The 57,671-nt window shown below is 63.6% G+C and carries 52 protein-coding genes and 1 pseudogene (1 of these 53 running past the window's edge); 31 read left to right on the top strand and 22 right to left on the bottom strand.

The genetic code is table 11. The features are described 5' to 3' along the window. The 3 genes from GOACH_RS13315 to GOACH_RS13325 all read left to right on the top strand — a co-directional run. On the top strand, positions 1-504 hold a 504-nt coding region (locus GOACH_RS13315), incomplete at its 5' end, for an aromatic-ring-hydroxylating dioxygenase subunit beta (protein ID WP_040518673.1). Then, positions 501-1,304: an SDR family NAD(P)-dependent oxidoreductase gene (locus tag GOACH_RS13320; RefSeq protein WP_005175428.1), complete on the top strand. Its 804-nt coding sequence runs from the start codon at positions 501-503 to the stop codon at positions 1,302-1,304. The genes GOACH_RS13315 and GOACH_RS13320, both read left to right, overlap by 4 nt. A 43-nt stretch (positions 1,305-1,347) precedes the next feature. Further along, positions 1,348-2,034, top strand: coding sequence for a dienelactone hydrolase family protein (locus tag GOACH_RS13325; RefSeq protein ID WP_245551895.1), 687 nt, complete (start codon positions 1,348-1,350; stop codon positions 2,032-2,034). A gap of 110 nt (positions 2,035-2,144) precedes the next feature. Here the strand turns inward: GOACH_RS13325 and GOACH_RS13330 are convergent, their stop codons facing one another. Next, the gene (locus tag GOACH_RS13330) at positions 2,145-3,473 is read right to left on the bottom strand and encodes an aromatic ring-hydroxylating oxygenase subunit alpha (RefSeq protein ID WP_005175430.1); all 1,329 of its coding nucleotides are present in this window, start codon (positions 3,471-3,473) and stop codon (positions 2,145-2,147) included. 235 nt (positions 3,474-3,708) lie between these two features. Between GOACH_RS13330 and GOACH_RS13335 the strand changes: the two genes are divergently transcribed. The 3 genes from GOACH_RS13335 to GOACH_RS13345 are packed head-to-tail and all read left to right on the top strand — an operon-like array spanning position 3,709 to position 6,401. Beyond that, a complete protein-coding gene (locus GOACH_RS13335) occupies positions 3,709-4,035 on the top strand; it encodes a non-heme iron oxygenase ferredoxin subunit (RefSeq protein ID WP_005175431.1) in 327 nt (108 codons plus the stop codon). Between the two features lie 48 nt (positions 4,036-4,083). Further along, positions 4,084-5,292 (top strand): NAD(P)/FAD-dependent oxidoreductase, encoded by a 1,209-nt coding sequence (locus GOACH_RS13340; protein ID WP_005175432.1) that lies wholly within the window; start codon positions 4,084-4,086, stop codon positions 5,290-5,292. A gap of 44 nt (positions 5,293-5,336) precedes the next feature. Beyond that, complete coding sequence (locus GOACH_RS13345; protein WP_005175433.1) at positions 5,337-6,401, top strand: DODA-type extradiol aromatic ring-opening family dioxygenase; 1,065 nt, start codon at positions 5,337-5,339, stop codon at positions 6,399-6,401. 14 nt (positions 6,402-6,415) lie between these two features. Here the strand turns inward: GOACH_RS13345 and GOACH_RS13350 are convergent, their stop codons facing one another. Beyond that, the gene (locus tag GOACH_RS13350) at positions 6,416-7,222 is read right to left on the bottom strand and encodes an IclR family transcriptional regulator (RefSeq protein WP_005175436.1); all 807 of its coding nucleotides are present in this window, start codon (positions 7,220-7,222) and stop codon (positions 6,416-6,418) included. A 178-nt stretch (positions 7,223-7,400) separates the two neighbouring features. On the opposite strand from GOACH_RS13350, the gene GOACH_RS13355 reads away from it, so the two are divergent. The 4 genes from GOACH_RS13355 to GOACH_RS13370 all read left to right on the top strand — a co-directional run bounded on the left by GOACH_RS13355 (position 7,401) and on the right by GOACH_RS13370 (position 12,337). After that, positions 7,401-8,477, top strand: a complete 1,077-nt coding sequence (locus tag GOACH_RS13355; RefSeq protein WP_083859063.1) for an amidohydrolase family protein — start codon at positions 7,401-7,403, stop codon at positions 8,475-8,477. Beyond that, positions 8,474-9,643, top strand: coding sequence for an FAD-dependent oxidoreductase (locus tag GOACH_RS13360; RefSeq protein WP_005175441.1), 1,170 nt, complete (start codon positions 8,474-8,476; stop codon positions 9,641-9,643). Before GOACH_RS13355 ends, GOACH_RS13360 begins: the two co-directional genes overlap by 4 nt. 128 nt (positions 9,644-9,771) lie before the next feature. Next, positions 9,772-10,611 carry an alpha/beta fold hydrolase gene (locus GOACH_RS13365; RefSeq protein WP_005175442.1) on the top strand — a complete coding sequence of 280 codons (840 nt, stop codon included), beginning with the start codon at positions 9,772-9,774 and terminating at the stop codon, positions 10,609-10,611. Between the two features lie 4 nt (positions 10,612-10,615). Then, positions 10,616-12,337: an AMP-binding protein gene (locus GOACH_RS13370; protein WP_005175444.1), complete on the top strand. Its 1,722-nt coding sequence runs from the start codon at positions 10,616-10,618 to the stop codon at positions 12,335-12,337. 89 nt (positions 12,338-12,426) lie between these two features. Here GOACH_RS13370 and GOACH_RS13375 read toward each other — a convergent pair whose 3' ends face one another. Continuing rightward, complete coding sequence (locus GOACH_RS13375) at positions 12,427-13,956, bottom strand: acyl-CoA synthetase (protein WP_005175446.1); 1,530 nt, start codon at positions 13,954-13,956, stop codon at positions 12,427-12,429. A gap of 362 nt (positions 13,957-14,318) precedes the next feature. Between GOACH_RS13375 and GOACH_RS13380 the strand changes: the two genes are divergently transcribed. From GOACH_RS13380 to GOACH_RS13390, 3 genes are read left to right on the top strand one after another with little or no spacing between them, the layout of a single operon-like run. After that, positions 14,319-15,293 carry a pirin family protein gene (locus GOACH_RS13380; protein WP_005175451.1) on the top strand — a complete coding sequence of 325 codons (975 nt, stop codon included), beginning with the start codon at positions 14,319-14,321 and terminating at the stop codon, positions 15,291-15,293. Beyond that, a complete protein-coding gene (locus GOACH_RS13385) occupies positions 15,290-15,793 on the top strand; it encodes a MarR family winged helix-turn-helix transcriptional regulator (RefSeq protein WP_005175453.1) in 504 nt (167 codons plus the stop codon). Before GOACH_RS13380 ends, GOACH_RS13385 begins: the two co-directional genes overlap by 4 nt. A gap of 7 nt (positions 15,794-15,800) precedes the next feature. Continuing rightward, positions 15,801-16,601, top strand: a complete 801-nt coding sequence (locus tag GOACH_RS13390; protein ID WP_005175455.1) for a pirin family protein — start codon at positions 15,801-15,803, stop codon at positions 16,599-16,601. A 16-nt stretch (positions 16,602-16,617) separates the two neighbouring features. On the opposite strand, the gene GOACH_RS13395 is transcribed toward GOACH_RS13390, so the two are convergent. Then, the gene (locus tag GOACH_RS13395; RefSeq protein ID WP_005175457.1) at positions 16,618-17,544 is read right to left on the bottom strand and encodes an LLM class F420-dependent oxidoreductase; all 927 of its coding nucleotides are present in this window, start codon (positions 17,542-17,544) and stop codon (positions 16,618-16,620) included. Positions 17,545-17,637: 93 nt separating this feature from the next. Here GOACH_RS13395 and GOACH_RS13400 point away from each other — a divergent pair, with 93 nt between their 5' ends. Next, positions 17,638-18,087, top strand: coding sequence for a nuclear transport factor 2 family protein (locus GOACH_RS13400; protein ID WP_005175460.1), 450 nt, complete (start codon positions 17,638-17,640; stop codon positions 18,085-18,087). Positions 18,088-18,107: 20 nt separating this feature from the next. On the opposite strand, the gene GOACH_RS13405 is transcribed toward GOACH_RS13400, so the two are convergent. From GOACH_RS13405 to GOACH_RS13415, 3 genes are all read right to left on the bottom strand, one after another. Continuing rightward, complete coding sequence (locus tag GOACH_RS13405) at positions 18,108-19,100, bottom strand: cation diffusion facilitator family transporter (RefSeq protein ID WP_005175463.1); 993 nt, start codon at positions 19,098-19,100, stop codon at positions 18,108-18,110. Between the two features lie 118 nt (positions 19,101-19,218). After that, on the bottom strand, positions 19,219-19,905 hold the full coding sequence (locus GOACH_RS13410) for an MspA family porin (protein WP_005175465.1): 687 nt from the start codon (positions 19,903-19,905) through the stop codon (positions 19,219-19,221). A gap of 34 nt (positions 19,906-19,939) precedes the next feature. Continuing rightward, complete coding sequence (locus tag GOACH_RS13415) at positions 19,940-20,620, bottom strand: MspA family porin (protein WP_005175468.1); 681 nt, start codon at positions 20,618-20,620, stop codon at positions 19,940-19,942. 383 nt (positions 20,621-21,003) lie between these two features. Between GOACH_RS13415 and GOACH_RS13420 the strand changes: the two genes are divergently transcribed. From GOACH_RS13420 to GOACH_RS13445, 6 genes are all read left to right on the top strand, one after another. Further along, positions 21,004-22,875 (top strand): APC family permease, encoded by a 1,872-nt coding sequence (locus GOACH_RS13420; protein WP_052004003.1) that lies wholly within the window; start codon positions 21,004-21,006, stop codon positions 22,873-22,875. Between the two features lie 83 nt (positions 22,876-22,958). Beyond that, positions 22,959-23,903 (top strand): ABC transporter ATP-binding protein, encoded by a 945-nt coding sequence (locus tag GOACH_RS13425; protein ID WP_005175475.1) that lies wholly within the window; start codon positions 22,959-22,961, stop codon positions 23,901-23,903. Between the two features lie 45 nt (positions 23,904-23,948). After that, positions 23,949-24,755 carry an ABC transporter permease gene (locus GOACH_RS13430; RefSeq protein WP_005175477.1) on the top strand — a complete coding sequence of 269 codons (807 nt, stop codon included), beginning with the start codon at positions 23,949-23,951 and terminating at the stop codon, positions 24,753-24,755. A gap of 59 nt (positions 24,756-24,814) precedes the next feature. After that, entirely contained in the window at positions 24,815-25,921 is a 1,107-nt protein-coding gene (locus GOACH_RS13435) for a sensor histidine kinase (RefSeq protein WP_005175479.1), read from the top strand. Further along, positions 25,918-26,532, top strand: coding sequence for a response regulator transcription factor (locus tag GOACH_RS13440; RefSeq protein WP_005175482.1), 615 nt, complete (start codon positions 25,918-25,920; stop codon positions 26,530-26,532). The genes GOACH_RS13435 and GOACH_RS13440 overlap by 4 nt, the downstream gene beginning before the upstream one ends. Before the next feature lie 94 nt (positions 26,533-26,626). Then, complete coding sequence (locus tag GOACH_RS13445; RefSeq protein ID WP_005175486.1) at positions 26,627-27,046, top strand: hypothetical protein; 420 nt, start codon at positions 26,627-26,629, stop codon at positions 27,044-27,046. Positions 27,047-27,104: 58 nt separating this feature from the next. Here the strand turns inward: GOACH_RS13445 and GOACH_RS13450 are convergent, their stop codons facing one another. Beyond that, entirely contained in the window at positions 27,105-27,605 is a 501-nt protein-coding gene (locus GOACH_RS13450; protein ID WP_040518677.1) for a mycothiol transferase, read from the bottom strand. 78 nt (positions 27,606-27,683) lie between these two features. On the opposite strand from GOACH_RS13450, the gene GOACH_RS13455 reads away from it, so the two are divergent. Together GOACH_RS13455 and GOACH_RS13460 are read left to right on the top strand one after the other, a co-directional pair. Further along, positions 27,684-29,198 carry an LLM class flavin-dependent oxidoreductase gene (locus GOACH_RS13455; protein WP_005175493.1) on the top strand — a complete coding sequence of 505 codons (1,515 nt, stop codon included), beginning with the start codon at positions 27,684-27,686 and terminating at the stop codon, positions 29,196-29,198. 20 nt (positions 29,199-29,218) lie between these two features. Next, positions 29,219-30,661, top strand: coding sequence for a YibE/F family protein (locus GOACH_RS13460; RefSeq protein WP_005175496.1), 1,443 nt, complete (start codon positions 29,219-29,221; stop codon positions 30,659-30,661). A 34-nt stretch (positions 30,662-30,695) separates the two neighbouring features. On the opposite strand, the gene GOACH_RS13465 is transcribed toward GOACH_RS13460, so the two are convergent. Further along, complete coding sequence (locus GOACH_RS13465; RefSeq protein WP_005175499.1) at positions 30,696-31,598, bottom strand: hypothetical protein; 903 nt, start codon at positions 31,596-31,598, stop codon at positions 30,696-30,698. A 103-nt stretch (positions 31,599-31,701) separates the two neighbouring features. Next, positions 31,702-33,552, bottom strand: coding sequence for a fatty acyl-AMP ligase (locus GOACH_RS13470; protein WP_005175504.1), 1,851 nt, complete (start codon positions 33,550-33,552; stop codon positions 31,702-31,704). Between the two features lie 388 nt (positions 33,553-33,940). On the opposite strand from GOACH_RS13470, the gene gjpA reads away from it, so the two are divergent. Then, positions 33,941-35,668, top strand: a complete 1,728-nt coding sequence (gene gjpA, locus GOACH_RS13475) for an outer membrane porin GjpA (protein ID WP_005175507.1) — start codon at positions 33,941-33,943, stop codon at positions 35,666-35,668. A gap of 126 nt (positions 35,669-35,794) precedes the next feature. Here the strand turns inward: gjpA and GOACH_RS13480 are convergent, their stop codons facing one another. From GOACH_RS13480 to GOACH_RS13510, 7 genes and pseudogenes are all read right to left on the bottom strand, one after another. Further along, complete coding sequence (locus tag GOACH_RS13480; RefSeq protein WP_040518681.1) at positions 35,795-36,694, bottom strand: hypothetical protein; 900 nt, start codon at positions 36,692-36,694, stop codon at positions 35,795-35,797. Beyond that, positions 36,684-37,409 (bottom strand): flagellar basal body-associated FliL family protein, encoded by a 726-nt coding sequence (locus GOACH_RS13485; RefSeq protein ID WP_005175514.1) that lies wholly within the window; start codon positions 37,407-37,409, stop codon positions 36,684-36,686. Before GOACH_RS13485 ends, GOACH_RS13480 begins: the two co-directional genes overlap by 11 nt. Positions 37,410-37,491: 82 nt before the next feature. Beyond that, entirely contained in the window at positions 37,492-38,709 is a 1,218-nt protein-coding gene (locus tag GOACH_RS13490) for an SfnB family sulfur acquisition oxidoreductase (protein WP_005175517.1), read from the bottom strand. Positions 38,710-38,784: 75 nt separating this feature from the next. Further along, positions 38,785-39,894 carry a dimethylsulfone monooxygenase SfnG gene (sfnG, locus tag GOACH_RS13495; protein WP_005175519.1) on the bottom strand — a complete coding sequence of 370 codons (1,110 nt, stop codon included), beginning with the start codon at positions 39,892-39,894 and terminating at the stop codon, positions 38,785-38,787. A 159-nt stretch (positions 39,895-40,053) separates the two neighbouring features. Beyond that, complete coding sequence (locus tag GOACH_RS13500) at positions 40,054-40,770, bottom strand: TetR family transcriptional regulator (RefSeq protein WP_373279092.1); 717 nt, start codon at positions 40,768-40,770, stop codon at positions 40,054-40,056. A 62-nt stretch (positions 40,771-40,832) separates the two neighbouring features. Then, positions 40,833-41,816 carry an NADPH:quinone oxidoreductase family protein gene (locus GOACH_RS13505; protein WP_005175524.1) on the bottom strand — a complete coding sequence of 328 codons (984 nt, stop codon included), beginning with the start codon at positions 41,814-41,816 and terminating at the stop codon, positions 40,833-40,835. A gap of 49 nt (positions 41,817-41,865) precedes the next feature. Further along, positions 41,866-42,542, bottom strand: a pseudogene (locus GOACH_RS13510) (SDR family oxidoreductase). Positions 42,543-42,730: 188 nt separating this feature from the next. Here GOACH_RS13510 and GOACH_RS13515 point away from each other — a divergent pair. Both GOACH_RS13515 and GOACH_RS13520 read left to right on the top strand, forming a co-directional pair. Further along, positions 42,731-43,207: a MaoC family dehydratase gene (locus GOACH_RS13515; protein ID WP_005175531.1), complete on the top strand. Its 477-nt coding sequence runs from the start codon at positions 42,731-42,733 to the stop codon at positions 43,205-43,207. A 68-nt stretch (positions 43,208-43,275) separates the two neighbouring features. Continuing rightward, complete coding sequence (locus tag GOACH_RS13520; RefSeq protein ID WP_005175533.1) at positions 43,276-44,787, top strand: class I adenylate-forming enzyme family protein; 1,512 nt, start codon at positions 43,276-43,278, stop codon at positions 44,785-44,787. Positions 44,788-44,860: 73 nt separating this feature from the next. Here GOACH_RS13520 and GOACH_RS13525 read toward each other — a convergent pair whose 3' ends face one another. Beyond that, entirely contained in the window at positions 44,861-46,675 is a 1,815-nt protein-coding gene (locus tag GOACH_RS13525; RefSeq protein ID WP_005175536.1) for an ABC transporter ATP-binding protein, read from the bottom strand. Between the two features lie 96 nt (positions 46,676-46,771). On the opposite strand from GOACH_RS13525, the gene GOACH_RS13530 reads away from it, so the two are divergent. Further along, entirely contained in the window at positions 46,772-47,281 is a 510-nt protein-coding gene (locus GOACH_RS13530; RefSeq protein WP_005175539.1) for a MarR family winged helix-turn-helix transcriptional regulator, read from the top strand. Here the strand turns inward: GOACH_RS13530 and GOACH_RS13535 are convergent, their stop codons facing one another. The 4 genes from GOACH_RS13535 to GOACH_RS13545 are packed head-to-tail and all read right to left on the bottom strand — an operon-like array spanning position 47,282 to position 54,002. Beyond that, on the bottom strand, positions 47,282-50,566 hold the full coding sequence (locus GOACH_RS13535) for an acetyl-CoA carboxylase family protein (protein ID WP_005175540.1): 3,285 nt from the start codon (positions 50,564-50,566) through the stop codon (positions 47,282-47,284). Next, entirely contained in the window at positions 50,563-52,305 is a 1,743-nt protein-coding gene (locus GOACH_RS13540; protein ID WP_005175542.1) for an AMP-binding protein, read from the bottom strand. The genes GOACH_RS13535 and GOACH_RS13540 overlap by 4 nt, the downstream gene beginning before the upstream one ends. 16 nt (positions 52,306-52,321) lie before the next feature. Further along, positions 52,322-52,696, bottom strand: coding sequence for an HAD family hydrolase (locus GOACH_RS24615; RefSeq protein ID WP_373279093.1), 375 nt, complete (start codon positions 52,694-52,696; stop codon positions 52,322-52,324). Next, the gene (locus GOACH_RS13545) at positions 52,629-54,002 is read right to left on the bottom strand and encodes an MFS transporter (RefSeq protein WP_005175544.1); all 1,374 of its coding nucleotides are present in this window, start codon (positions 54,000-54,002) and stop codon (positions 52,629-52,631) included. Before GOACH_RS13545 ends, GOACH_RS24615 begins: the two co-directional genes overlap by 68 nt. A gap of 270 nt (positions 54,003-54,272) precedes the next feature. Between GOACH_RS13545 and GOACH_RS13550 the strand changes: the two genes are divergently transcribed. The 5 genes from GOACH_RS13550 to GOACH_RS13570 all read left to right on the top strand — a co-directional run. Next, positions 54,273-55,343 carry a ferredoxin reductase gene (locus tag GOACH_RS13550; protein WP_005175545.1) on the top strand — a complete coding sequence of 357 codons (1,071 nt, stop codon included), beginning with the start codon at positions 54,273-54,275 and terminating at the stop codon, positions 55,341-55,343. Between the two features lie 2 nt (positions 55,344-55,345). Then, the gene (locus tag GOACH_RS13555; protein ID WP_005175546.1) at positions 55,346-56,533 is read left to right on the top strand and encodes a fatty acid desaturase family protein; all 1,188 of its coding nucleotides are present in this window, start codon (positions 55,346-55,348) and stop codon (positions 56,531-56,533) included. Positions 56,534-56,538: 5 nt separating this feature from the next. Further along, a complete protein-coding gene (locus GOACH_RS13560; RefSeq protein WP_040518699.1) occupies positions 56,539-56,829 on the top strand; it encodes a hypothetical protein in 291 nt (96 codons plus the stop codon). A gap of 198 nt (positions 56,830-57,027) precedes the next feature. Next, positions 57,028-57,540 carry a DUF4395 domain-containing protein gene (locus tag GOACH_RS13565; protein WP_005175548.1) on the top strand — a complete coding sequence of 171 codons (513 nt, stop codon included), beginning with the start codon at positions 57,028-57,030 and terminating at the stop codon, positions 57,538-57,540. A 47-nt stretch (positions 57,541-57,587) separates the two neighbouring features. Next, positions 57,588-57,671, top strand: partial view of a class I SAM-dependent methyltransferase gene (locus tag GOACH_RS13570; protein WP_005175549.1) — the start only. The gene runs 531 nt beyond the window's last position; 84 of the gene's 615 nt are visible here — the first part of the coding sequence; its start codon is at positions 57,588-57,590; the stop codon falls past the right edge of the window.

Below are 57,671 nucleotides of genomic sequence, written 5' to 3' on the forward strand. Positions count from 1 at the left end.
GCCGAGTCGATTGCCCTGTCTCATGCAGTGGAACAGTTTCTTTACAACGAGGCTCACCTTCTCGACTCGTGGCGCCTATCTGAGTGGTTGGAACTGTTTGCCCCAACTGGGGTGTACCTCGTCCCTTCTACAGACAAGCCCGAAGGAGACCCTGCACACGATCTGTTCCTTGTACAAGATGATCGATTCTTGCTTGAGCAACGCATCAATTCGTTGATGCGCCGTTCAGCTCACGCTGAATATCCGCATTCTCGTACCCGCAGGCTTGTGTCGAATGTCCGAGTCGAAGATGAGCGACACCACGAAGACGGGGGAGACACCTTGCGGGTGTCAGCGAATTTCGCTGTTTTTCGAATGCGTGGTGGAACGGTGGACACGTACGTCGGCCATTACGATCATGTGCTCGTGCGAGATGAAACCCAAGGTTTTCGTTACCTCACGCGTCGCTCGATACTGGATCTCGACGCGTTGCGCCCACACGGCAAGATCAGCATCATCCTATGAGGCGGTTAGCGGACAAGGTCGCGGTGGTCACCGGCGCCAGTCCGAATATCGGCGGCACACTGGCCCGCGGCCTCGCCGCGGAGGGCGCTCACCTGATCTGCACCGACAAATCGGAAGAAGTCGCGCTCGAGTGTGCCGCGAGCATCCGGGCCGCGGGTGGCGAGGCGGTCGCCGTCATCGGCGACGTGACGGATCCTGCTCATGCCGACCAGGCGATCTCCACTGCGATTTCACGATGGGGCCGCGTCGACATTCTGGTGAACAACGCTGTGTTCTTCCGGCAACAGGGTTTGCTCTCGATGCCGTTCGACGTCTTTCGTGCACAACTCGACGTCATCTTGGGCGGAGCCTTCCTGTTCACCCGTGCGGCCGCGGCTGCGATGATCAACGGTGGCCAGGGCGGCAGCGTCATCAATGTGCTTTCTACTGCGGCGTTTCAAGGGCAGCCCGGAAACATCGGGTACTCCACCGCGAAAAGCGGATTGCTCAATTTCACCCGTTCGGTCGCGATGGAGCTGGCTGAGCACGATATTCGGGTCAACGGTTTCGTTCCGACCGCAACTGCGCCCACGAACTCTTCAGCCGTGGCGCAAATGGAGAAGCTTGTCACGCAACCACAAGAATTTCAGATGGATTTCGCTGCGCAGATGCCGATGTCGCGTCTCCCCACGCCTCAGGACTACGTCGGCGCCGTCGTGTTTCTCGCCTCCGATGAGGCCTCGATGATCACAGGCACAACGATCACTGTTGACGGTGGTGCCGGGGCCAAGTACTGGCCGTGGACTCCGCACGAGAAGTGAGTCCCGGGATTCAGATTCAACAGGAGAGTCAATGACTACTGTGATGATAGAACCAACTTCGTCGGTTCTGATAGTGAACGGTGGCGACCTACCGGTGCGGGAGATTGCCCTAGGTGCCGCACCGAATGGGCTAGTGATCGTGGTACTCGAGCCGGGAATGATCGACCGCTATGCGACCGAGATCATGAATAGACTCGCCGAGAACGGCTACGAGTCCCTCGCAACAGAGCGCATGTCGGGGTGTCACGGTGCCATCCTGGATCACGCAGAGTCGCGCGGTTGGTCACCAGAGCAGCTGGGCATGATCGGAATCGGACTCGGTGGCCAACAGGTCCTCGAAGCAGCAACAACGCTGAAGGTCGGCGCCGCAGTCTCCCTCTCGGCAACATCTCCGACGGGGAGCTCCGAAGGGATCCTCGACAGTTGTGCACACGACTCGCTCTCGACACCGTGGCTGGGAATGTTCGGGAAAGATGACCCCGGCGCCGGCCGCAGCGTGCTCGCCGATCTGGCTCAGCGCCTTGACGCCGGCTCGATGATCCACGCGGAGATCGTGAGTTACGACGGTGTAGGGAGAGACTTCTATCAAGCCGCAGACCATGGCGCTCTCGGTTACGGAGCCTGGTATGACTCGTGGCAGCGAACCATTGAATGGCTCGGCGCACGCGTCGCACCTCGTCTCACGGCACATGCCCTGGAATGGAGAAGGAGCCACGGGCAGCGCTGCTGAACGGAGGAAGACCGCGATGGAGAAACTCCACACAGGTGCGCTATCGACACGATGAAAAGGCCGGTCACTGTTCCCCCGGTGGCCGGCCTTCTCATGCAAACCGGTCGCCGTCATGTCCCAGCGGAGATCCCCGCCGGCTCTGCCGACATGGGTCGCCGTTGTGCAGTGAAGACGTCGCCGAGAGTCTCCTGTTCCTCGGGCGGCAGCACTTCGCCTGTGATCAGTTCGTTCCACCGACGCCACCACGTCCGCATCTGGAGCTCGTCGGTACTGGATGCCGCTGATTTGTTCATTCCCCGCGAGATATCAGACCAACCGAGTTCACGGCGCCCACCGTAACCCAGCTGGCAGCTCTCCAGAGCCTCAACATCGTCTGGGGACGCCAAGCCACCCGGGCCCCAGAACGTCAGGAAGTTGTCGAGACGCTGCTTGCGCAACTCACTACCCTCTTCCGGCGGTGCAAGCTCCCACGCCGTGACCTCCATGTAGTCAGGTGCGACCGGATCGATCTTACGGACCAACACCCCCATGACCAGATCGATGACCACCAGATTGGGGAAGATGACCAGGTTACGGTTACCTTGCATTCGGTCAACCCATCCCTCACCATACAACTCGCGGAAACGATCGAATCGCGCTTCGCGCTCGTCAGCACCATCATTCGACAGCGGTCGACCGAACAATCCTTCAGTGGCCGGCGCCCCGGCGATCACCGCGTGTCCGTTGCCGAGGTCTATTGCTCTCGACTCCGCGAGCGCACTCGGATCGAGCTCACCACGCGCAGCCAACACCATCTCGAAGTACCGTTGGTGTGTAGATACCGCATGGTATCCATCGAAGCTATTCTCTACCAACAACTTCCAGTTGGCTTTCACGGAGTACTCGTGGGTTCCCTCGAGGACCTCCATTCCCTTCTCCGACTGGTCGCAGACCAGATCGAGATACTCCGCTGCACCAGCGAGATAGGCTCTCAGGTCGACGATCTCGGGATCGAAACTGACGAAAACGAACCCGCGATAGCTGTCAACCCTCGGAGGCGCAGCCAAGTCGGGGCGAGCGAAATCAGGGCCATAGGACGCATCGTCGGGCATGGAGACCATGTTCCCTGACGTGCTGAAGCTCCACCCGTGGTAGAAGCAGGTCATGAACCGGGCGTTGCCCTGGCGTTCCCGACACAGCATTGCACCACGGTGCGGGCATGAATTCACCCACACACGGATACAGTTCTCGGCATCGCGAGCAAAGATCAGAGGACGCCCTGCCACAACGCGGGTCTTGAAATCATTCTTTTTCCTCAACTCGGTTTCATGCCCTACGTACAGCCAGCTGTGCTCGAAGATCTTCTCGCGCTCCTTGGCAAAAACGTCGTCACTCACCATGGCCTCACGATTCACCTGAAATCGCGGCATCTCTCGGTCATCGATCACAAACTCAGACACAGGGAACTCCTTTGAACAGTGGCTGCGAATAATGGCCTGTAGCTCAGACTCTCGACCATCGCGCCAACGAATGGACGTGGCGGTTCCACCCTTCGGAACCCGGACTATGGACCGGTCACTCTGAGGCCAACACTGGTCGTACACACGCTGTTGCCCCAGAACGATCTCGACACCACAGAGCGATCTCGACACCGCTGCGGCGCAACATGACTGACGACGCTGTGAAGGAGCCAGGATGGAAAACACCCAGACGGTCGAGCGGCGCTTCGCCTGCATGGTGGACGATCTGGATCGTGGCGAATCCATGACAGTTCCCGGCGATATCAATGTCGCATTGTTCCGCACCGAGAGCGGCGAATTCTTCGCCACCGCTGATACCTGCACACATGAAGAATGGTCGCTCGGTTCCGACAGCGACCTCGAGGGGGAAGAGGTCGTCTGCCCCCTCCACATGGCGCGCTTCAGCGTCCGCGACGGACGTGCTCTGTGCTTCCCTGCGACTACCGCTCTGACGACCTTCGGCGTCGAGATCGAGGACGACAGGGTTTACATCGTTCGGTGAGACAGATCCGTTCTGCGCGTACACCGCTGACGACAGTTGAGGAGAACCATGCATATTGTGATCGTCGGTGCCTCTGTCGCCGGCATTCGGACCGCTCAAGCCTTGCGGGTTGGGGGATTCGACGGGACGATCACTGTCGTCGGCGACGAACCCCATAGTCCCTATGACAAGCCGCCCCTGTCGAAAGAAATTCTCGACCCTGCCAGCGACCGTGACTCGGTTTCGTTGATCGACGCAGACGCGTTGGCGTCACTGTCAGTTGACCTACGGCTCGGCGTGCGGGCAACAGCGGTTGACATCGACGGGAAACTCCTTTCGACTGACTCCCTCGGCCAGATTGCTTATGACACCCTCGTCATCGCGACCGGGATGCGCCCCCGTACTCTCTTTGCGGCAGAGCACTTCTCGAACGTGTACACCATCCGATCACTCGATGACTCGCGAGCCATTCGGGCGGAGCTGTCCAGGGGACGCCGTGCCGCCGTCATCGGCGCAGGCTTCATTGGTGCCGAGTTCGCCTCGGCGGCGAGAGCACACGGTGTCGAAGTGACGCTCATCGAAGCACAGGACGCCCCGATGGCCGCCCAGCTGAGCGCAGAAGTCGGGACCGCTCTTGCCGAACTCCACTCCCATCACGGCGTGGAGATGATCACCGGTCTCCAGCCACACGGGTTCGGGGGAAGCACGCGCGCTACTTCGGTAACCCTCAGCGACGGGCGTCGCGTCCCCGCAGATTTCGTAGTTGTCGGGATCGGTGCCACTCCAGCTGTCGAGTGGCTCGACACAGCAGGCCTCGTCATCGACGATGGTGTTCGCTGCGATGAGACACTCAAAGCATTGGGATGCCACGACATCTACGCGGCAGGTGACGTCGCGCATTGGGATCACCCCATGTACGGCGAGCCACTGCGTATCGAGCACTGGACCAACGCCAACGATCACGCGGAGATCGTCGCAGCCGACATCCTGGGCACGACCGCGCCCCGCCCGACACTACCCTACGTATGGTCCGACCAATACGGTCATCGCATTCAGATCATCGGTCGACCGGCGCTCGGTTCACCTACGATCCGCACAGGCGCTGCGACACACGGCGATCTCGTAGTCGGATACACGGACGCCGACGATGTCCTTGTCGGTGCACTCGTCGTCGATAACCCTCGACTGCTGATGAAGCTGAGGAGGGCAGTCCTGGCCGGTGAACACAGGCACGAGGCCGAGGCCACCATTCTCGAAGCAACTCCGGCCGCCATGTGAACGCTGCCGGACCTCACCCCCACCCATTCTCCGAAGGAGTTGTCATGGCAGAAGTCATCGGGGTCGGAATGACCCACTATCCCCTCCTAGCCGGCAAGGACTCACACATGGCGAGCCTGCTGAAGACCACCCTGAAAGATCCTGACATTCCCGCGGAATGTAAAGATCCCTCGTCATGGCCGCCTTTGGCGCAGGCCGAGTGGGGCGATGACGGAGGCGTTGCAGCGGCAGCGGAGCACCGAAAGCGACTGATTGCCGACATCGATGTCTGCCGGTCCGCCATTGATGATTTCGAGCCCGACGTGCTCATCGTATGGGGAGACGACCAGTACGAGAACTTCCGCGAGGAAGTCATTCCGTCGTTCTGCATTCTGGCGTACGAGGACACTGTTGTTCATCCGTTCGGGGTCCTTGACATGATCAAAGTGCCGAACTATTGGGACCTGCCGGGTGACACTTCTTTCGTCATGCGTGGCGACCCGGATTTCGCGAAGCAGGCGGCGAGCGAAGTCCTGGGCGCCGGGGTCGACGTTGCATATTCTTACCAACCGCGTGAAGGCATTCACTTTCCTCACGCGTTCGGCAACACGCAACTGTTTCTCGATTTCGACAACGTCGGCACTCAGTTCCCGTACCCGATGGTGCCGATGGCGGTGAACTGTTATGGCGAACACGTCATTGCACGACGAGGCGGCATCGCCCGCTTCGCAGATATCGAAGCAGGCGAGAGTCTTGATCCCCCTGGTCCAAGTCCACGACGCTGTTTCGAATTCGGTGCGGCAGTCGGCCGATTCGCCCAGAGGTGCGACAAACGTGTCGCCCTCGTCGCATCGTCGAGCTGGTCGCACGCGTTTCTCTATGACAAGGGATGGCACCTCCGACCCGACACCGAAGCAGATCAGGCACTCTACGACGCTCTACTTGACGCTGACTACGATACATGGAATGCGCGTACCAGCCGTGACGTCGTCGAATCGGGACAACACGAAATCCTTAATTGGTATTGCTTACTTGGCGCTATGTCAGCGCTGGACATGTCGCTGACGTGGTCGGATTTCGTGACCACTGAGATCTTCAATTCGAACAAGGCCTTCGCTGTCTATCAATAATAGAGATCTCTGATCTACAGCTCGCGCGGAAACCAGTGTTCTCGGCCGCGAGCGAGGCCTTCTTCCAACTCGGCGACGATGCGTCCAGCAGCCGCACGCACCGCCCCGGAAACGTTGACAGCGGGAGGTTGCTGCGCACAGAACCCCACCGAGATTGCGCCGACGGCGAAGCCATTCATCACGATAGGAGCCGCCACACACGCCAAACCCGGTTGCGCTTCCTCTATCTCGCGTGCCACCCCTTCGGCCCGGACTTGGCGGAGCTGTCCCACCAAGATCTCGACGGAGGCTACCGATCGGGGCGTCATTCGAGGAAGCGGCGAAGGGAGGAAGTCGACCAGATCGTCGAGGTCTTCGTGCGCGAGTAGCGCCTTTCCCAGCGCGGTGCAATTGGCGGGCAGGCGCGAGCCGATGGTCACGATCGACGCCGGGGAATCTCGTTGTGCCAGCTTTTCTAGATACACGACATCGAAGTCACGAAGTGCTCCCATGAGCACGGTCTGTCCGGTCCATTGGTGCAGCCTGGTCAAATGGGGCATGGCGAGGTCACGCATGTAACCGGCGGGGGTCGACGCGCCGAGTTCGAGCAGCCCCATCCCTATCTTGTAGCCCGATCTATGATGCTCGACCGCACCCAGGTCGACCAGACGCGAGAGTAACCTGTGCACGGTCGATTTCGGCAACCCCGAAGCTCGAGCCAACTCACTGAGCGTCATCACCCGTTCCTGCGCGTTGAAGGCGCGCAACAGATCGAACGCCTTGGTCAGGATCGACGGCGTCTCGCCCGCGCTGTCTCGGGGCTCCGAGCCGGTGGTCGGCATTGCTCACCTCATACACATCGTCTCTGTTCAGAACTACCCCATATCGTGATCGGCGTCACTGGATTGACGCTTCCTGAGGTTCCGGTCGATGGAACCCTCAGTTTTCACTGGCTCCCGCGACCCCTACCTTCGAGAGGCAGCGCTCGAATCGATAGTTGCGAAGCGGAGCGGAGCACAGATGGATCGCATTGCCACTCCCATCAACGCGGGCAGCGTCGATGTACATGCCCACTACTTTGGCGCAGACCTCGCCGACAGGCTGACCGTGCCCGCCGACCCCCGGTGGCCGACTCTCGTCGTGGACGGGCCGGCAGGCAGGATAATGCTGGGCGACAGGCTCTTCCGCAACGTACGTTCGTCGCTCTGGGATCTCGAGGACCGAGTCGCTGAGCTGGACAGAGCGAATGTCGGCGTGCAGGTCATCTCGCCTGTACCGGTGACCTTGGCGTACTGGGCTTCGGAGCCCGCGGCTGTTGCGTATGCGCGCGCGCTGAACGACTCGACCGCGGCCGCCGTGCATCGCGCCCACGGTCGGCTTCTCGGTCTCGGAGCGCTCCCACTTCCGCACCTAAACGCGTCGATCACCGAGTTGTATCGGCTCGTCGAAGAGCTGGGATTACTCGGCATCGAGATCGGGACGCAGGTCGCGGGAATGGACCTGGACTCACCACATCTCGATCCGCTGTTCTCCGCTGCCGAAACTCTCGGGGCCGCAATATTCGTACACCCCACCGACGGCGGCGGGGGCGTGATCCGCAGAAGCGGACAACCTTACGACTTCGGTCTCGGCATGATCAGCGACACTGCAATCGCCGCTTCTGCACTGGTTTTCGGTGGCGTGATCGAGCGGTACCCTCGGCTACGAGTCGCGTTGGCCCATGGCTGCGGCACATTTGCATGGGCATACCCACGGCTGCGCCTGGGCGGCAGTATCTTCAACGGGATCGAGCCGACCGACGTCGATCGGCTGGTGTCATCACTCTGGGTCGACTCGCTCGTCTTCGATCCTCAACTGTTTCGCTTGCTCACAGAACGGTTCGGTGCCGACCACATCATGCTTGGCACCGACTATCCATTTGTGCCAGGCCAGTTGGAGAACCATCACGACTTCCTTTCAGACGCAGTGACTCTCGGTGCGCTGACCGCGCCGGAAGTCGAGCAGATCCGTCACAGGAACGCTGCACAGTTCTTTGCTTCCTCAGCCGAAACATCAATGGTGGCAGCATCTTCGGGACATCGCGGCGGTCTACCGTGAATGCGCACGTCGCGGTCATCGGTGCACAACCTGTGGGTCTGTGCACCGCTCTCGGCCTCGCCCTGCGAGGCATCCAGGTCACTCTTGTAGCCGTCGAGTCAGACGACGCGAGCTGTCTCCAGTTCGTACACAATTGGTCTGTCCTACCCGGGCTCGACGCACTCGGAGTTCTCACGGACGCGCGCGAGGCCGGGTCATCGGAAACACACGTGGGTATCCGGATAGCGCAAACAGGTGAGACGATCGATCTGGATCTCGGCGTTCTCTCCTCCGACGTGCCCTTCCCATTCAACCTTCACCTCGAAGACGCGCGCTTGTCCGAGATCCTCCTCGCTCACCTTCTTCGACTTCCCGAGGCCGAGATCGTGTACGCCGAGAGTGTCAGGGGTGTCAGACAGGACGAATCCGAAGTGGTGGTCGACTGTGCAAGTCACGACGGTCCGCGATCCATCCGTGTCGACTGGCTTGTCGCGGCCGACGGCACGAACAGCACTGTACGACGACTTCTCGGCGTCGGCTTCCCCGGGTTCACCTGGCGCGAACGATCCGTCAGCATGCTCGTAACCCCCCATGACGTGACCCCCGATCTGCGGCCGACGACCTTTCTCGTGGGCGTCGAGAGGAGTGCGCTCCTGCAAAAGGCTGACAGCGGACGCTGGTTGTGTGCCTTCACCGAGTCGATGGAGCTGCCCGAAGCATCGCTGGCAGACAGGTTGGCGCCAGTTACAGGGAGCCTTCTCGGGGCCGAACGGTCCACAGTGCACAGTTGGGCAGCGGCTCGGATGCACCATCGCAGCGCCGCCAACTACCGAGTTGGACGTGTGCTGCTGACCGGCGCAGCAGCGCACGTCACCAACAGACTTGTCGGCCACAGTTCCATCACCGGATTCTTCGATTCCTTCCGTGTGGTCGAGGCACTCGAAGCGATGGTCAACCACGGCGCCCCCGACTGTGTGCTCGACAACTGGGCACACAGTCGACGACGGGTCTTCCTGGACGATGTGGCGCCGCTGAGCTCCAGTCGCAAGCAACTCTTGAGCCTCGATAGAGAGGAACTCGAGATCGAACTCGACTACTACCGCGGTACCGCATCCTCGCCGGAGGCACTCCGGGAAATGCTGCTGGTCAATCTTGCGCTCGCAGGGGACTCACCCTTGCCTGGTTGAGATTCCAGCCGATGGAACCGACTCTGGGATTCCCCCTGTCACCCTTCTTAGGGTGACGATGGCGCAAGCCCGACAACAGTTTCCATTCGTGATGCCCGCCTCACCGACCCCGACCTGAGGAGCCACAGATGACCTTGACCGTAGATATTGCAGAAGGACTGTATATCGATGTGCAGGGAACACGCACGCACTATCACGATGTCGGAGAGGGTACACCGGTCTTGCTGCTGCACGGCTCGGGACCGGGAGTATCCGCGTGGGCGAACTGGCAACACGCTATTCCATCGCTCGCCGAGAACGCCCGGGTTCTTGCCCTCGACATCGTCGGTTTCGGGCACACCGAGCGACCGAAAGATGTTCGTTACTCACTGCAGACGTGGACCGATCATGTATGGAACTTCTTGAATGCGTTGGGTATCGAGAAGGTGTCCATAGTCGGCAACTCCTTGGGTGGCCGCATCGCATGCCAGATGGCAGAGGACGATGGTCGCCGTATCGACCGCATCGTCCTGATGGGTGCGCCAGGGGTTGGAATGACCCTCACCGAAGGACTGAAAGCGCTTCGCGCATACGAGCCCTCACCTGAAAACATGCGTGATCTACTCGTCAACTATTTCGCTGTCGACACGTCGATCATCACCGATGACCTCGTGACTATCCGCTACGAGGCAAGCGCCGCACCAGGCGCACACGAGGCATACCACCTCATGTTCTTCAGCCCAGATCACGCGGGCGGTGAACTCGCCATCACTGAGCAGCAAGTGCGCTCCATCACGACGCCGACCCTGCTGATACACGGGCGCGAAGATCGCGTTGTACCGGTCGAAGTCGCGTGGAACATGGTTCATCTGCTGCCGAATGGGGATCTCCATGTCTTCGCTCACTGCGGCCACTGGACGCAGATCGAGCGATCTGGTGAATTCAATTCATTGGTCAAGAACTTCCTCGCGATCACGGAACGGAACTGAACCCATGCCCGCCTCTGCTGCTTTTCAACAGATCAGGCTCGCACGCGAGACCCTGCTTGATGCGTATGGCAACTACGAGCAGGCCATGGAGAAGTTCACCTGGCCCGAGGTCGGTGAGACATTCAATTGGGCAACCGACTGGTTCGACTGCATAGCGAGAGGAAATGATCGCACGGCCTTGTGGATCGTTGAAGAAGACGGCTCCGAGTCCCGATTCACGTTTGATGACATGGCCAGTCGATCCGACCGAGTAGCACGGTGGCTCGAGCAGTGCGGTGTCCGCCGAGGTGACGCCGTGTTGCTCATGCTCGGAAATCAAGTCGAGCTATGGGAGTCGATGCTTGCGGTGATGAAACTCGGCGCGGTCCTGATGCCAACGACGACTGCGGTAGGGACCGACGAGTTGACCGACCGAATCAACCGGGGCCACGCCCGAGCCGTCATCGTCAACCGCACCGATTCGGGCAAGTTCAGCGACATCGCCGGAGACTTCATTCGCATCAGCATCGGGGCGTCTACCGGCTGGCTCAACTATCACGATGCCTACGCGCTCACCCAGGCCGCCGCCTTCGAGACCGTGACAGCATCCACAGACCCTCTTCTGCTGTACTTCACCTCCGGCACCACCCGCCGCCCGAAACTCGTTCAGCACACTCAGGTGTCGTATCCGGTAGGACACCTGAGCACGATGTACTTCCTGGGAGTGCGCCCCGGCGACGTCCACCTCAACATCAGTGCGCCGGGATGGGCCAAACACGCCTGGAGTTGTTTCTTCGCCCCGTGGATCGCCGAAGCCACCATCTTCATCTACAACTATCAGCGTTTCGACGCGGCAGCACTTCTAGCGCAGATCCGGCGAGCAGAGATCACCACGTTCTGCGCACCGCCGACCGTATGGCGGATGCTCATCCAGGCTGATCTCAGCGGTGGTCCCGGTCAACTACGAGAGGCGATCGGAGCGGGCGAGCCACTCAATCCTGAGGTTATTTCGCATGTTCAACGAGAGTGGGGGCTGACGATCCGCGACGGATTCGGACAAACCGAGACCACCGCACTTATCGGAAATCCTCCCGGGACCGAACTCAAGCCCGGGTCGATGGGGCGCCCACTACCCGGGGTTCCCGTCGCCATCGTGGATCCGAGCACCGGACGGGATGCGGACGAGGGCGAGATTTGCCTCGATCTTTCTCGCAGGCCACTCAATCTCATGACTGGGTACGTCGACGATGACGAAAAGACCGCCGAGGCCATGGCCGACGGGTTCTACCATACGGGCGATGTTGCTTCCCGCGATGACGCAGGATATGTCACCTACGTCGGCCGAACCGACGACGTGTTCAAAGCGTCAGACTACAAAGTCTCCCCTTTCGAACTCGAAAGTGTCCTCTTAGAACACCCCGCAGTTGCCGAGGCAGCGGTCGTTCCAGCTCCTGACGAGACCAGACTCGCGATACCGAAGGCATACATCTCGCTTGCCCCCGGCTGGGCGCCAGATGCAGGAACCGCATTCGAAATACTGAAGTACGCACGCGAGAACCTCGCTCCGTATTTAAGAGTTCGACGTCTCGAATTCTCCGAACTCCCGAAAACCATTTCCGGAAAGATCCGACGCGTCGAACTACGGCAGAGGGAGCAAGACGCCGCGGAAGACAACTCAGCGCTGGAGAGCGAGTACCGGGACGACCAGTTTCCACATTTAGGATCTGCGAGTCGACAACCGTCGTAACTCAGATATTACGCATTGCCCTCCACCTAACGCCTTGGGTGGTTGGGCCGTGAACGTACGAAGGTAGCGGTGTCAACGGCCGAGCGACCTCACGCCGTCGAAGGTGTTTTATTCTCCCGCAGAACGTGTTTGAGGATCTTGCCGGTGGTGTTTCGTGGAAGTTCGTCGACGATCCGCAACTCGCGGGGAAGCTTATACCTGGCCAATCGACCTCCGAGGTGCTCTCGTAAGGACTCCAGATCAAGATCTCGCCCATCCTTGAGAACGACCACAGCGACGACACGCTCACCCCATTCGTCATCTGACGCTCCGATCACCGCAACGTCACTGACCGCCTCGTGAGTAAAGATCGCACTCTCGACCTCGGCGGGGTACACGTTCTCCCCGCCCGTGATGACCATGTCCTTCAAACGGTCACAGATGAAGTAGAAGCCGTCAACGTCGCGAAACGCGACATCGCCGGTTCGAAGCCACCCACCTTCAAGCCGAGATTCCGCTGTGACCTCCGGACGATTCCAGTAACCCGGAGAGACCGTCTCACCGCGGACACACAGCTCCCCGGGAATGCTCGGTTCCGAGATGACTTCCCCGGTGAAGTCGATGAGCTTCACCTCATTGAGCATGCCCGAGGTCCCGCAGGATCCGAGCTTGTCCAGGGCGCGCTCGGTCCCCAGAAATGTAGCGCCGGTTGCGACTTCCGTCAGCCCCCAGCACTGATTCACGGGAATGTCACGACTGCTGAATATTTCCAGCAGATGTTTGGGTACCGGTGCAGCACCCGCCACGACCGTCTGCACAGACGAGAGATCGGTACGCCCGAATTCGGGATGCTGAGTCATGAACAGCATCATCGTCGGCACCAGAAAGAGTGCAGTGACGCGGTACTTGGGGACGTCTTCGAGAACACGACCCGCATCGAAGCTACCGTGCAGAACGATGTGGCCACCGGTCATCATGACCGGGAGCGTCATGACGCACAGCCCACCGGAATGGAACAACGGGGCGGAGGTGAGTGCCGTGTGGCCACCGTGGTAACCGACGCTCAGCATCCAGTTGACGTTGTTGGTCCACAAGTTTCGGTGAGTCAGGATGGCTCCCTTTGGACGACCGGTGGTGCCCGAGGTATAGAGGATGGCCGCTGGTGCGTCCACATCGACATCGACTTCTTCGGTCTCGATCACGACTTCGGCACCGGCGTCAAAACTCGTCCATCCATCGCGCCCCTCCCCGAAGACGATCCGAGACCTGACCCGCGAGCGCGCCGATATCTCGTCGACCAGTCCCACGTGCTCAGAACCCGAGATCAGCACTGTCGCACCCGAATCGTCGAGTTGAAACAGAACTTCATCGCCGGCCATTCTAAAGTTCAGCGGCACGAAAATCGCGCCGAGACGAGCGGTCGCGAACAGTGAAACCAGGAAATCTGGATGATTGAATCCGAGATATGCGACCCGGTCACCGCCACGCACGCCACATCTGGCGAGGAAATCGGCGAATCGCGTGATCTTGTCCTGTAGCTCCGCGTAGGTGATCGTGCGCTCGTCGAACGTGATCGCGGGACGGCCGGGGTCCCGTTCGGCGCGACGACGAAGCCACGTCGACAGTCCTTGCGTGTTCATCGGTTCTCCTACTCCTTCGAACTCACCATCGCCCGTTTGCGCAGACCCACGCCTACTCCCAGAGGAGCGTCGCAAATGCCCCAAATCTCCCCGGCGACCAGAATCTTCGAATGGTACGACCAAACACTCGATGGGGTCAACGGTCATCGTGCACTCAGTCGGCCAGGTGCAACTGCTGATCCATGGTCCCGTTGCATGGGGAGCATCCGCCTTGCAGCGCGGGTCGGGACATTCAGACTTTGCAGCGGCCTGAGGTAGGAAGAATCATTGTCGTCGTCTGCGGCGCGGAATAACTCCGACTCCCGACTGGTTGACCCACGCAGTTGCTCAGATTTGAGCAAAAAGCCGACCAGGAGGTCCCGATGCCCGCCATCACCGCCGACACCACGACGTTGCCCCGCATGTCCGCCGCGGCGCTCGACTCCACCGAGCGTCCGGTGAAGTCACTCACCCGCGGGCCGCGCGGCTACGAGGGAGAGGGATTCCCCGTGGTCAGAGCTTTCGCGGGCGTTCCCGCGGCCGTGCTCGATCCGTTCATCCACATGGATCAGATGGGCGAGGTCGACTATGAGCCGGGAGAGCCGAAGGGCACCGACTGGCACCCGCACCGCGGCTTCGAAACCGTCACGTACATGATCGATGGCCGCTTCCAGCACCAGGATTCGACCGGCGGCGGAGGCCTCATCGAGAACGGCGCCACGCAGTGGATGACCGCCGGCTCGGGCATCCTGCACATCGAGACCCCACCGGCTGAGCTCGTCGAGTCCGGCGGCCTGTTCCACGGCATCCAGCTCTGGGTGAATCTGCCGGCCAAGGACAAATTCCTCACGCCGCGCTACCAGAACCTCGAGGCCGGCAACGTCGAACTCGTCGCGTCCCCCGACGGCGGCGCCCTCATCCGGATCATCGCCGGCGAACTCGACGGCCACGCAGGCCCCGGCGCCACACACACCCCGATCACGGTGGCACACGCGACCATCGCGCCGGGCGCGTCCGTGTCCGTGCCGTGGCGCGAGGACTTCAACGCGCTCGCCTACGTGTTGTCGGGCCGCGGAACCGTTGGCGCAGAAGCCCGTCCGATCGAACAGGGTCAGCTCGCCGTCTTCGGCAAGGGCGATCGATTGACAGTCACCGCGGACACGGGTCAGGACGGCAACCGTCCGGCGCTCGAAGTGCTGCTGCTCGGGGGCCAGCCCATCCGCGAACCCGTCGCACACTACGGGCCGTTCGTGATGAATACCCGCGAACAACTCGTCGAGGCGATAGAAGACTTCCAGGCCGGTCGACTCGGCATCGTTCCGCCGGATGCGATCATGCCGCACACCAGCAATCGATGACCACCGACCAATCCTCGATGAAGACGGCCGCGTCGAAAGCTCAGGCGTGGCGGCTCTTCGTGGAGACCAGTGCTCGTCTGCAGACCATGCTTGACGACGAGCTCCGCGTGCACTGCCGAATGTCACTCGCGGACTATCACGTTCTGCTGATACTCCACGAGTGCCCCGGTGGCCGCGCTCGCATGCGAGACCTGTCCCGCCGCATGGTCTTCTCGACGTCGCGGCTCTCGTACCAGATCGACGCCATGGTGCGTCGTGGCTGGCTGCGTCGCGAAGCGGTCCCCGAGGACAAGCGCGGCAGCTACGCCGTGCTGACCGACGACGGGCGTGCGGCATTCGCCGCGGCCGCCCGCGACCACGGCGTAGCCGTCGACAGACTGTTCACCTCCGCGCTGTCAGACACCGAGGCGAACAACCTCGGCAGCATCATGGAAACACTCACAACGCACCTCGACAACGTCGAAAACACCGATGTTACATCCACTTCCACCCGGAAATGACGACACCATGAGCGCACAGCAGACCACCGAGTCCTCCCCCTCCTGGCGACTGATCCCTGCTGCCGATCGACACATGTGGAACGACGAAGCCATCGACTCACGGCAGTCGTTTCCCGCCACGGGAAGCTTCAATCTCGCCGCCAACGCACACGGAATGCTCTTGGTCCACAACGACGACGTCGTCGACGCCGGAGCAGGTTTCGACACCCATCAACACCACGACGCCGAGATCGTCACCTGGGTTGTCGAAGGCTCGCTGCACCACAAGGATTCGCACGGAAGCGAAGGAGTGCTCACCCCTGGTGTCGTCCAACGCATGTCAGCGGGTTCGGGGATCAGACACTCCGAACGCAATGCGTCGACGCGGTCCGAGAACCAGCGACTTCGCGTCGTCCAGATGTGGATCGCACCTGAATATGCCGGCGGCACGCCTGATTACGCAGAAGCAGACGTCAACGCTGCGCTGGCGCGGGGCGATCTGGTGACCATCGTCTCCGGACTCGAGCGCGACATCGACAGTCCCGCAATGAGTATCGGCAACAGCTACGTGGCATTACATGCCGCACGGCTCACACCTGGCCATCCGGTCACGATTCCGCGCGCACCGTTCGGCCACCTGTTCGTCGTCTCCGGAACCATCTCGGTCACCGGCCTCGGCCAGGAGGCGGGGGTCGACGAGCACATCGTCCTCGATGAGGGCGACGCGCTACGTACGGTCGACAACGCCGAACTCTCGGTGACCTCCGACGCCCCTGCCGAGATTCTGTTCTGGGAGATGCACACCTCATTCGACGCCCCGCGACACTGACCAGCGTCGACGAACATCAGAGCTGCGGCGCGACCTCATTCGCGATGAATTCGATATGCTCGACGTCATCAAGATCGAGCACCTGGAGATAGAGTCTGCTCACTCCGACGGCCCGGTAGGTCTCCATCTTCTCGACGACCTCGGAAGGCGTTCCCGCCAGCCCGTTTTCACGCAGTTCGTCAACGCTCCGACCAATGGCATCGGCGCGTTTCGCCACTTCGGCATCGTTGCGACCGACGCACACCGTCAGCGCCGCCGAGTAGGTGAGTTCATCGGGTCCGCGACCGGCAGCGCGACACGCATCGCGCACAACGTCGAACTGTCCGGACACGACGTCGACCTGCGCAAACGGGACGTTGAACTCGTCGGCAAATCTCGCAGCGAGGGCAGGCGTGCGCTTTCTGCCCATCCCACCTATGATGATCGGTGGCCGCGGCGACTGAACAGGCTTCGGCAATGCGGGCGAGCTCTTCACCTCGAAGTGCTTGCCGCTGTAATCGAACAGATCACCCACGGGCGTCGACCACAATCCGGTGATGATCTCCAAGTTCTCCGTCAGGCGCTCGAAGCGCTCGCCGAGAGCGGGGAACGGAATCGCATACGCCTCATGTTCCTCAGCGAACCAGCCCGCCCCCAACCCGAATTCGATTCTTCCACCGCTCATCTCGTCGGCCTGTGCCACCTGGATGGCTAGCTGGCCCGGATGACGGAAAGTCGCTGACGTGACCAGCGTGCCGAGCTTGATCGTCGAGGTCTCACGCCCGAGAGCGGCAAGCGTCAACCAGGCATCGGTCGGTCCCGGCAGCCCCTCCGCGTTCATGGCGAGATAGTGATCGGAGCGGAAGAAGGCGTCGTACCCGAGATCTTCGCTCGCACGGGCAATGCGGAGCAACGTCGCGTAGGTGGCGCCCTGCTGGGGTTCGGTGAAGATTCGCAGTTCCATGGGGCCCAATTTACGCGTCGGAGTACCGAACCCACGTCGACGCTCAGCGCTCGACACCAGAACCCAACCACCGCAATCGATGAGGAGAAAGAAGTGTCAACACAGTCAGAGTCGACCACCCACGTCAACGATCCCGCGGCCATCGCCGAGGTCCTCGCCGAGTATCCGCGAATGCGAGCAGCGATCCTGACCCGCAACATCGACGAACTCGTCGATCTGCACGACCCCGAATTCGTGGGTACCGAATTGCCCGGGACCCGGATCACAGCCGACGAGCACATCACCACGACCATGAACTCGCGCGACCTCGAGATGGAGTTCGACGACCTGCTGGTCAAGATCTTCGGCGACATCGCGCTCTGCTGGGGCACGCAGACGTTGCGCGGCCATCTCAACGGCGACGATCCGGGAACCTCTCCCGCAGTCGCTGCACAGGTCGAGACATCGGGCGTGCGGTGGTCGATGCTCGTGGTGTGGCGTCGTCACCCGGATCGGTGGCGAATGCTGTCCTACCAGGTCACTCCGCTGCCCGCAGCGACATAACGACTCCGCTCGGGCGATCGCTACCCCACCCTACCGGCGGGTACCAGTGACGCCTCGTCGGTCGTCGACAGCGTCAGCACCGCTTCGACGATGACGTCCTGCTCTTCGATCGTCGCCTCGAGTCTGCGCAGCCGGAATGCGACATCGTGTTCTGCCATGTCGCCGGTGATGTCCACGGCGGCCACGAGGTAGAACTCCATCGGTCCGACGTACTCGGCGTGCAGGTAGGTGACCCTGTCGATGTCGGGCATGGCCAGCAACCGCACCAGAATGGCATCGCGGATCGGCGCCATGGCCTCCTGACCCAGCAGGAACTCACTGTTCCGTCTGATCAGGAAGATCGCGATGAAGCCGAGCAGTACGCCGACGAGGATCGAACCGAGCGCATCCCAGACCGCGTTGCCAGTGATCTGATGCAATGCCATACCGGCTGCGGCGATCGCGAGACCGACGAGCGCCGCGGAGTCTTCTGCGAAGACCGCGCGCAGCGTCGTGTTCGATGTGCGGCTGACGAATCGCAACGGATGCATGGACAGTCGACGTCCACCTGCTTTCGCCTGACGCACCGACTGCAGGAACGAAATACCCTCCAGCACTGCGGAAATCGCCAGCACGATGTAGCCGACCGTATAGTTGGTGTCTTCTTCCGGGTGGACCAGCGCCGTGATGCCGTTCACCACCGACACCGCCGCGCCTACGGCAAACAAACCGAAAGCCGCAAACATCGACCAGATGTAGGTTTCTCGACCGTGTCCGAACGGGTGGCTACGAGTTCGGCCACGGTTTCCTCTGCGCTCCGCGATGAGCAGAAAGATCTCGTTTCCCGAATCCGCCCACGAGTGCATGGCCTCCGCGGTCATCGATGCCGACCCGGTGAGGATCGCTGCAATCGTCTTGGCAATGGCGACTGCAACATTCGCCGCGAACGCTATCACCACGGTGATCATCGAGTCCCCATCGTCGATGGGCGACGCGAGTTGGTCGTCGGTCAGCGGCACGTCGGTGTCAGCCATTGTCCGATCGTCTCACGGAGAGACATCGCCCGCGACGATCCGCGTTACAGAGGTGACCGCGCGGTGCACCCAGCCGAAGGTGCACCGCGCGGTCGTCGAATCAGACTCGGGTGAGAGGTTATCCGAGGCTGAAAGGCTTCCCGTAGAACGTGACGACCTGTTCAGCGTTGCTGGTGACGACGTAGACGTTGGCGAACGACCGCGCCTGTGCGTAGCCTGCACAGCCGTTGACCTGCATCGTCTCGTTGGTGTAGCTCAGCTTGGCGTGGTTGGTGTTCTTGTATCCGACCTTGCTGCTGTGCTTGTCGGAGCCGAAGTCGTCGGCCGACTCCACGTCGTTGATGTAGTAGTTGACCGCCTGTCCGGGTCCGATGCTGAGCGAGGCGCCCGAGCCGATGCTCGTCTTGTTGTCGACCAAGTCGCCTGCCGTCGCGCCCTGCGTGGCAACCCCTGCGCTGGCGTTGCCGCTACCGGTCACACCCGAGATGTTGACCTGGCACCCGACGATGTAGCCCGCCTGAATCTTGATCTTCTTGGCGTCTTTGCTGGTCTTGACGGCGTAGCTGGCCGACACCCAGGCGTTGCGGTGCAGCGGCGTGCCGCCGAGCGACGGGTTGATATTGGCGGTTTCGTTGCTGCGCGTCACCGAAACAACGGTGCCGTCGCCCAGCGTCTGCTGATCGGTCTGTGACGGGAGCGCGACGTGGACGTCGGCGTGCGCGATGGCCGGTGCCATCAGAGCGGCGACGGTGGCGAATGCCGCGGGCGCACCGATGGCGGCGAGCCGCTTCAAGCTGATGTTCATTTCTTCCTCGAATGTTGGTTGTCGTGTGGGCGGGTCAGCCGATCGAGAAGGGCTTGCCGTAGAGGTTGACCTTCTGGTGATCGCTGCCGGTGGTCTCCACCACCGCGTACGAGCGGGCCTGCGCGTAGCCTGCGCAACCGTTGATGTTGAGCTGGACCCGGTCGTAGTTGAAGTACTGGGTGCCGGCCTTCTCGACGTCCTTGTAGTCGATCTGCGCGAAGAGGACCTGCCCGGGGCTGAGCGGCAGGCTGATGCTTCCCGTCGCAGCCGGAACCATCGACACCGGACTGAAGCTGCCGGTGACACCGACCGTCATCGAGCCGATGTTCACCTGGCACCCGACGATGTAGCCGACCGACAACGTCGCCGCGGCGCCGTCTGTCGAGACACCGCCCGTGCCCGGCGATGCGGACTCACCCTGCGGTCCGTTGTTGGGTCCTGCGGGAGACGGCTTGAGGTTGGGCGCCTTCAGAGTGATGTTGCCGCTCACCCAGGCGGTGCGGCCCAGGCCGTTGGCCGCGAGCGACGGTGAGATCTGCGCGTGCTCGTTGCTGCGGGTCAAGGTCAGTCCGTCGCCGGTCGCCGTTCCTCCGGGCAGCCGAACGAAGGCGTCGCCGTGCGCGGGAGCCGCGGCCAGGCCGACGGCGGTCGCGACGGCACCGATGGCCAGTGCGCCTACGGCACCCCGCCGCATCCGTGACTCGTTGGTGGTCATGTAGTCCCCTCAAGATGTGTTCGTTGCTCGGCCCGCTCGCTCGATCCGCGCGCTACGCCGGTCGTCGCCCCAGCGGCAACTCCGCGCGAACTGTACTGAGATCTCGGCAAACAACAGATGAACCGGCGCTGTCGCCCGTACGGCACGTTGACCAACTTGTGATCTTCGAACCCGTTGCACGACAGTAACTTTCGTTTTGCACCATTTGCCCCGTCGAAGAACGGACATAAGCGGCAGTTGACGGATCGTCGAAAGTGAACGTCGCCTTTGGCATACCGTCCCACCGCTCACCCGGTTAGTGTTCACGAGTGAGTTCAGACGTTTCCGAACACCGGCTACGGCAATGGTTGTTGTCCGACATCTCGCCGGAACCCGCAGGGTTGATGGGTCCGCACCGGATCCCGAGCGAGGAATCGCACACGCACCCCTGGTGGAAGGTGATGTGCCTGACCGGCGTCGACTATTTCTCGACGCTCGGCTATCAGCCTGGTATCGCTGCGCTCGCTGCGGGAACCGTGGCCCCCGTTGCAACGCTCGTACTCGTCGCACTGACCCTGTTCGGGGCACTTCCGGTCTACCGGTACGTCGCGGGCAAGTCGCCCAAGGGCGAGGGCTCGATAGCCATGCTCGAGCGACTGCTCCCCAAGTGGGGCGGAAAGATCTTCGTGCTCGTGCTTCTCGGATTCGCGGCCACCGACTTTCTGATCACCATGACCTTGTCGGCGGCCGACGCCACGGCTCACCTGGTCGAGAATCCGCTCGTCCCACGGGGTTTCTCGAATCACACGGTACTGATCACCCTGATCCTGCTGGCACTGCTCGCCGCGGTGTTCCTCCGCGGTTTCACCGAGGCGATCACCATCGCGGTCGCACTGGTCGCCGTCTACCTCACCCTCAACCTGGTCGTGATCGCCACCGCACTGTGGCACATCGTCGACGCCCCACATCTGGTCATCGACTGGCAATCGGCGATGTTCACCGAGCACGGCAATCCATGGATGGTGGCCGCCATCGCCGTCCTGGTCTTCCCCAAACTCGCACTCGGACTGTCCGGTTTCGAAACGGGTGTCGCGGTCATGCCACAGGTCGACGGGTCGCCCGCCGATCCGCCCGATCATCCGATCACCCGAATCCGCGGCACCCGGCGTCTGCTGACCACATCGGCACTGATCATGAGCGTCTTCCTCATCACCAGCAGTCTCGTGTGCACGATCCTCATCCCCGAGAACGAGTTCCAGCCCGGCGGCAAGGCCAACGGCCGTGCGCTGGCCTACCTGGGACACGACTACCTCGGCAGCGGATTCGGCACCGTCTACGACATCAGCACCATCCTCATCCTCTGGTTCGCCGGAGCGTCGGCCATGGCCGGGTTGCTGAATCTCGTGCCGCGCTATCTCCCCCGCTACGGCATGGCACCGGACTGGGCACGCGCGACGCGACCACTCGTCGTCGTCTTCGCGGTCATCGCATTCGGCGTCACGATCTATTTCGACGCAAACGTCGACGCCCAGGGTGGCGCTTACGCCACCGGCGTCCTGGTCCTGATGACGTCCGCAGCCATCGCAGTCACGCTCTCTGTCCGCAAGCGGCGTAATCGGCGACTCACCCTGATGTTCACGACGATCTCGGTGATCTTCATCTACACGACGATCGCGAACATCATCGAACGCCCCGAGGGCGTACAGGTCGCGGCGTTCTTCATCGCGGCGATCTTGATCGTGTCATTCGCGTCGCGGGTGAACCGTTCATTCGAACTGCGCAGCGGCGTCATCACTTTCGATGAGACGGCGCAACGGATCATCGACGAGGCAGCCGCCTCCGGCGAGATCCAGATCGTCACCCACGATCCCGATGAGCGGTCGCTGCACGAGTACCACGACAAAGAACTGCAGCAACGCGCCGAGAGCCATATCCCGGACGCCGACCAGATCGTCTTCCTTGAGGTGAACGTGACCGATTCGTCGGACTTTGCCACCGATCTCGAGATCCACGGACGCTATCGGGAAGGCGGCTACCGAATCCTCTGGGTCGATTCCGCCGCGGTGCCGAACACCATCGCCGCCACGCTGCTGGCCATCCGAGAACAGACCGGCATCGTGCCGAATGTGTACTTCGAATGGAGCGAGACCAATCCGCTGATCAACCTCCTGCGCTTCTTGTTCATCGGCGAGGGTGAGGTCGCTGCGGTGACACGAGAAGTCGTTCGACGCGCAGAACCCGACATCACCGAGCGTCCGGTAGTACACGTGGGCTGACGCCGCACCCATGACGATTGTCACGGGCGAACCGTGACATCTGCTCTGAGTGCGGACGCCGATGCGGCGACAGTGTTGATGTCATGAACAACATCGATCCCTCCGCGACTCGGGCAGCGAGCGCCACTCGCTCCGTGCCCGCACTCGTCATCGACGACGTCACCAAGACCTTCCGCAGCGGCAACGGTTCGGACGTCACCGCCGTCGACGGTCTCAGCATGACTATCAGCCCTAGCGAAGTCGTCGCCTTCCTCGGTCCCAACGGCGCGGGTAAGACCACGACGCTCGACATGGTTCTCGGCCTGACACAACCGGATTCGGGCACTGTGGCGGTGTACGGTTTGCCCGCGCGTAAGGCCGCGCGAACGGGGCGGGTCGCTGCTGTCCTGCAGAATGGCGGACTCCTGCCCGACTTCACGGTCGAGGAGACCATGCACATCATCGCCGACCTGCACGGCCGCTCGCGCGACGTTGAGGCGGTGATGGCTCGCGCCGGCATCGCAGACATAGCGGCACGCAAGGTCTCCCGATGCTCCGGCGGCGAGCAGCAGCGCCTGAAGTTCGCGTTGGCAACACTTCCCGACCCCGACCTCATAGTTCTCGACGAACCCACGGCGGGCATGGACGTCGAATCCCGACGTGCCTTTTGGTCGGCGATCCGCGCCGACGCCGGCGCCGGTCGTACCGTCGTCTTCGCCACCCACTATCTCGAAGAGGCCGATGATTTCGCCGACCGCATCGTGATGGTGTCGCACGGGCGCCTCGTCGCCGACGGTTCGACCGCCGAGATCCGCAACATCGCCAGCCGACGCGTGGTGTCGGCGATCCTCGACGAGGACTGCGTGTCCGTCGTCGCCAGCGAGTTTCCCGACCTCGAGGTCGTCGAACGACGTGGGGGACGAACCTATCTGTCCGCGAACGATTCCGACGCACTCGCGCGGTGCCTGCTCACCACGACCGACGCGCGAGAGCTCGAGATCGCAACCCACAACCTCGAAGACGCGTTCGTCGCGCTCACCACAGACTGACCGACGACCATCGCACACACCCTGCACACCGAAAGGCGCGCCATCATGAACGTGCACACTTCCGACGCTCCGACCACGTCCGGTTCGGACTCCCTGCGCGGATTCCTCCCCTCACCCACCTACCTACGCCTCGACATCCGCCGCGTGCTGCGCAATCGCCGCGCGATGATCTTCACTGTCGCCATGCCGGCGCTGCTCTATCTCGTTTTCGGTGCGACCCAGAAGACGAACGACACTGTGGGATCGGGGAATGTCGCCTTCTACGTGCTCATCGGTATGGCTGTCTACGGGGCAATCCTCGCCGCAGCCACGAACGCGGCCTCGGTGGCAATCGAACAGCAGGCCGGCTGGACCAGAACACTCATGATGACACCACTGCAGCCGGCGGGCTATGTGGCCACGAAAGTCGGTGTGGCCCTCGCAATGGGTGCACTACCGATCGTGGTGCTCTGTATCGCCGGAGTCGCCACCGGTGCTCACGCTCCCATCGGGGTCGCGATCGTGTGCCTGTTGCTCGGATGGATCGGGGCGTCGGTGTTCGCAGCACTGGGACTGGCCGTAGGAAGCATCATGCGCTCCGACGGGGCCATGCAGGTCATGGGTGGCGTGCTGGCTCTCCTCGCCTTCGCAGGCAACGTGTTCGTGCCGCTGAAGGGCACCATGCTGACCATCTCCCAGTTCACCCCGATGTTCGGAGTGGTGACGCTTGCCCGCTACCCGCTCGACCACGGTGTCACGGTCTACGGCGCACACATCGGGCTCTGGGTTGCCATCGCCAATCTGGTCTTCTGGGCCGCAGTGTTCTCTCTCGCTGCCGCGGTCTTCTACAGTCGCAGTACACAGCGTCAGTAGCAGACGAGCGCAACCGGATATGCGATCAGGAGAACGAGACCCATGACGATCGAGAGCCCGTGGCGGTGAATCGGTTCGGTCTCCGCAGCGATGTGGTGGCACCCTGGCGCAACCTGCGCTGGGTGTTCACCGCTGTCTGGATGATCTTCCTGGCCTACCCGATCGGCGCCGTCGCGGCCTCCGACCACTCGACCGCCACCAAAGCCATCGGCTTCACCATTCTGACCGTCTTCGCACTCGGATATCTGTGGGCGAGCGTGTATCTGCTCACCGGTGGTGGTGCCACCGACCGGCGGGGCATTCCGCTCTTTCTGCTGTTGACCTGCTTGATGGTGGCGCTGCTTCCCATCGTCAACGAAAGCGCCTTCGGCGCAGCGCCCTTCCTGATGGTTGTCGCCGCGTTCTGCTTTCCGACGCGCTGGGCGCTGCTGTGCATCGGCGCCCTCGTTGTCTTCTCGGTTGCACTGCCACGCCTGTTCGGCTGGAGTACGGACGCCAGTATCGTCCTGGTGCTGCTCGCAGTCGGGATGACCATGCTCGGCTTCCGTCTGATCGCGGTTCGTGAGGGCGAACGCGAACGTGAAGAAGAGCGCCGCCGGGAACTCAATGCCCGACTCGCGATCGTCGCCGAGCGCGAACGGGTCGCTCGCGACGTGCACGACATCCTCGGGCACTCGCTGACGGTGATCAGTGTGAAAACCGAACTCGCGCAGCGGCTCGTCGAGCTCGATCCGCCCCGCGCACAACATGAGCTGGGCGAGATCAACCAACTGACCCGCGATGCTCTCGCACAGGTACGGGCAACCGTCGGCCGCATGCGTACACCTGATCTCCCCGATACCATCGCCGGTGCCGACAGTGCGCTACATGCTGCGGGAATCGATGCGACACTGCCGGAGACCTCCGTCGCGACCGAGCACGCCGAGCTGTTCGCCTGGGTGTTACGCGAAACCGTCACCAACGTGGTCAGACACAGTGGAGCACAGCACTGTGATGTGCGCATCAACGCCTCGTCGATCTCCGTTCACGACGACGGGCGCGGGCTTGGCGACGCCGAGCACGGCAACGGGCTGCGCGGCTTACGTGAACGTGTCGAATCAGCAGGCGGCACAGTGTGTTTTGACTCCGATGCGACGGGAACGACCGTACGGGTGCAGATCTCATGAGTGACCCGATCCGGCTGCTGCTCGCCGACGACCAGGCGCTCGTCCGCGGGGCATTGGCCGCGCTCCTCGACCTCGAGCCCGACCTCGAGGTCGTGGCGCAGGTTGGACGTGGCGACGAGGTCGTCGGCGCTGCGCGCAGCTCCGATGCCCAGGTGTGCCTGCTCGACATCGAGATGCCGGGAGCAGACGGCATCGAGGCGGCAGCCGCCATTCGCACACAACTGCAGGGGGTACGTTCGCTGATCGTCACGACGTTCGGCCGTCCGGGCTACCTACGCCGGGCCATCGACGCAGGTGCGTCCGGTTTCGTCGTCAAGGACACCCCCGCAGCGCAGCTCGCCGATGCCGTACGTCGCGTGCACGCGGGTCTGCGCGTCGTCGATCCGACTCTTGCGACCGAAAGCCTCACCAGCGGCGAGAATCCGTTGACGGCGCGCGAGACCGACGTGCTGCGGGCGGCGCTGTCGGGCGCAACGGTCGCCACGATCGCGGCGCAGGTACACCTGTCGCCGGGAACGGTGCGCAACCACCTGTCGGCGGCGATCGGCAAGACAGGGGCGACCACACGCGGCGAGGCAGCCCACATCGCGCGCGATCGCGGCTGGATCTGACACGCCAGCGATACGTCGTCGACGCTCTCCCATCCGCGCTCGGTGCCAGCTCCGAATCGCTGGTGATCGTCCACCGACAACGAAGGAGAATTCCATGCGGAACGCAGCCCGTATCGCGCTCGGAGCCATGATCACCACCGCAGGTGCCGGAGCAATTGCATTCGCCGCAGCACCAAGTGCCTCGGCAGCCCCGAACGTATGTCCGGCGCTCCCGGGTCAGAGCTCGACAATGCCCGGTTGTTCGGCACAATCAGGTCCGACCGGACTCAGTCTTGCGGTCACCGACAACGGCGGCACAGCCTCGTCGAAGGCCGACAACTACGCCGGCCCGGCCGCAATTGCCGTGGGCCCCAAGGCGTCTGTCACCATGACCGGGATCAAACCGGGACTCGCCATCGGTATCGCCGGACCAGGCGCGACCGTCACTGTTGACGGCAAGAACGCACCGACCTGCACGGGCGGGACCTCGTTCGCGGGCGACTTCCAGACCCTCAAGGGCTGCTGGAAGCCCTGATCATCGGTGCTCGTTGCACGCCAGGCGCCGGGGCGGGCGCAGAGAGATGTCCGCCGGGTCAGATATCGAGGCCACGGAGATATGCTGCCTGCCCCAGGTGCTTGGCATCGTCGTCGACGATGCTGACCAGGCGCACACCGAGCGTCACGGGGGGATCCCAGTTGTCGTCGACGACGCGGTCGAGGTCGGAGTCCTCGAGCGTCATGAGGTAGGCGACGGACGCGTCGTGCGTGGCGTCGTAGTAGCCGAGTAGCTGGTCGGGTTCGGCCACCACGCGCCGTACCTCGTCGGGCGACTGCCCGTAGCCGGTGGCCTCCGGACCGAAAGGCAGCGCAAAACTTTCATACCAGCCGTCCCGGGTCCAGACCTGGTCGAATCCGGCGACATCGGCGATCTGGGCGTCCTGAACTCGCGTGAGGTGCCAGATCAGCCATGCGATGGTGTTGGCTCCCGGCGCCACGGCGAGGCCCAGGCGCTCTTCGTCGATTCCGTCGAGGACACCGTGTACACCCTCTTTGATGCGGGACAATCCGTCGAGGAGAACTTCCGAGGCGTTCATGCCAACCATTCGTACCCCTTTGGCCCCCGGTGCGCACAAACCTGGCGCACCTGCCCGTCAGGCCGCACGATCAGCCGGGTGTCCGACAGCCATTCACCTTTCGCACCGAACGCCACCAACTCACCGTCCACCACACGACGAGCCATCCGCTTCAACGCGTTCGATATGAACTGCGTCGCGCACCAGTCGCCCGGCCTCTGGCGTCATCCGGCTGACCGATCGTGGGACTACAACACACTCGACTACTGGGTCGGGCTCGCGCGACTGCTGGAGACAGGCGGATTCGACGGACTGTTCATCGCCGACGTCCTCGGCACCTACGACGTGTACGCGGGAACCGACGAGGCTGCGATCAGACAAGGCGCACAGATCCCTGTGAACGATCCACTGCTACTGGTCTCGGCGATGGCCTACGCGACCGAACACCTGGGATTCGGGATCACGACGGGTACCGGATTCGAGCATCCGTATCCGTTCGCGCGCCGATTGTCGACGCTCGACCACCTGACGAATGGCAGGATCGGCTGGAACGTGGTGACCGGTTACCTGCCCTCTGCCGCACGTAACCTTGGCGACGACGATCAACTCGCGCACGACGATCGTTACGACCACGCAGACGAATACCTGACAGTGCTCTACAAGCTGTGGGAGGGCTCGTGGGAACGCGACGCCGTGCGTCGCGACCGGAGTTCGGGAGTGTTTGCCGATCCGTCGAAGGTGCACCACATCGGCCATCGCGGTGAGCGTTTCACCGTTCCCGGTATTCACTTGTCCGAGCCGTCGCCGCAGGGGTCGCCGGTCATCTATCAGGCCGGGGCCTCGCCACGCGGGCGACGATTCGCAGCGCAGAACGCCGAAGCCATCTTCGTCGGCGCACCCACCAAGAAGATCCTGCGCGACACCGTGGCCCGGATTCGTGACGAACTGGTTCTCGCCGGTCGCGACCCCTACGACGCGCGGATCTACACACTGCTCACGATCATCACCGACGCCACGCCAGAGGCCGCGCGCGCCAAGGCGCAGGAGTATCAGCGGTTCGCCAGCGACGAGGGTTCGCTGGTGTTCATGTCGGGCTGGATGGGCATCGACCTGGCGTCGTATGACCTGGATGAACCGATCGGCAATGTGGAGAGCAATGCCATCCAGTCTGCCGTGGCGGCCTTTCAGCAGGCCTCCGACACCGGTGAGGCGTGGCGCGTTCGCGACATCGCGGCGTGGGGCGGCATCGGCGGGATGGGCCCCGTGCTCATCGGGTCCGGCGACGAGGTCGCCCAGGCTCTACTCGACTGGACTGCTGAGACCGACGTCGACGGCTTCAACCTCGCGTACGCGGTGACACCCGGCACGTTCTCGGACGTCATCACCCACGTGGTGCCTGCCCTGGAGAGACGAGGTGCCTACCGGCGCGAGTACGTGCCGGGAACGTTGCGCCACAAGCTGTTCGGACGGGGTGACCTCCTCCCCGACACTCATCGCGGGGCGTCGTACCGCGTAGGCGGAGTCGGCTCGACCATTGACGATTCCGTCCGAGGGGTGGCAGTACGCGATCTCGCCGACAAAGTGACGGCAACGGGCGGCGCCGCGAGGAGCTGACTCGCCGCTATGGTGGCGGGGTGAGTCGCGATCCCGGACCCCGCCGCCCGCACAGCGGACATTCGCACACCCATTCGTTGTCGGAGATCCCGGCCGCACTGTCTCCGCTAGCCCGACGGTTCGTCGTCATCACCCTGACACTTGCCGGGATCCTTGTCGTCATCGGCATGATCGTCCTCTGGCCGTCGGGCGGAAAGCACCCGATTCCCCCGCAGTTCCGTGGGGCCGACGGCGGGGCGATCACCACTGTCTCGGGCACGGTGGTCGGTCAATCACGTGGGCCGTGCCTCAACCAACTCGTGGGCATCGCACAGGATTCGCCCGACTTCGGCACGACACCCACACCGAACGGGCCGTGCATCGAGAACACTGTCAAGCTCGAATCAGGAAGCGACTCAGGCAAATACACGTTGCTGGAGATTCCGACGAATCGGGCGCAGGCAGGCAGTGGTCCGGATACCGTCACCCCCGACCCGTCGACGCTCGACAATCCGCAGCCCGGCCAGCCGTCGCTGACAACCGGCGACGGCATCCGGTTGAGCACCGTACCGGGCCCCGACGGCGCTCCCCGCTACACGTTCTTCGACTTCTCGCGCGGGATACCGACGCTGATCTGGGCGCTGCTGTTCGTCGGCGCCGTCGTGCTGGTTGCGGCCTGGCGTGGCCTACGGTCGATCGTCGGTCTCGTCTTCGCCTTCGCCGTCCTTGGCGTCTTCACGTTGCCCGCCATCCTCGACGGCGAGTCGCCTGTCGCGGTGGCAGTGGTGTCGGCGGCCGCGATTCTGTTCGTCGTCCTGTACCTCGCTCACGGCATCAGTCTTCGAACGAGTTCGGCGCTGCTGGGTACGTTGAGCTCACTCGTCCTCGCCGGTGTGTTGAGCTGGCTGGCGATCAGGACCATGCACCTCACCGGACTCTCCGGCGACCAGACCACGAACTTGCAGGTCTACCAGGGCAGCATCTCGATCAGCGGCCTGCTGCTCGCCGGATTCATCATCGGCACGCTCGGCGTCCTCAACGACGTGACCATCACGCAGGCGTCGGCGGCGTTCGAACTGGCGGGCGCCGGGGAGCCGACCCGCCTCGCAACGTTCCGTGCCGCGATGCGCGTCGGGCGCGATCACATCGCGAGTACCGTCTACACCCTTGTTTTCGCGTACGCGGGTAGTGCCCTACCGCTGTTGTTGCTCTTCTCGGTTGCACGACAGCCGTTCTCGTCACTTCTGACCACCGACGCCGTCGCTGTCGAACTCGCCCGCGCTTTCGTGGGCGGTATCGCCATCGCACTGTCGGTCCCATTGACCACCGCCATCGCCGCCGCGCTCACTCATCCGTCGCGCAGCACAGATGAACCGGCTGCTGCGGGTTCAGAAGGGCAGGCGACAGTGCCTGTGCAGCGAACCGAACGACGACCCTCCGCTGCCCCGGCGCCCCGTCCCGGACGCCACTCGATGCCCGACTGAGGAGTGCTGCATCGATGGCCGGTGGTCACACAGGTCACACAGGGGCGCACTTCCCAGCCGGGATCGAGGTGAAGTTTCGTCCCAACCACTCGCCGACCCTCGTCAGCATCTTGGTACCGTCCTCGAACGTGCCGCTTGTCGGCCGAGCCGCCATCGCCACGGCTACTTCGCCCTGATCGGTCGAGATGAGACCGAGCTGACGCACCAGATACCCCGGCGCCGTGTCGGTGGCCGGCCCCCAACCGCCCTTCACCGCGGTGACGGCGTGGCGCTTGGGACCGAGATCTGCGATACCCCACCGCTGATTCGGGGCAACCGAACCCATGTGATCGAGGATGTTCTTGGTGTTCGGCATGCACGGAAGATGCGCACCGAAACGTGCTTGGTCGGCCAGTGCCCATTGCGTGTAGCCCGGGTACGAACGCGGAGTGTCGATCTCCGAACTCACCCGAGTCGTCACGTCATGGCCCTCGCGGAGGACCGCCGTCACCGCATCGACCGATCTCTTTCCACCGCCGAGGGATCCCCAGAGGTCGCCCGCCGCGTCGTTGTCGGAGAACGTGATCGCCTTGTCTTCCTTGACCAGTACCGCTGCGCCGTTCTTCCGCTCGGCGGCCAGCGCGACCGGGACCTTCATCGTCGACCACGCGCGGCCTGTCTTCAGCGATCCGAAGGACTGCGCGACATCGGCCCCGACGGGCACGAGTGCTACGCCGACCTTCCCCGGAATCGCCTTCCGAATCGACTTCTCAGCGACCGACCAACTGTCGGAGAGCCTCTTGGCGGGAGGTACCGGCGGGCGCAGCCACGTCGCAATCGGTTCGGGTAGCGGCGGCAGGCGAAAGGGCGGCGGTGCGGCCTGCGCTCCCCCGGCTCCCAGCACGATCGCTGCCACGGCAACGACGAACACCACGGCCGCACGTCGAATCAAAGTCACATCTGCCCCTCTAGTCACTTGAGTAACAGACGTTACGTCTCTGCCGACGAGGATGCGACGCCAGGGGCGTCACAACTCTGTCACGCCGACCGCATTGTGAATGTCAGCCCTGACGCACTGCAGCACTACCCGACGCGACCGCCAGCCGCACCAACTCCGCACCGGCGACCGCCTTCTCGAGTTCCTTGGCTCGCGCGACGTCGGCAGCAGCCGAAGAGGTCTGCCACGCTCGAACACTCGACAGAGCGTCGTCGAGGAACAACTCACGGCATCGACCACGTTGAATCTTCCCACTCGATGTAGTCGGGATCGATCGCGGTTCGACGAGGAAGACAGAATGCGGGTCGAGACCGTAGTGCTCGATGATCTCGGTGCGGACGGCCTCGATGATGCCGTCAAGGGTGCACTTGTCGAGGACGTTCCCCTGGCCCTGATCAACCTCGACCTCCTGGACGATGACGAGCCGTTCTTCGGCACGCAGTCCGGGAGTGAACGCGAAGGCCGCTCCCCTACCGGCCGACAGAGCCGCGTGACATCCCTGCACGGTGAACTCGATGTCGTTGGGGTAGTGGTTGCCGCCGCGGATCACGATGAGATCCTTGCAGCGCCCGGTGACGAACAGTTCGCCGTCATGCAGGAAGCCGAGGTCACCGGTACGCAGGAAATGTCCTTCGGCACTGTCAGCGATCACAGCACGGAAGGCGTGGTCGGTCTCCTCGGGTCGACGCCAATACCCGGCGCCGACGCTCGTTCCCGCGCACCAGATCTCACCGATCTCACCCTGCCGGCACCGCATGCGTGTCACCGGGTCGACGATCTCGACTTCGCCGGCCTGAGGCACGCCGCATCCGACAACCGCCATCGAGCATGCCGGATCACAACTTTCGACAACCTTGCCTTCTGTGAGCGACTCGCGATCGAGATGCAGGGCATGCGGCGGCGTCGACGTGTGACACCCGGATACCAAGAGCGTCGCTTCCGCCAATCCGTACACCGCAGAAAAGCACTCGGCCGTAAAGCCCGCGGGCGCGAAGGCGTCGGCAAACCGTTGCAGCGTCGACTCCTGCACCGGCTCGGCGCCGTTCATCGCCGTACGTACGCGCGAAAGGTCGAGTGCCGCTCGCTGTTCTGGCGTGCTGTGCTGGATACACAACTCGTAGGCGAAGTTCGGTGCCACCGTATACGTTGCCCCACAACGTGATAGCAATTCCATCCACGCCATCGGTCGTTTGATGAACGCTGTCGGCGACATGAAGTGGGCAGTACAGCCCAGGTAGATCATCGACAACACTCCGCCGATCAGGCCCATGTCGTGGTGCGAGGGAAGCCAGAACGCGCCCACGTCGGAGTCACTGCTGTTCCACGACGCACGGATCGCCTCCATGTTGCGCATGAGGTTCTCATGAGTGAGGACAACACCTTTCGGGCTCGTGGTCGAGCCGGAGGTGTACTGGATCATCGCGATGGTCGTGGCATCGATGTCCGGGGCGACCCAATCCTCAGCGTCGGCGGACACCGCGTCCATCAGGCCCCAGACCAGATCTCCGCCCTCGCCCAACGTGTCGAGCATGGTCTTGATGCCGGGCTGCGTTTCCGACACTCCCAGAGCGAATCGAGCACGCGCATCAGGCACGACCGACGACAGGCGCGGCGCCAAGCGCTCATGCACGGGTACCGCCACCGCTCCCGCATAGACGCAGCCGAAAAACCCTGCGATGTGGTCCAATCCGGGCCTGCACAGCACCAACACCCGCTCGCCCCTGGCACCCTGTCGCTGGAGTTCAGCAGCGATCGCTCGCGCCCTGGTGTCGAGGTCACCGAACGTCATCTCGCTCGATCGGACACCGTCGCCTTCGTAGGAGAAGGCGAACGCCACCTTGTCCTCGTACCGCTCGGCACGCTGCCGAAGCAGTTCGAGCAGGGTGTCTTCGGCGAGTTTTGCGTGCTTGGGCATCGGCCACCTTCATCGATCGGGATCTCGGTACCGCGACTCGTGGCACCGTGAGACGACTCGTCGCGTACCCGGGGCATGGCGTGGAGTCGTCGCGCACCGACGGACGCTACCCGAGAATCACCCCCGTGAGTGGACGATTTGTCAGGTTCTGTAATCGCGTAAGACCGACGAGCGCGTGCTCGAACGGAAGGATCGCGCATCGTAAACGACGCACTTCGAGCGTGCGATTACCGCCTGAACTGCGCGTTTAATTATGTCAAAACACTCAGAATCCACACTTAATCGTTTGTGCACGAAAGGAAATTTCTCGAAACGGACATCTCTCAGCTTCGTCTGGTTCTACGTTCAGACAGCACTCAAGTTCTTGCACATGTTCAGAGGAGAGTCCGTGCAGCGTTCAGCTCCCATCGCCCTTCAGGGCGATATCGAAGTCCCGAAGAAGCCGTCCCGCACGTGGGTTGCGGCCGGCGTCGCCCTCGCCGGGGCGAGCATCCTGGCGGTCGCACCAGGTGTCCACTCCGAAGTGCCCACCGCGTACAAGGCGACTGAGGCGACCGTCCGTCTCGCTGCCGATTGGAAACCACTCGAGCCCTACATCGATGCGTTCAACACAGCGTCCGAAAACGCTTCGACGTTGGCGGACAACTTCTTTCTCGCTCCGGGCCTTCCGCTCCAGCAGGTCATCGCGAATCAGGCGCGCTATCTCAACGAGGTCCTCAACGATCCGTCCAAGGCTGATGATGTGCTCGAGAAGATGCGGGCAAACCTGGACGCCGTGATCGCCGGAGTAACCGGTATCGGTGCCAGCGGCGCCACGCTCGACACCATGAAGAACCACAGCGTGGACCTCATGCACGGACTCGCCCTCAGCCTGTTGCCGACGTTCCTACCGGCCGACGGCGCGATCGACGCGGACACAATTACTGCAGTGATCAACGTACTGGCATCGCCGATGAGTGGCGTTCTCATGGGGTTGATCGGGCCCGTGGTCAGCCCGGCAGTAGCGGTTCTCAACAGTGGAATTGCCATCGCTGCGGCGATTCAAGCGGGCGATCCGGACGCGGTGTTCTCCGATGTGTTCTCCGCACCCGCCGACGTGCTCGGCGCTGTCTTCAATGGCGCCACATTGGATCTCACCGCACTCACTCCGCTGATCAACGACGCCGGCCTCATGGGCGACACCAAACTCAACTCCCTCGACATTGCATTCGGTGGGCTGTTCACGCCTGGTTCGATCGGCCAGAACTCTTACGAGGGCCCTGACGGTACCGAGATCACTGCCCCTGGCGGCTCTATCTTCAACAGCATCGGGCTTGGCATCGATCTCAACGGAGTTCCGCTAACCATTGATGGCGAAGCTGTGGGGCCGATCGGCGCATTGCAGGGTGTCGGTCAGACAGTTGGCGCGCTCCTCGGCGACGGCTGGGATGGCAAGAACGGCAAGGCCCTCCCACCCCTGGCGGGAGTCCAGTTCCCGACAATCAGCGACGAAGCGCCTGCCAACTGGGCCGCAGCCATCGAGAAACTGGCAAACACCCTGCTCGGTCACAAGGATTCGTCAGCGTCGGGGTCTACGGCCGACAACACGGACACCGACAAGGCAAGTACCGATAACGCGAACTCCGACAAGTCGGCCGCTTCGGCTGTGACGGCGACGACCGTGCAAGGCGAGTCCGCCGAGACGGTGGAGGCCCGCGAAGAATCGGCCGGTACGGCCCAAACATCCTCTGTCACAACAGAAGAATCCGAAGCAAGCCAACAGGACTCCGCCGTTCAGACGGCCGGCGCCTCGACTGCAGCAACGGAATCGTCGACAGCAGACACATCGCCGACAACTCCATCGACGATGTCGACGGAAGAGTCCTCGGCACCGACGACGACCGCCGGAGAGAAGTCGGCTGGCGGGTCAGAGCCGTCGACCTCCTCGGCGGCAGGCGCTTCATCGACCTCGGGTTCGGCCACCGAAGCCGCATCGACGGACACATCGGATTCCAGCGGAGAGGCATCCGCGACGTCGGCAGGTGCCTCGTCGAGCTCACCATCCGGCTCGACGTCGTCCGCTGGCTCGACGTCGTCCTCCTCCAGCGGTTCGGGGACCTCGTCCACGACGAGCTAGGACGCACGTTCCGACTCGGGATGACCAGGGGCGTCGGATTCGATCACGAATTCGACGCCTCTGGTCTTGCCGTCGATCCTTCTTCCGCACAATTGATCCCGGATTATCAACACTGGTCTCGTGCTGTCAACACCGTCCTCGAGGAAGTCGTGCGATGTTGCGATCGAGCCAGGTGCCGACGGCGTCGAGCCCGGCGATGCCCGCAGACATCGAACCGGCAGCGGCGCTCATCACGACTGCGGTCTGCCCACCGTCGGCGAACGTGAGGAGTCCGATCTGTCTGACCAGGTACGAGCCGTCGGTACCCGGCCCCCAACCGCCCTTCACCGCGGTAGCTGCAGGCTTCGACATCACCTCGACGCCCCACTGTTGATTACCCGCGACCTGTCCCATCAGCGAGACGACGTGCGCTGCCCCCGGCATGCAGGGCAGATGTGCGGTGAACGTCGCAGCGGCGGGCAGTGACCACACCGTCTGCCCGAACACCGTGTATCCCGCGCGCATCCTCTGCGCCGGTACCGTCGACCGGTCGTCACCGCCCTCCCGCAGAACTGCGGTGACCTTTCGTGCCGCGACGGCGTCACTCCCCAGAGAAGACCACAGCGACTCGGCTGAGCCGTTGTCAGAATTGATGATCGCGGTCGACTCGGCAGACGACGGCCCGTTCTCGCGCTCGGCCGCGACGGCCAGCGGAACCTTGATGGTCGACCACGCCACTCGAGGCGTGTTGTCGCCCAACATGATCGGTTCGGCGCCGCGCGAACCGACAGGCGCGATCGCGACACCGAGGGGCATACCCACCTGCGCGGCAACACCCCGGAAGCCCCGTGCCAGCGGCTCGGAAGCCACAGCGCTCGATGATGCGGGCCGAGAGGGCGACGAGGTTGTCGTCGACCCGGTGACCGTCACGGTAACGGGGGTGACCCGGCCGTTCTCGCGGCCAGCCGCCGAACAACTCGTGGCTCCCAGCACGCACACGGCTGCCAGCGCCGCCACGCCGATCAGCCCACGCCGATCAGTAGACATAGACCACCGCGTCGTTACCCCCGCGACAGGCGACGATCCCGCCCTCGGGGGTACACGACATCGCATAGCTGATCCCCGTGACAGGGCTGTATGCGGTGATCACCCGAGCCTGTCCCCGGGCCCCCGTACGCAGGTACTCATCACGGACGGCCTGCGCGAACGAGCAACTCGTCACCGATGTGCCAACGGCCGCGCCTCCGCCGCAGGGTGTCGCTCCCGGTGGCGGAGTGGCAGGCGCGACCGTGACGGTGGACGTCTGCGGTGGATCGACGGTCTGGGTGACCGTGGGTGTCGCCGTGTCGCTCGATGAATCCGACCCGCGAGCGAAGAGATAGTACGCGCCGACGATGAGTAGCGCAACGATCAGCAGCACCGCGATGCAGATCAGCACGATCATCAAGGAATTGTCGTGGCGCTGCGGGCGCGGCGGCGGATAGGGCTGGGATTGATAGCCGGGCTGGGACTGATAACCGGGCTGGGACTGGTAACCGGGCTGGGAGGACGGATAGGCATAGTCGGCGTAGGCGGGTGGTTGGTAGGGCGCCGACTGCCCGGGAGGCTGGTAGGCACTCGGATCCATCCCGCTGTAGCCGGCTGGATCCGAGTAGCCCCCCGAATCCGCATAGTCATCGGCCTCGTAGCGTGCGGTGTCTTCCCGAGGGCGGTCGCCCTCCGGACCCAGGTGATCGCGAGGTGTCGGCGTCACATCGAACACGCCCGATTCGTGAACATAGGAAAGAGAATATCCGGGATACCGGATACTGCAGAACGATTTGGCGTAGTTCGCCGCACCGCCCTCAGATGACCCCGTGGATCGGTGGACTCTCCCCGCGCAGCACCCAGCGCCCGATGTGCTGATACTTCCAGCGCACCGGATCGTGCAGCGTATGCGTTCTGGCGTTCCGCCAGAACCGGTCGAGTACGAGGTCGGCCGAGGCGCTGCGGGTGCCCGCGACCTCGAACAGTGCAGAACTCACCGAGTTCGACGCCCGATCGGCAACGGTCTTGGCGACCGCTACCGCAATCGACGCCTGCGCGGTCAGCTCCGGGTCGTCGGCACCGATCGCCGTTGCGGCGTCGACAGCTCTGCTCGCCACCTCGAGTGTTGCCTCTGCCGTCGCGACCTCGACGCCGAGCTCGCCGAAGCGTTGAACGGTCAACGGGTCGGCGTCGGCCCGCTCCACACCAGCCTCGAACCACGGCCGCGAGGTGCTACGCACGAAGTCGGCGGCCGTCTCGAGCGCGCCGCGTGCGATGCCGACATCGATGGCGACGTGCAGCAGCTGCGCGAATGCACCGTACCCCGTGGGTCGGGTGACAGCAGGCGCCCGCGCCACGAGCGTGACGGGATCGACCTCGACGTCGCGGAACACGACGGTCCCCGATCCCGTGGTGCGTTGACCGAGACCATTCCAGTCGTCGACGACGTCGATGCCTGCGGCATCAGCCGCGACGAACACGATGTACTCCCCCGCGCCGAAATCCGCGGTGTCGTCGACAAGGCGCGCCAGGACGGCCAGGGTGTGCGCGAACAATGATCCTGTGGCGTAGAACTTTTCGCCGTCGAGTACGAACCGATCACCGTTCGGGCGCAGGGTGGTACTGATGTCGGCGACGGTTGCACCGCCGCGCTCGGACTGCGCATTCGCGACACGGCCACCCCGCAGCACCTGATCGAAGATTCTCCGCGCCAACACATCCGGCGCAGCCAACCGGAGAAGGTTGAGGTACACGAAGTGACTGTGCGGGATCTGGGCCACGTTGGGATCGGCTGCCGCGAGTATGCGCGTGACATCAGCGACCACGCTGGGCGCGAGGTCGGGACCGCCGAAGCGCTGCGGAACTGTGATGGCCAGAAGACCCGACGCCGAGAGGTCGTCGATCTCAGCGTATGGCAGTCGCCGACCCCGGTCGCGGTCGGCGGCATCGATCGCGATCCGACCCGCGATCTCGCGCGCCACAGCCAGCGCTGACGAGGCGCTTGTCGGTACGACCACCGGGCCGCCGATCGGCACCCCCACAGGCTCCTTACTCGACAGGACACCGGGATCGCCTGTCGGAGTGCCTGTTTGATCGTCGATGGACACTCGTCAGACCGTCGCGGTGCGCTCGGCGGCTTCGAGTTCGCGCACGAGCGGCAACACCCGACGACCGAAGTACTCGATCTCCTCCTGGAAGTGCAGAAAGCCACCGAGAATCAGGTCGACACCGAGCTTCTTGTACGCGACGATCCGCTCGGCAACCTGCTCGGGCGTCCCGATCAGTTGAGTACGGAAACCGTCGTTGTACTGCACCAGGTCCGCGAACGACGAATCGGCCCACATGCCCTTCCGGTCACCGGTCGAGCTACCCGCCTGCTGTACGGCACTTCGAAACCCCTCCACCGCAGGCTTGTTCGCCTTCTCGACGATCTCCCGCAAGGTGTCGCGCGCCTCGGCCTCGGTATCACGCGCGATGATGAATCCGTTGAGTCCGAAACGCACCTCCCGGTCGTGTGCTCGGGCCACCGCGCGCAGGTCGTCGAGTTGTTCGGTGACGCCGTCGAAATCCTTGCCGTTCGAGAAGTACCAGTCGGAGTAGCGACCGCCGTTGTTACGTGCGGCCGTGGAGTTACCACCCTGGAACAGTTCGGGATTCGGCCGTTCGGGAGTGTTGAGCGGCTTGGGCTTCAAGGTGAAGTCGTGAATGCGGTAGAAATCCCCGCGGTAGTCGACGTTGTCCTCGGTCCAGATCTTGCGGATCACCTCGAGGAATTCGCCGCTGCGGCGGTAGCGCTCGTCGTGCTCGAGCCAGGGTTCGCCGAGGTGGGTGAACTCGTCCTTGAACCATCCGCTCACCACGTTGATCGCGAAGCGTCCACCGGACAGGATGTCCGCGGTTGCACCGAATTTCGCGAGCACGGCCGGATGCCAGAGTCCGGGATGGATCGCCGCGATCAACTTCAGTCGTTCGGTGGCACCGAGAAGAGCGAGGCTGAATGACGTTGATTCATGCTGGAATTCGGCTCCATAGCTCGCTTCGTATCGCACCTGGCTCAGCGCGTACTCGAAACCGTTGTTCTCGGCGGTCTGCGCCAGACGCTTGTTGTACTCGAAGTCCCAACCGGTCCGTTGCTCGATGTCACTGGTGACGAGCCCCCCGGACACATTCGGCACCCAGTAGGCGAACTTGATCTCGTCGGCGATCTTCTCGGTGGACATGACACTCCTGGTGGTCGGCAAACGTCCGTCTCGGACACACGTGGAGTTCAGTGTCGACGACGCTGCCCGCGTCGCCCACAGTTGCAATCGGCGTGGATTCAACTCGCGCGGATTCAACTCGATGGGGCCCACCGGAGCGACCCGGCGCATTCGCGCCAGTCAGCGGTCCGCGGACGGCTCCCACTGCGCCATTCCGAGGAACACGATGACCAACTGACGCTGGGTGCGGTCGATGATCGCCGACTCGGCGCCCCTGCCGCGGTGCTCACCGTCGAGAATGTCGGCGACCGCCGTCAGCATGATGGTCACGATGAGTTCGGCCGCGAGTTCGAGGTCGTCGGCGCTCCACTCGGCGAGGTCGGGCAGGCGGGAGAGGTCGATGGCCAGTTCCTTCGCGAACAGTCGCAGTTCGGTGTCGATCGCGCGCCTGATCTCGGCCAGACCGCCGTGCTGTTCGCGGATCAGGAATCGAAAGGCAGGCTCGTTGTCGTGCACATGCCGGAGCAGGATGTCCAGCGAACTCTTCGCCGTCGGCAGCGCCTGGCGCGCGGCCAGATCGCGGCGGCCCTCACGCAGCGTGCGGCGCAGCACTCGCATCGAGTCCTCGACGAGTGTGACGCCGAGGTCTTCCATCGACGCGAAGTGCCGGTAGAACGCCGTCGGGACGATTCCCGCGCCGCGGGCGACCTCACGCAAGCTGATGCTTCCGAAACTCCGTTCGGACACCAGATCGAGAGTCGTGTCGAGCAGCGCCTGCCGGGTGCGATTCTTGCGGTCGGCGCGGCTCTCTGCTTCGCCCCCGGCTCGCGCATTCACCGACCGCGCGTCCACCGACCGAGCACCACGTGAGGTGGAAGATCGACGGGTCCTGGTCACCTGTGCGAGTTTATCGTGCGCCACCCCGGCTCCGACTCCCGCACCGATGAGCTACCGACGTCTCACGGCACGAAGACCACCCGTCCGACCGTTGTCCCCGCACCCAACCGCCCGACGCCGTCGGCAACATCATGCAATCCCAGACGCTCTCCGACCAGCGGCTTGACGAGACCTTTGTCGGCGAGTCGGGTCAGTTCGGTGTGACACTGGTCGATCACGGCGGGGTTCTTCGTCTGGTAGAGCCCCCAGTGCAGGCCGACGATCGAGTAGTTCTTGATCAGGGCGTGGTTCAGCGCCGGCTGTGGAATCGTGCCACCGGCGAATCCGATCACCACGATGCGCCCTTCGAACGCGATGCACTTGGTCGATCCCGCGTACGCGTCGCCGCCCACCGGGTCGAAGACGATGTCGGCACCGTGTCCACCGGTGAACTCCTTCACCGCGGCGACGAAGTCCTCGGAGTGCCGATCGACGACCAGATCGGCACCGAGCTCTGTTGCATACGAGGCTTTCTCGGGTCCACCGACAACTCCGATGACCTGTGCGCCCGCCGCCTTGCCGAGTTGCACCGCAGCGCTTCCGACGCCGCCGGCTGCGGCGTGCACCAGTAGATAGTCACCGTCGGCGATCTGCGTTCGGCGATGCAGCGCGAACCACGCGGTCTGGTACCCGATGGTCAGCGCAGCAGCCTCGGCGTCGTCAAGTGCTTCCGGCGCAGCGAACACGTTGGCCTCGTTCATGAGTGCGTACTCGGCGAAAGCACCGCCGGGCAGTACCGGAGTACCCACGACCCGCTCGCCCACTGCAGCGCGGGAGACCCCGTCGCCGACCGCGACGACCTCGCCGCAGAACTCCACCCCTGGCGTGAACGGCAGCGGGGGCTTGATCTGGTACTTGCCCTGGCACAGCAGAACGTCGGGGAAGTTCGCGGGCGCAGCCAGAACCCTGACCATCACCTCTCCGGGCCCGGCGACCGGCTGGTCGACGTCCTCCAGGGTCAGGACGTCCCGCGGATCACCGAGTTCGTTGACGCGCCAAGCTTTCATTGATATCTCCTGTTCGGATGTGGAGCGGTAGCGGTACGGAATGGGAAAGCTAGCGATACGACGTGACGTCGCCGAGACGCTGGCCACCGTCGATCACCATGATTTCCCCGGTCATCCACGACGAGGCGTCGGAGGCGAGGAAACCGATTGCGGCGGCGACGTCGGCGGGTTCGCCGATTCGTCCCAGCGGCGTCGCAGCGGCCACCCGCGGTTCGTGGTCCTTCCAGAGCGCCTCGGCCAGCCTGGTACGCACCACGCCCGGCGCAACCGCGTTGACGCGCACACCCGGCGACAGTTCGAGTGCGAGTTGCTCGGTCAGGTAGATCAACGCGGATTTCGAGGCGTTGTACACACCGATGTTGGCCATAGCAGTGGCGCCCACAGGTTGACGTCGATGGTCTTCGTGAATCGCGCGTGATCCTGGGTGATGAGCGGGCCGACGGCGGGGTTGGTACCCGCGTTGTTCACCAGAATGTCGATGCTGTCGAAGCGCTCGAGGGTCAGTTGCATGCACCTACGAGCAGCCTCCTCGTCGACGGCATGCGCCGCGAGGCCGAGCGCACGGGGACCGATCTGCTCGGCCGCGGCGTCGGCCGACTCCTGCTTGCGCGACGTCACGACGACGTTCGCACCCGCTTCCGCGAGTGTCCGCGCGGCTGCCAAACCTATGCCGCGTGAGGCACCCGACACGATGGCGGTGCGCCCGGTCAGGTCTGGAGATGTCATGGCGTGCGGGTCCCTTCACTGGTCATGGGCACGTCGCGGGTCGAGTCATCGCCGGGCGTCGTTCACAGCCGACCCGAAACGTGATCGCGATCTCGACAACCATCTATAGTTGAATCTGATTTCAGTTTCAATGCCTGTCGTCGAACACGGCCATGGTGGTTCGTCGGCACCAACATCCAGGAGGCCGCATGACTGCCACGACCACGCCCGCACGCCCCTCGACCGCAGCCGAGCTGTCCGAACTCGTCGGCACCGAGCTCGGCCCGACCCCCTGGTACGAGATCAGTCAGGATCGGGTGAACGCGTTTGCCGACGCCACCGACGACCACCAGTGGATTCATCTCGACACCGAGCGCGCCGCCGCGAGCGATCTCGGCGGGACCATCGCGCACGGACTGCTCAGCCTCTCGCTCGGCCCGCATCTGTCGGGGCAACTGCTCTCGCTGAGCGGCTTCGCACACAGTCTCAACTACGGCTACAACAAGGTCCGCTTCCCTGCCCCCGTCCCGGTGGGGTCACGGGTGCGGATGCGGCTCGGTGTCGTCTCCTCCGACGAAGTCCCCGGCGGCATCCAGGTGACCATGTCCCAGGTCCTCGAGCGCGAGGGCTCCGACAAGCCGGTCATGGTGGCGGAATCGATCGCCCGCGTCGTCGCCGACGCCTGAACATACTGTCCCAGCACACATTCACCAGACTCTGACCCAGACGTGCACGAGAACGGAAGGCTCCACCGATGCCCAATGTGATCGACCCGGTGACGCATAACGCCACCACCCGCCCCGACGCCACGGCGGTGATCGGCGATTCGACAACGCTGAGCTATGCGCAACTACACGACGCCGCGCTGCGCTACGCCGCAGCACTGCGTGAGGCCGGCGTCGGGCGTGACGACCGCGTCCTGCTCGCGGCGCCGTCGGTACCTGAGTTCGCAGTCGCGTACCTCGGCGTCCAGGCGGCAGGCGCAACGATCGTCACCGTCAACACCATGTCGACGGTCGCCGAACTCGACTACTTCCTCGGCGACTGCGGGGCCGCACTGGCGATCGGACACCGAAGTATCGGGAGCACGGTCGCCGAATCGGCTGCGGCGGCGAGTATTCCGTTCTGGGAACTCGACGACTCGACCATCTCCCCGAGCGACCGCCCACAGACCTCCGTCGCGACGCCGGTTGATCGGGAGCTCTCCGAGACCGCCGCGATTCTCTACACATCGGGCACCACCGGCAAACCCAAGGGCGCCGAGCTCACCGTCGGCAACCTGCTCGCCGCCGGTGAGGTGGCAGCACAGGTCAGCCGTGGCACGTCCGACGACAGACTGGGCACCGGACTGCCGCTGTTCCACGTCTTCGGGCAGGCGTCGGTGATGATGGCAGCGTTCACCAGTGGAGCATCGATGTCGTTACTGGGTCGCTTCACGCCGCGGGCGATGATCGACATGCTCACGCGTGATCGGTTGACGGTGGTCTGCGGCGTCCCGACGATGTGGAACGCGATGCTGCACGAGGCAACCGACGCCGATGCCGACGGGTTCGCTCATCTCCGTGTCGCGGTGTCGGGCGGGGCGTCGTTACCCGGCGAGATCGCCCGTGCCTTCGAGCAGCGTTTCGGCTGCACGCTGCTCGAAGGGTACGGACTCACCGAAACCACCGCGATGGCCACGTTCAACGACATCGACCGCGGCGGCAAAGTCGGCAGCACCGGCTCGGTGGTGCCGCGGATGCGCGTCGAGATCCGCGACGTGGACGGTGTGCCGTGTGCACCGGGAACGGTCGGCGAGGTCGTCGTCGCAGGAGACATGGTGTTCACCGGGTACTGGCGCAATCCCGAGGCCTCGGCCGCCGCACTGTCACCCGACGGATGTTTTCGCACAGGCGATCTCGGCGAGTTCGACGCCGACGGCGACCTACGAATCGTCGACCGGATGAAGGATCTCATCATCCGCGGCGGATACAACGTCTACCCCGGCGAGGTGGAGGAAGTGCTCTACGCACATCCCGACGTCGTCGAGGCCGCGGTCATCGGCGTACCGGATACGCACTACGGTGAGGAGGTTGCGGCCCTCGTGGCGCTCACACCTGATTCGACCGTCGACCCCGATGCGATCGAATCATGGTGCCGGGAGCGATTGTCCGCCTACAAGATCCCCCGGATCATCCGCTTCGTCGACCAGCTACCAAAGGGGTCCACGGGCAAGATCCTCAAGCGCAGCATCGACCGCACACAGCTGAGAAGAACCACCGCATGAGTTCCACTCACCCGGTGCGACCGCACACCCGATCGATCCGACCCACCGGGCACTGCCGACCTGTGCCCACCGCTCACGCTGCGACGACGGACTCGCCGCTGGAGAGCAGTCGCGCGTAACGCCCACCACGAGCGAGCAGTTCGGAATGTGTTCCCACCTCGGCGATACGACCGTGGTCGAGTACGACGATCTGGTCGGCATCAGCGATCGTGGACAACCGGTGGGCAATCGTGATGGTCGTTCGGCCCTCGCTGGCGGCGTCGACCGCGGCCTGCACGGCACGCTCGGTCTCGTTGTCCAGTGCACTCGTCGCCTCGTCGAGCACGAGGATTCGTGGATCACGGAGCAGCGTGCGCGCCAGCGCGATTCGCTGCTTCTCGCCGCCGGAGAACCGATGCCCGCGGGCGCCGACGAGGGTGTCGTATCCGTCGGGCAGTGCGGCGATGAGGTCGTGGACCTGCGCGGCCCGCGCTGCCTGCTCGATCTGCTCATCGGTAGCATCGGGTCGGGCATGACGCAGATTGTCGCGAATACTCGCGTGCAGCAGGTAGGTCTCCTGTGAGACGACGCCCACGATGGACGCGAGATCGCCTAGTGCGATGTCTCGCACATCGACACCGTCGATCCTGACCGACCCCGAGTCGACGTCGTGTAGCCGAGACACGAGTGACGCCAGAGTGGTCTTCCCCGAACCGGTTTCGCCGACCAGCGCAAGCGACCCGCCCGCAGGAAGATCGATGTCGATGTGGTGCAACGCATCCGCCGCTGCGCCCTCGTATCGGAACGACACGTCGTCGAAACGGACTGCTCCGCGCGGCTCCGACAGCGGCACCGGATGTTCGGGTTCGCCGATGGTGACCGGTAGGTCGAGGTACTCGAAAATCCGGCTGAACAGGGCCAGCGAGCTGGTGATGCTGACACCGACGTCGAGCAGACTCATCAAGGGCCGGAACAGGGTTGCCTGCAGACCGGTGAACGCCACCAACGTGCCGATCGTCATACCGCCCGAGGTGGCGGGAAGTCCGGCGACAAGATAGAGCAGCGCAGGAATTGTGGCGAAGATGATGTTCATCGTCGCCATCCGCCAGCGGCCCGACAGCTGGGAGCGCACCTCGAGATCGACGAGGGTGTGCGAGGTGTCGGTGAACCGCTGTGCCAGAGCGGGTCCTGCGCCGAGTGTCTTCGCCAGTTGGATACCGCCGATCGACAGCGACTCCTCGATCTGGGTCTGCATGTCGGCGAGTGTGCGTTGACGCCTCGCGGTGATCTCGCGCCGCATCCTCGCGACCTGCCGGGTCAGCCAGATCGCGGGAGGGAGCACGATGAGCGAGAGCAGTGACAACTGCCAACTCAGTACGACCATGGCGACGACGGTGCCCACGACGGTGGTGAGATTGGCGGCCACCGATGTCGCGGTCGTGGTGACGACCGTCTGCATCCCACCGATGTCATTGGTCAGGCGGCTCTGGACCTCCCCACCACGGGTGCGGGTGAAGAAGCCGAGGGACTGGCGCTGAAGATGGGTGAACACCCGGGTACGCAGGTCGTGCATCACCTTCTGCCCGACGGACGTCGAGATCCACGTCTGCAGTACACCGAGGACCGAGCTGGCGACGGCGATGCCGATCATCGCGACCACTGCCCACACGAGCAGGGTCACATCACGCTGCGGAATCGCGTGGTCGATGACCTCGCGCACGAGGAACGGGGTGGCGAGTGTGATGATCGACGATGCGACGATCAGGAGCATCACGACCGCGATGCGCAGTCGATATGCGGAGAACAAAGCAGCAACGCGACGCAAGCTGACGGGCCGCTCGTCGAGTTGAATCCGGTCGGCCGGATCGGAGCGGGCTGGTCCGCGACCGCCTGTGCCCGGGGGCGCCATGGTGTGGGGGCTCGTCAGACGAACCACCCCCTTTCACAAAGATGTAGTGAGGTTTCCTCAGCAAGTGTAACCGATTATTGAGGTAACCTCATCTACATGCGTTCCGACTCCGCCGACCGTGAACCCGAATCACTGCGTGACCTCGTGATGTCGACGGCGCGCGGTCTGCGACATCGATGGTTCGACGCACTGCAGCCGTGGCAACTGTCCCCGCACGAGGTGCGGGCACTGCGCGTGGTCGCGCGTCACGAGAACACGGAGGCCGACGAGCCCCCGCGCCTCGGAGACATCGCCCGCGACCTGCGTATCGCACCTCGTTCGGCGACCGAGGTGATCGACCGGCTCGAGCAGCGCGGCTTCGCGCACAGCGCGCCCGACGAGAGGGACCGACGCGCGCGCTGCGTCTGCCTCACCGAAGAAGGTCGACGCGTGCTCGCCGATCTGAGGGAGGCACAGGACGCCGACGCAGCAGACTTCTTCGCGGTCCTCACCGACGTCGAGCGCACCCAGCTCGCCGACGTGCTGCGACGACTCAACACCGCCCATGCCGACGACTCGATCTCCACCGGCGGCGATCGCCGCGGCACGACGTCGCGGAGTCGCTGATCAGCTCAGCGCGGCACGATCACGTCCGAGCTGGCGAATCCACACGCGCGAATCGGCGGGGTCGATCACGTCGTCGAGTTCGAACGTCGTGGCCGAGTGCAGTGCTTTCCCGTGCTCGTATGCCTTGGCGAGCAACTCGTCGAACAACTTCTCGCGCGCGGCCGGATCGACTACGGCCTCGAGTTCTTTGCGGAATCCCAGACGCACCGAGCCCTCCAGTCCCATCGGCCCGATCTCGCCGGTCGGCCACGCGACCGTGAACTCGGGCGCATGGAATGATCCTCCCGCCATCGCCATGGCGCCGAGACCGTAGCCCTTGCGCAGGATGATGGTGCCGAAAGGGACGGTCAACCGTGCTCCCGCGACGAACATCCGCGAGAACCTGCGTACCGTCGCGTCTGCTTCTGAATCGGGACCGACCATGAATCCCGGAGTGTCGCAGAGGGTCACGACAGGGAGTCGATGCGCTTCGCACAGTTCCAGGAAGTCGACGGCCTTGTCGGCGGCTTCGGCATCGATCGCGCCACCGAGGTGTGCCGTCGAGTTGGCGAGCACTCCGTACGCGACGCCTTCGACTCGGATGAGCGCGGTGACGACGCCGAGCCCGTAGTCTGCGCGCAGTTCCAGCGTCGAGTCGATATCGGCGATAGAGGCGATCGCATCGCGAACATCGTAGGCGCGCAGCCGATTCTCGGGTACGACGTGGCGGGATAGTCGGGTGTCGGGGGCTGTCCAGTCCGTGCTGTCGCCCTGAAAGTATCCGAGGTAGCGCCGTGCGAGGTCGACGGCGTCGGCTTCGTTGCGGGCAGCGATGTGGACCACGCCGTTGCGTCGCTGCAACTCGAGGGGGCCGATGTCTTCGGGCGCGAAGACCCCGAGTCCTCCGCCCTCGACCATCGCGGGTCCGCCCATTCCGATGTTCGCATCGGGTGTGGCAATGAGAACGTCGCACGCACCGGCAAGTGCCGCGTTGCCCGCGAAGCACCGCCCGGATACCACCGCGATCGTCGGGACGCGCCCGCGGAGTGCCGCCATCTCGCGAAAAGTATTGAGCTCCAGACCTGCTGCGCCGTTGGCATCGGTGTCACCGGGGCGCCCACCGCCGCCTTCGGCGAAGATCACCAACGGAATGTTCTTGGTCTTGGCGAGCTCGATCAGGCGATCGGTTTTGGCATGATTGCGCATACCCTGCGTTCCGGCGAGAACGGTGTAGTCGTAGGAGATCACCACCGCTTGCGCAGCGGAGGCACCCACCCGATCGGCTCCGATGGTCGCGACGCCACCGACGAGGCCGTCCGCCGGGGTGTTCGCCACGAGGTCTTCCTCAGTTCTTCTGGTGCGTTGCGCCGCCAACGCCAGTGCGCCGTACTCGACGAAACTTCCATCGTCGACGAGGTCGGCGATGTTCTCCCGCGCCGTGCGTCGCCCGATCCGGTGGCGTTTGTCGACGGCCGCCGGGCGGGCCGCGTCACGCGTGATCTGGTGCCGTGCATGTATTTCGGCAAGGTCGGGACGAATATGGTCCGGGTCGACCGGCTCGGTCTCCTCGACGTCGGCGTCGACAGCGATGACAGCGATCACGGCGAGCGGCTGGCCGGTCACGACCGCGTCGCCCGGGCCGACGAGCGCACGCACCAGCATCGACGACGTCGGCACCGACACCGTGTGCTGCATCTTCATCGCCTCGAGCACGGCAAGCGCAATGCCCGGCGCGGCAGAGGTGTTCGGCTGCGCAACCTCGACCACGACGCCCGACATGGGTGCCACGAGGAGTTCCTCGCCATCGGCGAGGGCCACGTCGACGACGGGCGCGGTCACGGCATCGTCGGTGGCCGCATCCGACGACGCCGAAGCAGCATCGAATTCCGCTGCACGCTCGATCAATTCGCCGAGGTGCTCACCGAGGTATCCGGTGGTGACCGGCCCGGCGTCGAACTCTTTGTCATTGAGGATCGCGCGTAGAAGCCCGATGTTGGTTGCGACGCCGTCGATCACGAACTCGGCCAGCGCGTCGGAGACCTTGCGGATCGCCACGCTGACCTCGCCGCGGGCGGTGTGCCCGATCACCTTCGCGAGCAGCGAATCGTAGCGCGGGCTCGTCGTCAGTCCGGGACGCCCGAATGTGTCGACCCGCACTCCCGGCCCTGTCGGAGCGGAGAACGAGCGCAGGGTTCCCGACTGCGCGACCGTCGTGCCGTCTGCGGCGGTGGTCTCCATGTTGACGCGGGCCTGGATGGCGATCCCGGCGGCATGCGCGGGCACGCCGTCCACCGTCTCGCCGTCGGAAGAAGTGATTCCACTCGGGAGACCGAGAGCGTCGTAGTCCGCACCACCGGCGATGGCGAGGCCTATTCCGACGAGATCGCAGCCGGTGACTTCTTCGGTGACGGTGTGCTCGACCTGGATACGCGGATTCACTTCGAGGAAAACGAATCGGTTGTCGGTGACGAGGAACTCGACCGTCGCCAGGCCGCGATAGTCGTTGGCCGCGCAGAGCACAGCTGCTGCGGACTGCAGGCCGACCCGCATGGCATCGGGGATCTGCTGGGCCGGCGCGATCTCGATGAGCTTCTGATGGCGGCGCTGAACACTGCAGTCACGATCACCGAGCGCGAGTGCTGTTGTGCCAGATCCCGTCCCGGCAGCGACTACTTGCACTTCGACGTGGCGGGCCGAACCGCAGAGTTCTTCGGCGAACAACTCGGAATTGCCGAACCCCGCGGCGGCCTCTGCGGCACACACCCTCATCGCGTCGGCGATCCCCGCAGGGTCACGTACCTCTCGCATACCCCGTCCACCGCCACCGGCGACGGCCTTGATCATGATCCCTGCGGGATGCGCGGCGAGCAGCGCAGCAACCTGTGCCTCGTCGACTCCGGTCGTCGTTGCGTCGAGCACCGGTACACCTGCGTTCACAGCCGCCTGCCGAGCGGACGCCTTGTCGCCGAACATCTCGAGAACCGCTGCGGACGGGCCGACGAACCGCAGACCCGCGTCTGCGCAGGCACGCGCGAGACGTGGGTCCTCACTGAGGAATCCGTATCCGGGGTGGACCAGGTCGGCACTGGTCCTTCGTGCTGCGGCGACGATCGCGTCGACGTCGAGGTATGCCAGCGGACCGACTCCGTCGAGCGCAACCGCGGTGTCTGCGGCCGCGACATGCGGCAGTCCGATGTCGTCGGCCGCATACACCGCAACGGTACGATAGCCGAGCTCGCGGGCCGTACGAATGATGCGGAGTGCGATCTCGCCACGATTGGCAACCATCACCGTCGTCGAATTCATGCCCTGCCTGCCTTCGTCGCCGAGTTCACCTTCGAGAACAGGTCGCCCTTGCGCACCTTGCCGGTTGCGGTCATCGGCAGGTGCGCGATGATCTCGATCTCCGGCACCTTGTAGCCTGCCATGTTCTCCCGCGCCCACGCGACGATCTCGTCCGCCGACACCGTGTGGGCACCATTCACCTCGACGAAGGCGAAGGCGACCTGGCCGCGACGCGGGTCGGGCTTGGGTACCACTGCGGCCTTGTCGACGGCGGGGTGAAGCATCAGCAGCGATTCCACCTCCGAGGGGAAGACGCTCATACCGTTCGTCTTGATCATCTCTTTGTTGCGTGCCAGGTAGTGCAGCGCTCCCCGATCACTGAGCTTGCCGAAATCCCCTGTCTGCAACCATCCGTCACGCAACGCCGACGCCGTCGCCTCCGGGTTGTTGTGATAGCTCCGCATCACCGAAGGGCTACGCACGATGATCTGCCCTTCGTCGCCGAGCGGAACCGGCGCACCGTCGTCGTCGACGATCAGGATGTCCGTGCCAGGAACCGGGAACCCGCAGAACACCGGATCGCCCTTCAGGTCGTAGTCGTCGGAATCGAAACCGAGCGTGATGGTGTCTGCGGTGTGCGTCTCTGTCATCCCGTAGCTGCCTTCGCGCAACGTGTTTCCGGTTGCCTCGCGCCACGCCGCACGGATCGTCGCGTCCAGTTTCGACACGAACGACACCGCAAGCGGATTCACCAGCGATGTCAGGTCCCGCCTCGGAAAGTCCTCGCGTGCCATCACTTCGAGGTAGTTGTCGACGGTGCCTACCATGGTGTCGACGTCGTAGCCTTCGATGCCGTCGAGAACGGCGTCCGCATCCCACCGAGTCAACAGCACCACGGTGCCTCCGTTCACCAGTGGTACAAGAATCCCGGAATCCTCACCGGCGATCCAGAAGACGGGCAGGAACACCAACGACGCCGACCGCTGTGCGCCGACCTGGTGCCCCATCGCGACCGTTGCCGTTGCCGCTGTGTAGAGCATGTGCGCCTGGGTGTGTTCGCAGCCCTTCGGCATGCCCGTCGTACCGCCGGTGTAGTTCAGCGCGGCAAGGGCATCCGGGTCAACCGGAGGGAAGTCGACCGGGGCGGGCGTCGCGGTGATCGTGGCCCAGTCGGTAGCGACATCTGAGATGACGAACGGCGCATGCGGCGCAGGCCCCTCGAGCATGTCGGCCATGTCGGTGGTCGCGACGACGCGTACCGACGTTCGTGCGCGCACCGACTCGACGAGGTCGACGAGCGCCGGATGCGTCAGCACCACCACCACTCCGGCGTCTGCGAGCTCGTGGGCGAGTTCGTGTTCACGCAGCATCGGATTGACCGGAACGTGCACCGCCCCGAGCTTGAGGATCCCGAGCATCGCGATGTGGAATTGCGGACAGTTGCCGAGGTAGAGGCCGACACGCTCCCCTGCACCGACCCCCTGTGCGCGCAGCCAGCCTGCAACCGCGTCGGACAACACGTCGTACTCGGCGTAGGTGACCTCGCGCCCGTAGAAGGAGATCGCCACCGTGTCGGGCGTCGTGGCCGCCCAGTGCCGCAAGTAGTCGACAATTCCGCCGCCGTCGATGGGTAGGTGCACCTCACGCGGTACCTGGGCGGGCCAGTGATCACTCTGCACGCGGGAGACGGCCTCGAGTGCACTCTCCAGCGCGGCGTTGGACGCTGGAGACGATGCCGGGGATGCAGACAGATTCGTCATGACATCTCCTCCTTCTCTATCGGGCGCTGTGACACCTGCGTCGATCACTCGAATGGGAGTAGTCGAGGCGGGTGATGCTCAGACGGGCCGCACCGTCGAGGTTCTGCTGGAGGTCGTCGACCATCACGGCAGCAGCCGGGTCGACGCCGAGGCGCTCGCACGCGAGGGCATAGATGCGGCGCGACGGTTTGCGGACGCCCACCTCAGATGAGATGGAGTTGAACTTGACCTCATATTCATGTTGTAACACACCACACTTTCGGGATACGGCAGTGCCCACCTCACACTGTGAGGTGGACACCGCTACGACGCAGTCGGGAGCGTCAGCCGGCCGCGAGGAGTCCCGGCGTCGCTTGCGCGTCGTCCCGAACGGCTGCCGGATTGGTTTCACGAAGTCGCCACGCTGACAGAGCGGTGATGATGCCCATCAGCGCGACGAAGGCAGCGACCAGCGTCGTCGTGCCGGTCGCGGCGATCAGCCAGGTCATGACGAACGGCGTGGAACCGCTGATGGTGATCGCAGCCAATTGATAGGCCAGCGAAGCGCCGGAGTACCGGACGTGAGGCTCGAACAACTCGCCCATGTAGGCCGCGATCGGTCCGTAGGTCATCGATTGGAAGATCGCTGCCACACATACCGCGACGATGAACAACGGCAGCGACGCCGCATTGACCAGCGTGAAGTAGGGGAAAGCCCACAGCAGGATGCCCACTCCACCGATGATGATGAGCGGACGCCGCCCGATGCGATCCGACAGCGAACCCGCCCATACCGTCACCGGGAGAGAGATGAGGCAGCTGACCATCGATGCCATCAGCAACTCGTCTCGGTTCATGCCGAGTTCGGCCGTGGCGTAGCTCAGCACACCGGCGATCGAGATGTAGAAGATCGAGTTGGTCGCGGCCAACAGCCCACACCCGAGCAGGATGGTTCGCCAATGCCGTCGCACGGCCTCGACAAGAGGGGCCTGTGTGACGACCTGTCGCCCCTCGGCGACCTCCTTCTCGAGGTCCTTGAACTCGTCACTGTCCTCGACACGGGTCTGGATGAAGTAGACGACTGGGAACAGCACCACACTGAGCAGGAACGGAATACGCCAACCCCATTGCAGGAAAGCGGAATCCGACACCGCCGAGCTAGACCCCAAGAAGATGAGGTTGCCCAACAGAACACCGCAGGCGACACCCATCTGCCCGAACGTGCCGGCAAAACCCCGGCGCTTGGGACTCGCCGACTCGGTGAGCAACAGAACAATGCCGCCCCACTGACCACCGCAGGCGAGTCCCTGCACGAAGCGCAACGTGACCAACAGGATCGGCGCGGCGACTCCGATGACCCCGGCGGTCGGCAAGCAACCGATCAAGAACGTGGCAAGGCCCATCATGAACAGACAGAACACAACCACTGGCTTTCGACCGAACTTGTCGCCGTAGTGGCCGGCGATCACCCCGCCGATCGGTCGGGCGACGAAGCCTGCCCAGAAGGTACTGAACGACAACAGGGTCCCCATGAGCGGCGACGAGTCGGGAAAGAAGATGTGGGGGAACACGAGCGCAGCGGCGGTGCCGTAGAGGAAGAAGTCGTACCACTCGATCGAACTTCCCACCAGACCCGCAGCGAGCAGTTTCCGGTGTGCGCGCTTCGTCGACCCTCCTCCACCACCGCCTCCGGCAGCCTCGACAACTTCTGAAGTCATGTGCAACTCCTCTATCGGTGAATCTCTCCGGGCGGATCAGTGCGTTCTCAACCGAACCTGAGTTCATATTCAGGTAGCTCTGGAGTGATGTCAATCACTTGAGATGAATACAAGTGATCTGCCTCATGTCATGAAGTCAGAGATAGCTGTGTCGCATGGGCGTTCAGGGGTGCACATGTCGGCGAACTCGTGCAACACTATTGAGAGCACAGTCGTTCACTGAACGTCTGTGGCAGCCAACAGAGTCACCCGCTTCCGAACGGAGCATCTATGAGTATCCGACTTCCCGAGGTGATCGGATCGATCGTCGAAGCCGGCCTCTCGCCGCATCCGGTCGACCGGTACCTCGAACTACTCGATCCCATGATCACCTGGCGAGATCTGCGCGCCAAGGTCGTCGACGTGGCACGTCCGACCCCTCGGACCGTCCGCATCACACTGGCTCCGACCAGGCAGTGGCGCGGGCATCGGGCAGGACAGTTCATCCAGCTCAAGGTGGTCATCGACGGAGTCAAACATGTCCGCTGCTTCTCGCCGGCGAACGCCGCGGGACGGTCCGACATCATCGAGCTGACCATCACGGCCCACGACGACGGATTCGTCTCGACCTACCTGCGCGACAACGCGAAGATCGGCGACGTCTACGGCCTCGAGCAGGCCGACGGCGACTTCCTCCTCCCCGACAACCCGGCAGGCCATGTCGTGTTCGTCAGCGGAGGAAGCGGGGTGACGCCCACGCTGTCGATGTTGCGCACACTTGTAGCCTCAGCGCACACGGGACCGCTCACGTTCATCCATTACGCGCGGACGACGGACGACGTCGCCTACGCCACGGAACTCGCCGCGCTCGCCGCCGCGCACCCGAACATCGACGTGCACCTGCGTTACACCCGGGGCGCCGACGGACGGTTCGTCCCCGAACATCTCGACGGCGTTCCTCTCGACGACGCGGACGTCTTCGTCTGCGGTCCCGGGCCCATGATGGACGCCGTCATCGGCGATCTCGAGGCCGCGCATCCCACCGCTCGCGTCCACAGCGAGTCGTTCCGCCCGGCCCCGGCCGTGGCCATCGACCCCGACGAGCCGATCTCGGGCAGCCTCTCGTTCACGGCATCCGGCAAGACCGCCGCCAACGACGGCCGCACGATTCTCGACCAGGCGGAATCAGCAGGACTCTCACCCCACTCGGGCTGCCGAATGGGGATCTGTTTCTCCTGCGTCGCAATCAAGAAATCCGGCTGCACTCGCAATGTGCTGACCGGCGACACCGACACCGAAGCCGACAAGCAGATCCAGCTCTGCATCAACGCACCTGTCGGCGACGTGGAAATCGAGGTTTAACAATGACTGTCACCACCATCACCCCGCCCGAGCACACCAACATCCCGCCGGCACTGCGCGCGTCGTCGGACCCCAACACCCTTCATCTGAGCTATGAGCAGGTCGAAGCGCTCGGCCGCGAACTCGATGAGGTGCGTGCGCGCGTCGTCGCCGACCTCGGCACCAAGGATCGCGAGTATCTCTACTCGATCATCAAGGCTCAACGCGGTTTCGAGATCGCGGGCCGCGGTCTGCTCTTCTTCGGCTGGTTCCCACCGGCCTGGGTCGCCGGCGTGGGCGCGCTGAGCGTGTCGAAAATCCTCGACAACATGGAGATCGGGCACAACGTCATGCACGGCCAGTACGACTGGATGCGTGAAGAGACCTACAACTCGCGCGAATTCGAGTGGGACACGGTGTGTCCGGCCGATCAGTGGAAGCACAGCCACAACTACATGCACCACACGTTCACCAACATCATCGGTGAGGACCGCGACATCGGCTACGGAATCCTCCGGATGGCGCGCGACCAGAAGTGGAACCCCTACTATCTCGGCAATCTCGGGTACGCGACAGCGCTGATGCTGCTGTTCGAGTGGGGCGTGATGCTCCATGACCTCGAAGCCGAGAACATCGTCGCGGGCAAACGGAAGTGGAGCGACGTCAAGGGCCTCCTCAAGGGGATGTGGCGCAAGGCGAGCAGGCAGGTCCTCAAGGACTACGTCGTCTTCCCGGCGCTGTCGGGGCCGTTCTTCCTCCCGACGCTGCTGGGCAATGCCAGCGCCAACCTGGTGCGCAACCTGTGGACGTATTCGATCATCTTCTGCGGCCACTTCCCCACCGGTGCACAGACATTCACCGCCGAGGAGTGCAAGGACGAGACGCGCGGTCAGTGGTATCTGCGCCAGATGCTCGGCTCCGCGAACATCACCGGCAGCAGCCTGTTCCACATCATGAGCGGCAACCTGTCGCACCAGATCGAGCACCATCTCTTCCCTGACATCCCTGCGAGCCGGTACCCGACGATCGCCAAGGACGTCCAGGCGATCTGCGAGAAGTACAACCTGCCCTACAACACCGGGCCGCTGCACCAGCAGCTGCTGTCGACCTGGTCGAAAATCGCCAAGTTGTCGCTCCCCAACTCCATGACCTCCGACGACAACGAGCTGAAAGTCATCGTCGAACGGGAGAAGTCCGCCGGAGTAGCGTGACGTACATGATCGATCGCTACGAACGCAACAAGGACTTCGTCCAGGAGATCGTCGAATCCACCGCAACACATGTCGGACGGATCGCGACGATCATCACGACGGCGGTCGCCGACGTCGCGAGAGAGGTCGGCGACATCGTCACCGACGGCTTCGAAATGCGCGATGCCGCACGCAAGGCCAAGAACGACGAGCAGCGTGAGGTGCTCGACGCGGAGCTGGTCGCCGAGATAGACGATGCGGATGCCACGCAAGCGGCCATCACCGCCGTCGAGGAGCGCGACGCACACCGCTCCTGATGCGACAAACCGGTGACGACAACGGGGGCTGATCCGTGACGGATCAGCCCCCGTTTCTGCGTGGGAGCCATCGACGCTGGTCAGACTCTTTGTGCTCACCATGGGTGCAACGTTGGCGATCGCGGTCGACCCCACCGTAGTGTGATCGTGTTTCAGTGCGAACGTGTATCGCGCATCGACATCTGCACGGGGAGTTTCGTGTCCACATCAGCACTCTTCACCTTTCCCAACCCGGTCAACGAGTACGCGGCCCGATCGACCGCGGGCCTGGTGGTGGTGCTGGCTGTCGTGGCCATCGTGGTAAACCACCCGATCGTCTACGCGCTACTCGCGCTCGGGTTTCTGCTGCGCGTTCTGTCCGGGCCCAGGCTCTCGCCCTTCGGACAACTGTCGGTGCGGGTCATCGTGCCCAGGGTCTTGCGCCGAGAGAAGCTCGTCCCCGGTCCGCCGAAGCGGTTCGCGCAGGGCATCGGACTCGTCTTCTCCGCCACCGCGCTGATTCTGAGTCTGCTGGGGTACGGTCTCGCCGCACAGATCGTCACCGGAGCGCTCATCGTCGCCGCGACACTCGAGTCGGTGTTCGGAGTGTGCCTGGGCTGTGTCGCTTTCGGCTTCCTGCAACAGCGAGGCGTCATTCCGGCCGACGTCTGCGAAGCGTGCAACAACATCTGGCTCCGCGATGCGGAGAACGCCCCCGCCGAGAGCCGCTGACCATCGCCTTCACACGACTAAGTAGTCGGCTTCGCTAGGCTCAGCGCGTGGATCAACCCGGATATGACGCGCTTGCAGACGTCTACGCAGAGACGTTCCCGACGCCGTATCAGGGAGCGCTCGAGCGCTGT

It is taken from the genome of Gordonia aichiensis NBRC 108223, from assembly GCF_000332975.1.
Lineage (GTDB): Bacteria > Actinomycetota > Actinomycetes > Mycobacteriales > Mycobacteriaceae > Gordonia > Gordonia aichiensis.

What these genes read in the sequence shown, in the direction of transcription:
- GOACH_RS13320 (WP_005175428.1), top strand. Translation starts at nt 501, where the DNA reads ATGAGGCGGTTAGCGGACAAGGTCGCGGTGGTCACCGGCGCCAGTCCG.
- GOACH_RS13325 (WP_245551895.1), top strand. Translation starts at nt 1,348, where the DNA reads ATGATAGAACCAACTTCGTCGGTTCTGATAGTGAACGGTGGCGACCTA.
- GOACH_RS13335 (WP_005175431.1), top strand. Translation starts at nt 3,709, where the DNA reads ATGGAAAACACCCAGACGGTCGAGCGGCGCTTCGCCTGCATGGTGGAC.
- GOACH_RS13340 (WP_005175432.1), top strand. Translation starts at nt 4,084, where the DNA reads ATGCATATTGTGATCGTCGGTGCCTCTGTCGCCGGCATTCGGACCGCT.
- GOACH_RS13345 (WP_005175433.1), top strand. Translation starts at nt 5,337, where the DNA reads ATGGCAGAAGTCATCGGGGTCGGAATGACCCACTATCCCCTCCTAGCC.
- GOACH_RS13350 (WP_005175436.1), bottom strand. Translation starts at nt 7,222, where the DNA reads ATGCCGACCACCGGCTCGGAGCCCCGAGACAGCGCGGGCGAGACGCCG.
- GOACH_RS13355 (WP_083859063.1), top strand. Translation starts at nt 7,401, where the DNA reads ATGGATCGCATTGCCACTCCCATCAACGCGGGCAGCGTCGATGTACAT.
- GOACH_RS13365 (WP_005175442.1), top strand. Translation starts at nt 9,772, where the DNA reads ATGACCTTGACCGTAGATATTGCAGAAGGACTGTATATCGATGTGCAG.
- GOACH_RS13370 (WP_005175444.1), top strand. Translation starts at nt 10,616, where the DNA reads ATGCCCGCCTCTGCTGCTTTTCAACAGATCAGGCTCGCACGCGAGACC.
- GOACH_RS13375 (WP_005175446.1), bottom strand. Translation starts at nt 13,956, where the DNA reads ATGAACACGCAAGGACTGTCGACGTGGCTTCGTCGTCGCGCCGAACGG.
- GOACH_RS13380 (WP_005175451.1), top strand. Translation starts at nt 14,319, where the DNA reads ATGCCCGCCATCACCGCCGACACCACGACGTTGCCCCGCATGTCCGCC.
- GOACH_RS13385 (WP_005175453.1), top strand. Translation starts at nt 15,290, where the DNA reads ATGACCACCGACCAATCCTCGATGAAGACGGCCGCGTCGAAAGCTCAG.
- GOACH_RS13390 (WP_005175455.1), top strand. Translation starts at nt 15,801, where the DNA reads ATGAGCGCACAGCAGACCACCGAGTCCTCCCCCTCCTGGCGACTGATC.
- GOACH_RS13395 (WP_005175457.1), bottom strand. Translation starts at nt 17,544, where the DNA reads ATGGAACTGCGAATCTTCACCGAACCCCAGCAGGGCGCCACCTACGCG.
- GOACH_RS13405 (WP_005175463.1), bottom strand. Translation starts at nt 19,100, where the DNA reads ATGGCTGACACCGACGTGCCGCTGACCGACGACCAACTCGCGTCGCCC.
- GOACH_RS13410 (WP_005175465.1), bottom strand. Translation starts at nt 19,905, where the DNA reads ATGAACATCAGCTTGAAGCGGCTCGCCGCCATCGGTGCGCCCGCGGCA.
- GOACH_RS13415 (WP_005175468.1), bottom strand. Translation starts at nt 20,620, where the DNA reads ATGACCACCAACGAGTCACGGATGCGGCGGGGTGCCGTAGGCGCACTG.
- GOACH_RS13420 (WP_052004003.1), top strand. Translation starts at nt 21,004, where the DNA reads ATGGGTCCGCACCGGATCCCGAGCGAGGAATCGCACACGCACCCCTGG.
- GOACH_RS13425 (WP_005175475.1), top strand. Translation starts at nt 22,959, where the DNA reads ATGAACAACATCGATCCCTCCGCGACTCGGGCAGCGAGCGCCACTCGC.
- GOACH_RS13430 (WP_005175477.1), top strand. Translation starts at nt 23,949, where the DNA reads ATGAACGTGCACACTTCCGACGCTCCGACCACGTCCGGTTCGGACTCC.
- GOACH_RS13440 (WP_005175482.1), top strand. Translation starts at nt 25,918, where the DNA reads ATGAGTGACCCGATCCGGCTGCTGCTCGCCGACGACCAGGCGCTCGTC.
- GOACH_RS13445 (WP_005175486.1), top strand. Translation starts at nt 26,627, where the DNA reads ATGCGGAACGCAGCCCGTATCGCGCTCGGAGCCATGATCACCACCGCA.
- GOACH_RS13450 (WP_040518677.1), bottom strand. Translation starts at nt 27,605, where the DNA reads ATGAACGCCTCGGAAGTTCTCCTCGACGGATTGTCCCGCATCAAAGAG.
- GOACH_RS13470 (WP_005175504.1), bottom strand. Translation starts at nt 33,552, where the DNA reads ATGCCCAAGCACGCAAAACTCGCCGAAGACACCCTGCTCGAACTGCTT.
- GOACH_RS13480 (WP_040518681.1), bottom strand. Translation starts at nt 36,694, where the DNA reads ATGTCTACTGATCGGCGTGGGCTGATCGGCGTGGCGGCGCTGGCAGCC.
- sfnG (WP_005175519.1), bottom strand. Translation starts at nt 39,894, where the DNA reads ATGTCCACCGAGAAGATCGCCGACGAGATCAAGTTCGCCTACTGGGTG.
- GOACH_RS13505 (WP_005175524.1), bottom strand. Translation starts at nt 41,816, where the DNA reads ATGAAAGCTTGGCGCGTCAACGAACTCGGTGATCCGCGGGACGTCCTG.
- GOACH_RS13515 (WP_005175531.1), top strand. Translation starts at nt 42,731, where the DNA reads ATGACTGCCACGACCACGCCCGCACGCCCCTCGACCGCAGCCGAGCTG.
- GOACH_RS13520 (WP_005175533.1), top strand. Translation starts at nt 43,276, where the DNA reads ATGCCCAATGTGATCGACCCGGTGACGCATAACGCCACCACCCGCCCC.
- GOACH_RS13525 (WP_005175536.1), bottom strand. Translation starts at nt 46,675, where the DNA reads ATGGCGCCCCCGGGCACAGGCGGTCGCGGACCAGCCCGCTCCGATCCG.
- GOACH_RS13530 (WP_005175539.1), top strand. Translation starts at nt 46,772, where the DNA reads ATGCGTTCCGACTCCGCCGACCGTGAACCCGAATCACTGCGTGACCTC.
- GOACH_RS13535 (WP_005175540.1), bottom strand. Translation starts at nt 50,566, where the DNA reads ATGAATTCGACGACGGTGATGGTTGCCAATCGTGGCGAGATCGCACTC.
- GOACH_RS13540 (WP_005175542.1), bottom strand. Translation starts at nt 52,305, where the DNA reads ATGACGAATCTGTCTGCATCCCCGGCATCGTCTCCAGCGTCCAACGCC.
- GOACH_RS13545 (WP_005175544.1), bottom strand. Translation starts at nt 54,002, where the DNA reads ATGACTTCAGAAGTTGTCGAGGCTGCCGGAGGCGGTGGTGGAGGAGGG.
- GOACH_RS13550 (WP_005175545.1), top strand. Translation starts at nt 54,273, where the DNA reads ATGAGTATCCGACTTCCCGAGGTGATCGGATCGATCGTCGAAGCCGGC.
- GOACH_RS13555 (WP_005175546.1), top strand. Translation starts at nt 55,346, where the DNA reads ATGACTGTCACCACCATCACCCCGCCCGAGCACACCAACATCCCGCCG.
- GOACH_RS13560 (WP_040518699.1), top strand. Translation starts at nt 56,539, where the DNA reads ATGATCGATCGCTACGAACGCAACAAGGACTTCGTCCAGGAGATCGTC.